The sequence below is a fragment of the Rhodobacter capsulatus SB 1003 genome (assembly GCF_000021865.1).
GTDB classification, from domain to species: domain Bacteria; phylum Pseudomonadota; class Alphaproteobacteria; order Rhodobacterales; family Rhodobacteraceae; genus Rhodobacter; species Rhodobacter capsulatus_B.
Window position 1 is genome coordinate 2021111 of record NC_014034.1, and the last position, 55763, is coordinate 2076873.

Genomic DNA, 55763 nt, shown 5'->3' on the forward strand with positions numbered 1-55763 from the left:
CACCGCCTCGCCGGTGCCGACCTCGCGGATCGCGGTTTCGGTGTCGAAGCGCGGATTGGGGCGATAGGTCTCGGCGGCGCGTTTCAGATCCTTCTGATCGCGCGCGGTAAAGGCGCGCAGCGCATGCTGCACCCGGTTGCCCAGCTGGCCCAGGATGTCCTCGGGCACATCGGCGGGGTTTTGCGTGATGAAATAGATGCCGACACCTTTCGAGCGGATCAGCCGCGCCACCTGTTCGACCTTGTCCACCAGCGCCTTGGGGGCATCGTCAAACAGCAGATGCGCCTCGTCGAAGAAAAACACGAACCGCGGCCGCTCGGGGTCGCCGACCTCGGGCAGATCCTCGAAAAGCTCCGACAAGAGCCAGAGCAGGAAAGTCGCGTAAAGCCGCGGGCTGCTCATCAGCCGGTCGGCGGCCAGAATGTTGACACGGCCGCGCCCGTCCGGCGCCAGCGTCATCATGTCGGCGAGATCAAGCGCCGGTTCGCCGAAAAACTGCGCCGCGCCCTGATTTTCGAGGATCAGCAGCTGGCGCTGGATCGCCCCCACCGACTCGGCCGAGATATTCCCGTAGCGCAGTTTCAGCTCGGCCGCGCGTTCGCCCACATGCACCAGCATCGCCCGCAGATCGGCCAGATCCAGCAGCGCCAGCCCCTCGGCATCGGCCAGATGAAAGGCGATGTTCAGCACGCCTTCCTGCGCCTCGCTCAGATCAAGCAGCCGTGCCAGCAGCAAGGGCCCCATCTCGGTCACCGTCGTGCGTATCGGATGGCCCTGTTCCCCGAACAGATCCCAGAACGTGACCGGACAGGCCCGGTAGGACAGATCATGGCCGATCGTGGCCGCACGTTTGCGAAACGCCTCGTGCAGCGGGCCGGTCTCGCTCCCCGCCGCGGCCAGGCCCGCAAGATCGCCCTTCACATCGGCCAGAAACACCGGAACCCCCGCGGCCGAGAAGCCCTCGGCCAGAACCTGCAGCGTCACCGTCTTGCCGGTGCCCGTCGCCCCCGCGATCAGCCCGTGCCGGTTGCCCGCCTTCAGCAGCAGCTCCTGCGGCTGGCGATATCCCTCGCCCCCGCCGCCGACGAAGATCCCCGCCCCGGTCAGACCTGCGCTCATCCGTTCCCCCGTTGCTGCCCGGACCCGCTGTGGCCCGGCTCCCATGCGCCGCGAGAATACTTGTTTAACCCTTTTGTGCCAGTGTGGTTTCGTTCCGCTTCGGGCCCATTGGCCGCGGAACACTTCCTCCCTGTCAGACTGGCCGCGCCTTCGGGCGCGGTTTTTTCGCTTTCGCGCGCAAGATCGGGACCAAAATCGCGCGCGGCCGATCATTTTTGCGTGTTGACCTGCGGGATATTCCGCACTAGCGTTTCCGCAATGACATAGTCGGCCAGTCCGGCAGGGGGAATACGGGGCTCCGGTCAACGGAGCCCTTCTTATTCGGCCCCCATCCTCACGCAAGTTTCACCGCCCGCATCGGCCGCCGCGCCGGGACGGGCGCTTTTGCCCCTGACAGGCTTCGGGCGGCATGCTAAGGCGGCTCCATCCCCATGGAGGACATTTCATGATCAAAAACACCGCTTCCCTTGCTCTTCTGCTGGCCGCCAGCCTTGCCGCGCCGATGGCCTTGGCCGAGGATGCCGCCGCCCCGGCACCGACCCCGGCGCCCGCGGCCGAAGCCTCCTCGCCCGCGGCTGAACCCGCCGCCGAGCCTGCCGCCGAACCCTATGTCAAGACCACGGAAGGCGACTGGAAAGTGCAGTGCATCCGCGTCGAAAGCGGTGACGAGCCCTGCGAGATGTTCCAGCTGCTGACCGACAAGGACGGCAACAAGGTCGCTTCGATCTCGGTTCTGGGGCTGCCGAAGGGCAAGGAAGCCGTGGCCGGGGCCACGATCGCGACGCCGCTCGAATCGGCGCTGACCGCCGGGGTGACGCTGCAGATCGACACGCAAAAGCCGATCACGCTGCCCTATTCCTTCTGCTCGCAGGTCGGCTGCTTCTCGAACGTGGTGCTGAAGGCGGCGGAACTTGACCTGTTCAAGAAGGGCAAGAAGATCGCCATGACCATCGTGCCGATGCGCGCCCCCGATCAGAAGGTGGAGCTGGAAATCTCGCTCAAGGGCTTCAGCGCCGCCTGGGATGCGATGCAGCCGAAGTGATCCGAAACTAAGGATCGCCGCGCAAGATGTTGAAAGACGCCGCCTTTCGGGGCGGCGTCATGCTTTGGAAAGGATCAGCACCGCGTTCAGACCGCCAAAGGCAAAGGCATTGCTCATCACCGTGTCGACCCGCGCCTGACGCGCCGTGCCGGGCACGACATCGAGCGGGCAGTCGGGATCGGCTGCGTCAAAGCCGAGCGTCGGCGCGATCACCCCGTCGTTCAACGCCATCAGACAGGCCAGAAGCTCGATCGCCCCGGTGGCGCCGATGCAATGGCCGTGCATCGCCTTGGTGGAACTGACCGGAAGCCGCGGCAGATGCGCGCCGAAGATATCCGACAGCGCCGCCGCCTCGGTCTTGTCATTGGCCGCCGTGCCGGTGCCATGGGCGTTGACATATTCCACCGCCTCGGGCGGCAACCCGGCATCCGCAAGCGCCAGACGCATTGCCCGCGCCGCCCCCTCGCGCGAGGGCATGACGATGTCGCTTGCGTCCGAGGTCATGGCGAAGCCCTTGATCTCGGCCAGAATCTCGGCGCCGCGGGCCTTGGCGCCTTCGAGCGTTTCAAGCACGAAGACGCCTGCGCCCTCGCCCTGCACCATGCCGTTGCGGCTGGCGCTGAACGGGCGGCAGCCGTCGGGCGACATCACCCGCAGCCCTTCCCAGGCCTTCAGCCCGCCGAAATTCAGCATCGATTCCGCCCCGCCCGCCAGCATGCCATCGGCGAGCCCCGCGCGGATCATCTGAAACGCCAGACCCAGCGCATGGTTCGAACTGGCGCAGGCCGTCGCCACCGCGAAACTGGGCCCCATCAGCCCGAATTCCATCGAAAGATGCGACGCCGCCGCATTGCCCATCAGCCGCGGCACGGTGAAAGGATGCACCCGGTTCTTGCCCTCGGCATAAACCGCGCGATAGGCCTCGTTCACCGTCGCATTGCCGCCGCCCGCGGTGCCGATGATCGCACCCCAGCGGGTGTGATCACAGCTTTCCTGCGGCTGCCCCGCCTGCGCCATCGCCTGCCGCGCCGCGACCAGCGCGAATTGCGTGAAGCGGTCGTAAAGCGACAGCTTGCCCTTGTCGAAATGGCTTTCGGGGGCAAAGTCCCGCACCTGCGCGCCGATCCGGATCGTCAGCCGCTCGACATCGGGAAAGTCGAGCGGCCCGATGCCGCACCGCCCCTCTGCCATCGCGGCGAAGGTGCCCTGCACATCCGGGGCCAGCGCATTGACCGTTCCGGCCCCGGTGATGACGACACGTCTTTGGGTCACGCCAGCGCCGCCTGCGGCCCCGAGATCAGCCGCTCGACCGCGCGCACGATCGCGCCGACCGAGGAAATGTCGAACTCGCCTTGCGTCGGTTCGTTGGCGTTGAAGGGAACGGAAACCCCGAAGGTTTCCTCGATCGCGAAGATCATCTCGACAAGGCCGAGACTGTCGAGCCCCAACTCGTCAAGCGTCATGTCCGGGCGCACTTCCGCCGGTTCCATCGCAGCTTCGCGGGCGATGATCGAGAGAATCTTGTCCTGCACGTCGGGCCTCATCTGGCTGTTACTCCGTGCCCTTCTTCTGCGTGAGATTTGTAACAGTTTCCCGAAGTTCGGCCATTTGCGCAAAGAGTCGCGGCAGACGGCGGATGTTCTTCCAGGCTTCGACATGGGTTTCCATCTTCACCGCCGGATAGCCGAGCAAAACCCGGCCCGCGGGGGCATTGGTGAAGATCTTGGTGGCGCCGCCCGCGATCACGTCATCGCCGATGAAGATATTGTCGTTCACCCCGCATTGGCCGCCCAGCACCACCCGGTCGCCGATGCGCGAGGAGCCCGCGATGCCGACCTGACCGCAGAGCAGGCAGTCGCGGCCGATCTGCACATTGTGGCCGATGTGGACCAGGTTGTCGAGCTTGGTGCCCGAGCCGATCATCGTCGCCCGCACCGTGCCGCGGTCGATGCAGACATTGGCGCCCAGTTCCACATCATCGCCGATGACGACGGTGCCAAGGCTGTGAATCCGGGTCCAGCTTTGTTCGGTGATCGTGTCGCGCTGGCCCAATGTCTCGCGGATTTCCTCGACCCCGGATTTTTCCGGCGTGACGAAGGAAAACCCGTCGGCGCCGATCACCGCGCCGGGCTGGGCGATGAAACGATCGCCCACCACCACGCGGGCGCCGATCTTTACGCCTTGCAGAACAAGGGCTTCTTCGCCGATCTTCACATCCTCGGCAATGCAGGCATGGGCCGCGATCCGGGCCCGGTCGCCGATGCGGACGCCCCGCCCGATGACGACAAAGGGGCCGATGGCCGCCCCCGCGCCGATCTCGGCCGTGGGGTCGATGACGGCACTCGGATGGATGCCGGGCGCGATCTCGGGGCCGGGGTCGAAGGCCTTCGACAGCCCCGCCATGGCAAGCCGCGGCCGGGCGACAAAGATCGCCGCCTTCAGCCCCAGCGCCTGCCAATCCGTGCCCTCGGGCAGGATCGCCGCCAGCGCCTGACCGGCGGCCAGCCCCGGGATGTATTTCGCGCTCATCGCCAGCGCGATCTGCCGCGGCCCCGCCGATTGCGGCTCCGAAGCGCCCTCGATGGGCAGGGAAAGATCGCCTTCCGCACGCGCAGCAAGCGCCCGTGCAATGGTTTCGACCGTCTGCGCCATGGATCTTGCCTCTCGTTGACCGGCGCCGTCCCGCGCCTCGTCCCCGATTTAATTCGTCAGCGGCGCCAATGCCACCCCCGCCTTGTCCAAAGCGGCAAAGAGCGCGGCATCCCGCCCGTAGACATCGTCACGATATTCGATCCGGCCCTGGGCATTCGGGAAGGCGGTGAAATAGACCAGATGCACCGGCACCGGATCGCGCAGCTTCACCGTCGTCTCGGCGCCGGTCTTCAGCACCGATTTGAAATAGCCCTCGGGGTCGGCTTCCTGCGCGGCCAGAAGCGCATAGGCCAGATCGAAGGGCCGACCGACCCGGATGCAGCCATGGCTGAAGGCGCGGACATCCTTTTGAAACAGGGATTTCGACGGCGTGTCATGCAGATAGATGTTGTAGGGATTGGGGAAGAGGAACTTCACCAACCCCAGCGCATTGCCGTTCGAGGGCGGCTGACGCATCGCAAAGGGGAAGTTGCGCGCGTTATAGGCGGCGAAATTCACCGACTCGCGCGCCACCGCCCGGCCCCGGCTGTCGACCAGCTGGATATGCCCCGCCGCGCCCGGATTGCGCTGCATCATCGGCAGATATTCCTTGACCGTGATCGAGCGCGGCACCGACCAGCTCGGGTTGATCACCATCATCTCCATCACGTCGGAAAATTCCGGCGTGCGGCGGTCGCCCTGGTTCATGCCGACCACGGTCACCGTCTCGAAGCTCATCTTGCCGTCATCGACGATGCGGGCGGTGAAATCGGGCAGGTTCACCCAGATGTGCCGCTTGCCCAGATCGAGGCCGTTCATCCAGCGCAGCCGCTCCAGCGCCACAAGGATCGATTTCATCCGCTCCTCGGGGGTGCGGTTGATCCGCGCCAGCGTACCCTCGCCCGCGACGCCATCGGCCTTGATCCCCTGATCCAGCTGATAGGTCTGCACCGCCCGGTGCAGATCGCCGTCATAGGTCGCGCTGACCGAACGGCGCAGATAGCCCATGCGGATCAGCCGGTCGCGCAGCGCGATGACGCCCGGGCCGCTGTCGCCCGGGCCAAGCCGCTTCGCCGCGACTTCGGGGCCCCAGCCGCCCGTGGCGATCTCGGCCTGCAGATCAAGCCGCGCCTTGACCAGCGCCGCATAGCGCGGCGATTTCGGCGCCAGATCGCGCAGGAACCGTGCCGGCGCAGGGCTGGCAAGCAGCCCGTTCAAAAGCGCCTGCGGATCGGGGCGGCGGATCTCGCGCACGATCCCGGCATCAATCTTCTTCGGCTCGAGCGCGCCCGAGGAAATGTCCCGCGCCCAAGCGAGATAGGCCAGCGACATCGCCGCATCCAGCTGACCGCGTTCGCGTTCGGTCTCGATCGCGGCGAACCGGGCGCGCAGCTCCTCGGCGCGATAGCGCGCCACCGGCAGGCCATTGGCATCGGCCTGATCCAGCGCGGCAAAGAAGGCCGCCCGCCGCGACGCGGCCTCGGCGGTGGTCCAGAGCGGCGCATGGCCACGCGCGGCATAAAAGGCGGCCAGCGCGGGCTCGGCCGCCGCCGTTTCCGCCACCGCCTGGGCAAAGCCCGAAAGCATCTGCGCCCGGGCCGGACCCGCCGCCACAAAGGGCGCCAGCGCCGCCCCGGCCATCATCATCGCAACAAGGGCAGCCCGGCCAACCCCAAGACAAGATGCAGTCATTCTGTCCCCGCCACAGAAAAGCAGCTTGCAACCTGTGGGAAAACCGGGGCCAAGTCCACCCCGCACAGGGTTTCGCCGGGGCTTTCCCCGCCTCTGCGGGCGCGACAGATGCAAACCGGCCACAGCCCCCGGCTCTGGCAAGAAATTGCCGACAGGTCCGGTTTTCCCTACCCGCGGAAAAATGACAATTTGAAACACGATTCGCTTCGTGCCATAAGATTGCCACGGAATCCGGGTAAGTCCGGATCAAGCCGCAAACTCAGACGGCACAGACCGAGGGACAGGCGAACCGATATGGGCACGATCACGACTTCTCGTCGCGGGCTTCTTGCGGCCTTTTGCTGCCACGCTTGTGGTAGCAGCCCCGAAAGCCTCCAACGCCTTCAGCTTCCTGCGCGGCGCTGGCGATATCCGTCGGATCCACATGTATTCCGGCCGCACCGGCGAAAGCCTCGACACGATCTACTGGATCGAGGGCGAATATATCCCCGAGGCGCTGAAGGAAATCACCCGCTTCATGCGCGACTGGCGCACCAATGACGTGAAGACGATCGATCCGCGCACCGTCGATATTGCCGCCGCCTCGCATCGTCTGCTCGACACCTCCGAACCCTATATGCTGCTGTCGGGCTACCGGTCGCCCGCGACCAATGCGATGCTGCGCTCGCGTTCGGGCGGGGTGGCGCGCAATTCGCTGCACATGCGCGGGATGGCGGCGGATCTGCGGCTGAAATCGCGCTCGGTCGGGCAGATCTATTCCGCCGCGCTGTCGTGCCATGCGGGCGGCGTCGGCAAATATGCGCGCTCGGATTTCGTGCACATGGATTGCGGCAACATCCGCAGCTGGCAGGGCTGAGCCCGCCTTTCCCCCTGAGGAAAACTTTCCGGAGAAAGCGTCGCCCTGCGGCGCTTTTCTGTTTTGCGCCAACCCGTTGAGCGGTTTTCACCGCAGGGGAAAACTCTGCGTAAAACTATATTCTGCGCATCTGTTTTGTGCGTGTTGTGGGAGAGTTTTGGCGCACCCGACAGGATTCGAACCTGTGACCCCTGCCTTCGGAGGGCAGTACTCTATCCAGCTGAGCTACGGGTGCCGCGTGACGGGTTGATACTCGAAAGCTTTTCCGGCTGCAACCGCTTTGACCGGATTTTCTTGCCCGAGTTTGCTCAGGCCAGAAGCTCGTGGCAAAGCTCCAGCGCCGAGACCAGCGCATCGACCTCCTCGGTGGTGTTGTAAAGCCCGAACGAGGCCCGCGCCGTCGCCGTCAGCCCCAGATGCGCCATCAGCGGCATCGCGCAATGCGTCCCCGCCCGCACCGCCACGCCGCGCTTGTCGAGAATCGTCGAGATGTCATGCGCATGCGCCGGACCATCAAGGGTCATCGAAAAGATCGCCCCCTTGTCCCTGGCGTTGCCCTGAATATGCAGCCAGTTCAGGCCCTTGAACTTCGCTTCCGCATAGGCGCGCAAGGCGGCCTCATGCGCGGCGACATTCTGCATGCCCAGCCCCATCAGATAGTCGAGCGCCACCCCAAGGCCGACCTGCTGCACGATCCCGGGGGTGCCCGCCTCGAATTTCACCGGCGCGCTGTTGTAGGTGACGGCATCGCGACTGACCGTGGCGATCATGTCGCCGCCGCCGAGGAAGGGCCGCATCTCCTCCATCCGGTCGCGCCGGATGTAGATCGCGCCCGAGCCGCTCGGCCCGTAAAGCTTGTGCCCGGTGATGGCGTAGAAATCGCAGCCCAAATCGGCGACATCGACCGGCGCATGCACCGCGCCCTGCGAGCCGTCGACCAGCACCGGCACGCCCCTTTCGCGCGCCCCCGCGCAGATCGTCTTCACGTCAACGGCGGTGCCCAGCACGTTCGACATCTGGGTGATCGCCACCAGCTTCGTGCGCGGCCCGATCGCTTCCAGCACCTTTTCCGCGGGCAGGCTGCCGTCGGGCTCGATCTCGACCCATTTCAGCACCACCCCCTGCCGTTCGCGCAGGAAATGCCAGGGCACGATATTGGCGTGATGCTCCATGATCGAGAGCACGATCTCGTCGCCCGGCTGCAGCCGCGGGGCGGCCCAGGCGTAAGACACCAGGTTGATCCCCTCGGTCGAGCCGGTGGTGAAGACGATCTCTTCCTCGGAAGGGGCGCCCAGAAACCGCGCGATGATGCCGCGCACGGCTTCGTAACGCTCGGTCGAGATATTCGAAAGGGTGTGCAAGCCCCTGTGCACGTTGGCATAATCCTGCGTGTACATCTGCGTCATCGCCTCGATCACGCAGGCGGGCTTTTGTGCCGAGGCGCCATTGTCCAGATAGACGAGCGGCCTGCCGTTCACCTGCCGCGACAGGATCGGAAAATCGGCGCGGATCCGTGCGACATCGTACATTCTGTTCCTCAGCTTTCCGTCAAAAGAGCGGGGCTGAGCCCCGTCGCAAGAAGGCCCGAGCCGATCAGCATCGCCGAGCCGAAGAAAACCACAAGCACCCCGGCCCCGGTCAGCATCAGGTTTTCGAACCCGTGCAGCGCCGCGGTGAACAAGGTGATCAGCCACAAAAGCACGCCGAAAAGCGCCAGCGTCATCAGCACGCCGATGATCGGAAACAGCAGCATCACCGCCGCCTGCACCAGCTGCGCGCCCAGCATGATCGCCTGAATCCAGACCATCAGCGCGAAGGCCTCGCCAAACCGGCCCTGCCCGCCGAACTGACGTCCGAAAAAGGCCATGGCAAAGGCGGAATACAGCAGCAGGCCGCCCTGTATCGCCGCCATCAGAAAGGGCGAGGCCGCCGGTCCCAGATCGATGCCGGTGATCAGGGAAAACAGGATCTCGCTGAGCAGTCCCAGCGCCGCGCCCGCCGCGATCACCGCGCCGAAAGCCAGCCAGCGCGCCGAGGGACGGTCCAGCAGCCGCGTCACCCGAGCCGCCGCCGTCGCCGGATCGACAAAACTCAGGCGCACCAGCTGCAGATAAAGCGCAAGGGTCATGTGCGGCCCTCGAACTGGGTCACCCGCAGACCGGCGCCCCAGATCACCGCGAAGACCGCAAAGACGACCGCCGCGACCGCATTCGCCTGCGGCCCCGGCCCGATCATGCCCTGGGTCAGCCCCTGCAGCAGCATCAGCGGCGAGACCGCGAAAAGCGCCCAAAAAAGCGCCAGCCTGCCGCCGTAACCATCGCCCCGGCCGCGGAAAAGCCGGGTGATCTGGGTGACCAGAAAGGCCAGCGCGTAAAAGAACGGCGTCGTCGCCGCCAAGGCCAGCGCCGTGCCCAGAAACAGGCCCGGCATCGGCACATCCGGCGTCTGGAAATGCTGCCGCGCCAGCGCGGGCCATTGCGCCACGAACATCAGCAGCAGCGCCGAGAACAGAAAGCTGAACAGCCGCGGTTCCGACCGCATCCGCGCCAGATGGTCCCGGATCACGACGCGCGGGCGCCGGTAGCTGCGCAGGATGTCTTCGACCGCGGCCATGTCTCTCTCCTCAGTCCCTGTGCCGCGACAGCCAGGTTTCCAGCCGCGCGACGATCTCTTCCTTCAGCCCCGCATCCTCGATCTCGTCGATGGCATCGGCAAGGAAGGACAGGACCAGCAAGCCCTTGGCCTCTTCCTCGGGAACGCCGCGCGAGCGCAGGTAGAAAAGCGCCGTCTCGTCGATCGCCCCGGTGGTCGAGCCATGCGAGCATTTCACGTCATCGGCATAGATCTCGAGCTCGGGCTTGGCAAGGAACTGACTGTCGTCATCGAGCAGAAGCGACTGGCTGATCTGATAGCCGTCGGTCTTCTGCGCGCCGGGTTTGACCAGGATCTTGCCCTGAAACGTGCCGATGGCGCCGTGTTTGAGCACTTTCTTGAACACCTGACGGCTTTCGCAGCGCAGCCCCGCATGGGTGACGAAGACGGTGTCGTCATGCAGGAAGGCCCCGGTCGCCCCGTCGCCAAGCGCGGCCCCCGCAACATGGGCCACCGCGTCATTGCCGATAATCTCGATTACCGCTTCGTTACGGGTCAGCGCGCCGTTCACAGTGACGGTAAAGCTTTTGAACAGCGCCTTTTCGGCGACCCGGGCAAAGATGTGGGTGATGGCGCGGCGCTCGCTGTCGGGGCCCTGCGCGCGGATGTGATGAAAGCGCGCCCCCGCACCGACATCGACCTCCATCACCTTGTTGAACCGCGCCCCGGCCGGGCCGGTCTCCAGAAGCGTCAGCTCCGCCCCCGGATCCAGCTGCACCAGATGATGCAGGATCGGATCGGAAGCCTCTGATTTATGCACATAAATCAGATTGATCGGCTTTGCGGCCGCGGCCGTCACCCGGATCAGGACGCCATCCGTCGCCCGCGACGTATTGAGCGCCGCGAAAGGCCGTTTCACCGGATCCTGCCCCGCGGCTTCCAGCGCGCCGTAAAGCGGTTCCGCCCAGCCCGGGATCTTGTCGGCAAGACGCGCGATTTCGACCCCGGACAGCGTCAGATCATCCGAGGCCGCCGCATCGAAAACGCCATCGACGAAGACGATCTTCACTCGATCAAGCGCATCGAAGAGCGGGGCTTCCTCCTCCTCGGCCGCTTGCGCGGCTGCCGGAGTGACCGCATTCAGCGCCGCCGGGTCGGTCCAGCGCCAGTATTCGTCGCGCCGACCGGGCAGGCCCATCGCCTCAAGACGCGCCAGCGCCGCCGCCCGCGGCCCGGCCAGACCCGGCCCGGCAGCCAGGCCCGAAACCCGCGCCGCAACGATTTCCTCTTTCGTCGCCATCACTTCGCCTCCGTCAGCCCATGCGCCGCGAGGATCTCGGCATAGCCGTTCTTCTCGACTTCCAGCGCCAGATCGGGGCCGCCGGTCTGCAGGATGCGGCCATCGGCCATGATATGCACGACATCGGGCTGAATGTGATCCAGAAGCCGCTGATAGTGTGTGATCACAAGGAAGCTGCGCCCTTCCGACCGCAGCGCATTGACCCCCTCCGACACCAGCCGCATCGCATCGACATCAAGACCCGAGTCGGTCTCGTCCAGAATGCACATCTTCGGTTCCAGCATCGCCATCTGCAGGATCTCGTTGCGCTTTTTCTCCCCGCCCGAGAAACCGACATTGACCGGCCGCTTCAGCATCTCGGCGTCGATCTTCAGCGATTTCGCCTTGTCGCGCACGAGCTTCAGGAATTCGCCGGCCGAAAGTTCGTCAATCGCCCGCGCTTGCGTGCGATTGAGCGCGGTGCGCAGGAAGGTCATGTTGCCGACGCCGGGGATCTCGACCGGATATTGGAAAGCGAGGAACAGACCGGCCGCCGCCCGCGCCTCGGGCTCCATGTCCAGCAGCTCCTGCCCCTGCAGCTTCGCCGAGCCCGCAGTGACGGTATAGCCCGGACGGCCCGCCAGCACATAGCTCATCGTCGACTTGCCGGAGCCGTTCGGCCCCATGATCGCATGCACTTTGCCCGTCTCGACCGTCAGGTTCATCCCCTTCAGAATGACCTTTTCGCCTTCTTCAAGTTTGACGTGCAGATTGTTGATTTCAAGCATTTTTTCGTCCTTGCGGTCAGCGGCGCCAGGTCAGTTCGGGCGCAGATAGGTGGAAAGGATGAGGCCAAGTTTCTCGGCCGGGATGGCGGTGGGGGTCAGATGGAATTCGGCCATGCGCCCGATCGTGCGGGTGGGCGGGCAGAAGCTTTCCATCAGGTGATAGCCGGGACGCAGCGTATAATCATCCCAAAGCACGGTTACCGGACGCGTGATCCGGAACAGCGTGGTCAGGAAACAGGCGGCACGGAAACGCCCGTCGATCAGCACAAGATCGGGGTGCAGGAAATCGGGCCGGTCCCAGACCCCGATCGGATAAGAGGGCCATTGCCGGAAGGCTTCCGTATCCTTCGGCGCCCCCCAGTCCTTGGTCGGCCCGACATCGCCGTGATGCAGCACCAGCCGCGCTTTCGGCGGGTTGGCATCGAACCAGCTGCGCATCATCGCCAGCCAGTCGGCATCGCTTTCGACCGAGAACACCACCTTGCCGGGCATCTCGGCCGCCAGCGCCGTCGACCCGCCCGAGCCATATTCCAGGATCACCCCGGCCGCGGCACAGGCCGCCCCCAAAGCCTCGGCCTCGGCCTCGGGCAGGGTCAGTTTCGGCCGTTCGATCCGGGGGCGCATCGCCGCCACCTCAGCCCACCGAGCCTTCAAGGCTGATCGCGACCAGGCTTTGCGCCTCCATCGCGAATTCCATCGGCAGCGCCTGCAACACCTCGCGGCAGAAGCCGTTCACGACCAGCGCCACCGCCTCTTCCTCGCCCACGCCGCGGGCGCGGCAATAGAACAGCTGATCGTCATCGACCTTGGAGGTCGTCGCCTCGTGCTCGACCCGGCTCGAATTGTTCTTCACTTCGATATAGGGCACCGTATGCGCGCCGCATTTGTCGCCGATCAGCAGGCTGTCGCATTGCGTGTAATTGCGCGAATTCTTCGCCCGCGGATGCATGCTGACCAGCCCGCGATAGGTGTTCTGCGCCTGCCCCGCCGAAATCCCCTTCGAGACGATGCGGCTTCGGGTGTTCTTGCCCAGATGCACCATCTTCGTGCCGGTATCGGCCTGCTGGTAGTTGTTGGCGATGGCGATCGAATAGAACTCGCCTTGGGATTCGTCGCCGCGCAGGATGCAGGACGGATATTTCCAGGTGATCGCCGAGCCGGTCTCGACCTGGGTCCACATCACTTTCGCCCGCGCGCCGCGGCAATCCGCCCGCTTGGTGACGAAGTTGTAGATGCCGCCCTTGCCCTCCTCGTCGCCGGGGAACCAGTTCTGCACGGTCGAGTATTTCACCTCGGAATCTTCCAGAACGACAATTTCCACAACGGCGGCATGGAGTTGCGCGGTGTCGCGTTTCGGCGCCGTGCAGCCCTCAAGATAGCTCACATAGGCGCCCTTGTCGCAGATGATCAGCGTGCGTTCGAACTGCCCGGTGTTTTCCGCGTTGATGCGGAAATAGGTCGACAGCTCCATCGGGCAGCGCGTTCCCGGCGGCACATAGACGAAGGACCCGTCCGAGAAGACCGCGCAGTTCAGCGTCGCAAAGAAATTGTCGGTCTGCGGCACGACCGTGCCCAGATACTGCTTCACCAGCTCGGGGTGCTCCTTGATCGCTTCGGAGATCGAACAGAAGATCACCCCGGCCTCGGCCAGTTTCTCCTTGAAGGTCGTGCCCACGGACACGGAGTCAAAAACGGCATCCACCGCCACCTGCCGGTTCGACAGATCGATGTTTTCCGCCCCCTCGACCCCCGCCAGGATCATCTGTTCCTTCAGCGGGATCCCCAGTTTCTCATAGGTGGCCAGCAGCTTCGGATCGACCTCCTCAAGCGATTTCGGCTTTTCGACCATGCTTTTCGGGCGGGCGTAATAGTAAAGATCCTGATAGTCGATCTCGGGCAGCTTCAACAGCGCCCAATCCGGCATCTCCATTTCGACCCAGCGCCGATAGGCTTCCAGCCGCCACTCGAGCATCCAGTCCGGCTCGTTGTTCTTCGCCGAAATCAGCCGCACGATGTCTTCGGAAATGCCCTTGGGCGCATATTCCATCTCGATCTCGGTCTCCCACCCGTATTTGTAGGAGCCCATGTTCTGCACCGTCTCGACCGTCTCGCGGTCCACGCCTTCGCGGATGTCCTGTTCCTGCGTCATCGTCTTTTCCCCTTCCGCGTCAGCGCCTTGCGCGGTGCTTTTCATATGCGGCCCGCCATGTGTCGGCAAAGCGCAAGATCTCGTCCCGTCCGATCCCCGGCCCCAGCGACACCCGGATCGCGGATCCCGCCTGCTCGTCGGACCAGCCCATCGCACGCAACACCTTGCTTGCGCGGACCTTGCCCGAGGAACAGGCCGAACCCGCCGATACCGCATGGCCCGCAAGGTCCATGCGCATCACCTGAGTCTCGCCTTTCCAGCCCGGAGCGATCACCGAAAGCGTGTTGGGCAGGACCTGTGGCCGCCCAGCCGTTTCCCCTTCCGGCGTCTCCCATCCCGGAAAATAGACTTCTTTCGTCGGGAATTCCAGTGCCTCTTTTAGAATATCTCTAACTTCCGCAACTTCCGCCCACACGCCCCGTGCCAAGTCGGCCGCCGCCGCCTCGGCCGCCGCGCCGAAACCGGCAATGCCGATGAGGTTTTCCGTGCCCGCGCGTCGCCCCATCTCCTGCCCGCCGCCTTTCAGCACCGACGCAATCTCCGTGCCACGGCGCAGCACCAGCGCCCCGATCCCCTTCGGTCCGCCCAGTTTATGGGCGGAAATGAAACCGCAAGTGACCTCCAACCAGTTGAAAGCCATGGGCAGCTTGCCGAAAGCCTGGGTCAGGTCGGCCGCCCAGAGGCCCGCAGGCATATCCTGAATCACCCCGGTTTCGGAATTGGCCAGCTGCAACGTCGCGCGGCCCGGATCAGCCACAGCCACCCGCCCGAAGCCATCGACCGGCAGCGTATCGGCACACCAGGCCGCCACCGCATCATGCTCGATGGCCGCACAGGCGCAGCCCCGACCGGCCAGCGCCAGCCCCGCCGCCTCGGTCGCGCCCGAGGTGAAGACGATATCCGCCCCCTCCGCCCCCAAAGCCGCCGCCACCTGCGCGCGGGCTTTTTCCATCAAGGGCTTGGGCGCGCGGCCCTCGGCATGGACCGAAGACGGATTGCCCACGACCTCCATCGCCGCAATCATCGCCGCCCTCGCCTCCGGGCGCAGCGGCGTCGTCGCGTTCCAGTCGAGATAAGCCCGCGTCATCCAATCCCCGTCCTTGCGCCCGTCCTCCGAAGACAGAGGCGTATTTCGACCAAGAAGAAGCCCGTGCGTTTCTTCTTGGCTCAAATACGCCCCTTTCCACGCCCGCCTCAGGGGCGACGGTCAGTCATCCACCACTGAAAACAGGCTTGGCACCGCAGGGCAAGGCTTCAGACCATTCTTCACCACGTCTTCCAGCGTCGTCTGATGCAAAAACACGAAGACCTGCGCCGAAAGGCTCTCCCAAAGCCGGTTCGCCAGCGATTGCGCCCGCGAGCCCGAAATCCCGCCCGAGGCCCCCGCCCCCACATGCAGCGCCGAGACCGTCTCGTCCACCGCCTCGAACACTTCGGAGATGCGGATTTCGGCCGGGGTCTTGGCCAGCTTGTAGCCGCCGCCCGGGCCGCGCACCGAAGCGACAAGCCCTGCCCGGCGCAGCCGCACGAACAGCTGCTCGAGATAGGGGAGCGAAATATCCTGCCGCTTCGAGATTTCCGCCAGCGAGGTCATCTGCCCCGGCCCGACGGTGGCCAGATCGACCAGCGCCACCATCGCATAGCGCCCCTTCGTCGAAAGTTTCATGGTTTCCCCCCGCCAAAGCCAAGCGGTGCCTCGGAAACCCCGCCGAAACTGCGGGGAAGCATTGACGACGCGCCTTGGGCCGCTTAACTCGATTGCATCCGAAATCCCGGCATCGTGCCGGGACGTTTTCGTCCTAGGGTCTCGCGGCAAAAGCGTCAAGATTGCGCACCGCCGCAGATCCTCCGAGAACGTTGCAGCAGGCGAGAGAACATGCCCGAAGTGATCTTCCCCGGCCCCGAAGGCCGTCTCGAAGGCCGTTACCATCCGCAGCCCGCCCCCGATGCGCCCATTGCGATCATCCTGCACCCCGATCCGCAATATGGCGGCACGATGAACAACCGTGTTGTCTATAATCTGCATTATGCCTTCCACAAACTCGGTTTCACCGTGCTGCGCTTCAACTTCCGCGGTGTGGGGCGCAGCCAGGGCGAATATGATCAGGGCATCGGGGAACTCTCCGACGCGGCCTCGGCGCTGGATTATCTGCAAGCGATGAACCCGAATTCGAAACATTGCTGGGTTGCGGGCTTTTCCTTTGGCGCCTGGATCGGCATGCAGCTCCTGATGCGGCGGCCGGAAATCACCGGCTTCGTCTCGGTGGCGCCGCCCGCCAACATCTACGATTTCTCCTTCCTTGCGCCCTGCCCGTCTTCGGGTCTGATCATCAACGGCAGCGCCGACCGCATCGCCCCGCCGAAGGACACGGCGACGCTGGTGGGCAAGCTGCGCGAGCAGAAGGGCATCACCATCACCCATCAGGAAGTCGAGGGCGCCGACCACTTCTTCAAGGATGACGAGGCCCATATGAAACCGATGATCGAGTCGGTTCAGACCTATGTCCGCCGTCGCCTGACCGAGGGCTCGCGATAAGATGGCGCTGACCGAGGATCTGGCCGAGGCGCTCGCCCGCGACGTGATCGCGGCGCAGCGCGAGCTGGGCGACAAGGCCGACCGGTTGTTCATGGAGGTGGGCAATTACATCGGCACCTCCTCGCCCTCGATGCAGGAGGCCTTCATGACCGCCTGCCGCGCCTATATGGCCGCCGACCGCGGCCGCGACTTCTTCGAGACGCGGCTGAAGGCGCTCAAGGGCGCATGAGCGAGACGGTCAAGGCGGGGCGCCGCGATCAGCTTTTCGCCTTCCTGCTCGAAGTCGAAAAGCTGAAATCGGTCACCCGGGCGACGCCGATCCATGACGGCTCGCGGCACGAAAACTCGGCCGAGCACAGCTGGACGCTGGCGCTTTATGCGCTGGTTCTGGCCGAGGAAGCGGCGCCCGGCGTCGATCCCCTGCGCGCGGTCAAGATGCTTTTGATCCACGACCTCGTGGAAATCGACGTGGGCGATGTGCCGATCCATTCCGCGGGCGGCACAGCCCATGGGTCGACCGCGATCCAAGGCGCCGAGGCCGCAGCCGCCAAGCGCATTTTTGGCCTTTTGCCCAAGGATTTGGGCGACGATCTTCAGGCGCTTTGGGAAGAATTCGAAGCCGCTGAAACCCCCACCGCGATCTATGCGAAATCGCTCGACCGGGTGCAGCCGGTGCTGCTGAACCAACTTTCGGGCGGCGGCTCGTGGCTCGATTATGACGTCACCTGGGACCAGCTTCAGACCCGCGTCGGCACCAAGGTCGCCCGCGGTCTGCCCGGCGTCTGGGACTGGGTGCAGGCGAAGATCCGCCCCTGGTTCAGCGCCCGCGGCCTCTGAGCCGAAATCGGTATGCAATCGCATACAAGGCTAGCCAAACCCGCGAAAACCCGCTAAAAAGCGGCAACGAGTCACCAAGGCATGAGGGCCCAATGTCGAAGATCAAGGTAGCGAATCCCATCGTCGAGATGGACGGCGACGAGATGACCCGGATCATCTGGGATTTCATCAAGAAAAAGCTGATCCTGCCCTATCTTGACGTCGACCTTCTCTATTACGATCTCGGCATCGAGGAACGCGACCGCACCAACGACCAGATCACCATCGATTCCGCGCTGAAGACGAAAGAGGTCGGCGTGGCGGTGAAATGCGCCACGATCACCCCCGACGAGGCCCGGGTGGCCGAATTCAACCTCAAGCAGATGTGGAAATCGCCCAACGGCACGATCCGCAACATCCTCGGCGGCGTGATCTTCCGCGAGCCGATCATCTGCAAGAACGTGCCGCGCCTGGTGCCGGGCTGGACCCAGCCGATCGTGATCGGCCGTCACGCCTTTGGCGATCAATACCGCGCCACCGATTTCCACTTCCCCGGCAAGGGCACGCTGACGATGAAATTCGTCGGCGAGGATGGCACGGTGATCGAAAAGACCGTCTTTGACGCCCCCGCCGCCGGGGTGGCGATGGGGATGTACAACCTCGACCAGTCGATCATCGACTTCGCCCGCTCCTCGATGAACTATGGCCTGCTCAAGGGCTGGCCGGTCTATCTATCGACCAAGAACACCATCCTCAAGGCCTATGACGGCCGCTTCAAGGATCTGTTCCAGAAGGTCTACGAGGAAGAATTCGCCGACAAGTTCAAGGCCGCGGGCATCCATTACGAACACCGTCTGATCGACGACATGGTGGCTTCGGCGCTGAAATGGTCGGGCGGCTATGTCTGGGCCTGCAAGAACTACGATGGCGACGTGCAGTCGGACACCGTGGCACAGGGCTTCGGCTCGCTGGGCCTGATGACCTCGGTTCTGATGACGCCCGATGGCAAGATCGTCGAGGCCGAGGCCGCGCATGGCACCGTCACCCGTCACTATCGCCAGCATCAGGCCGGCAAGGAGACCTCGACGAACTCGATCGCCTCGATCTTCGCCTGGACCGGCGGCCTCAAGCATCGCGCGAAGCTCGACGACAACGCGGCGCTGATGAACTTTGCCCAGACGCTGGAAAAGGTCTGCGTGCAGACCGTCGAAGACGGCTTCATGACCAAGGATCTGTCGCTTCTGGTCGGCCCCGATCAGAAATGGCTGACCACCATGGGCTATCTGGAAAAGGTCGACGAATATCTGAACAAGGCGCTGGCGGGCTGATCTGCCGGATCTTTTCAAAACTGCAAGGGCCGGGATTTCCCGGCCCTTTTTCAATGCCTTGCGATGCGCTTTGCATGTCAGAAGCCGAAATGCGTCCAATGCGGCATCGGCGGCGCGGGCCCGCGCGGCGGCAGGCCGATGTCTTTCCGCATGTGGTCGTCCATCTCGGAAAAGCGGGCGGCAAGGCCCCGGTTGCGCTGGTGGGTGACAAGCGCGGCAACAAGGCTCAGCAGCACCCGCCGCGGGCCATGCGCCGCCAGCAGCGTTTCAAGATCAAGTTTCAGCGACAGCGCGAAGTCATCGGTTCTGGTCATGTCCTTTCCGGTGCGGATCGGCACCGGCCTCTGGGTTGGGATGGAAAAAGACCGGAACGGCCAGGGGCCAGACGCAGGCGTGGGGGGATCCGGTCGAAGGTCAGACGTTGTGCAAAAGCACCCGGGGCGGATGGCTTACGCGGTATGGCGCGTGCCAAAGACGGCGGCCGCAAAGGCGCGCCATAAGTGAGCCCACCCGGTTCGGAGGGTTGGATGCATAAATCGTCATGATCCGCCCTCCCTGTCTGAATTGCCGGATGCGGGCAAAATGCACGCGCCCCCGAGTCGCGCCAAGAAAAAAGCCGCACGCCGGGCTTGACACACCCGGGCCGTGTCCGCGCGGCCACAGCCCCTTGCCCGAGACCGCGGGGCATGAGAAAAGCCCGCATGACCGAAATCATCGCCGAAAACCCCGTCGAACACACGCTGCTGGATGATGTCCAGGGCATCGCCTATGGCACGACCATGGCCGCCTTCGGCATCGTGCTGCTCACCCATCTGGGTCTTGTCACCGGCCAGACCGCGGGGCTTGCGGTCCTGATCAGCTATGCCACCGGCTGGGGCTTCGGGCCGGTCTTCTTCGCGATCAACATTCCCTTTTACTGGTTCGGCTACCGGCGCATGGGGCTGGGTTTCGTGATCAAGACCTTCCTTTCGGTCGCGGCGCTGTCGGCGCTGGCCGCCTTCCTGCCCGGCTACATCAATTTCGCCAATGTCAACCCGATCGTCGGCACGGTGATCTTCGGCTTTCTCTCCGGCTCTGCCTTGCTTGCGCTTTTCCGCCACGGTGCCAGCCTGGGCGGCGTCGGGATCATGGCGCTTTACCTGCAGGACCGCACCGGCTTTCGCGCCGGCTGGACGCAGCTGATCTTTGACGCCTGCGTCTTCGGCCTCGCCCTCACCCTGCGCGACTGGAAGACCGTCGCGATCTCGGCGCTCGGCGCGCTCGTCATCAACATCGTCATTGCAATGAACCACCGCCGCGACCGCTACATCGCCACCTGATCCGTTGACAGGACAGCCCTTCTGACGCATATTAACGTCATGAGTGCTGACCCATCCCCCCGCCGCTACACGCTCTTCGAAGATGCCCAAGGGCTCGTCCTCGCCTCGGCACAGGCGGCGCTGGGCATTCACCTGTTGCGCGCGGCGGGGCTGGTGACGGGCGGCACCGCGGGCACGGCGCTGATCCTGTCCTACGCCACCGGGCTCAATTTCTCGGCGCTGTTCTTCGGGCTCAACATCCCCTTTTTCGCGCTGGCCTTCCGGGCGCGCGGCCCCGTCTTTTGCGCGAAATCACTGGTCACCGTCAGCTTCGTCTCGATCCTGGCCGAGGCGCTCAAACCCGTCCTTGTCCTGCAAACGATCCACCCCGCCGCTGCGGCGCTTTTGTTCGGCGTCTCGGCGGGGGTCGGGCTTTTGGGCCTGTTCCGTCATTCCGGCACCTTGGGCGGCGTCTCGATCGTCGCGCTGATCGTGCAGGACCGCTACGGCTGGCGCGCGGGCCATGTGCAGCTCGCCCATGACCTGATCCTCTTTGCCATCGCCAGCCTGATCCTGCCGCTCGACCGGATCGGCTGGTCATTGCTCGGCGCCGTCGTTCTGAACTTCGTCATCGCCTTCAACCACCGCCGCGACTGGTATATCGTGTCGTGATGAAACCCTATCTTTACCTTCTCATCGCGGTGCTGTTCGAGACCTTCGGCTCCACCTGCCTGCAGGCCTCGAACCAGTTCACCCGGCTCTGGCCGACGCTGGGCGTGATCTTCGGCTTCGGCGTCGCCTTCTGGTTCTTTACCCTGGTGCTGAAATCGCTGCCGCTTGGCATCACCTATGCGCTCTGGTCGGGGATCGGCATCGTGCTGATCACCGCCTCGGGCTGGCTGATCTTTCAGCAAAAACTCGACGCGCCCGCGCTTTTCGGCATCGGGCTCATCATCGCGGGCATCGCCGTCATCAACCTGTTTTCATCCGCAGGCCATCCCTGACGCGGTTCTTGCTGGCCAAACGGCTGCTTTTCCCGTAAGGGCAGCACAAATCTCGAACAGGCGGACTTCATGGACATTCGCAATATTGCGATCATCGCACACGTTGACCACGGCAAGACGACCCTCGTCGACAAGCTGCTGGGTCAATCCGGGGCATTCCGGGAAAATCAGGCCGTCGCGGAACGCGCGATGGACTCAAACGACATCGAACGCGAACGCGGCATCACCATTCTGGCCAAATGCACCTCGGTCGAATGGAAGGGCACGCGGATCAACATCGTCGACACCCCCGGCCACGCCGATTTCGGCGGCGAGGTGGAGCGCATCCTCTCGATGGTCGATGGCGTCTGTCTTCTGGTTGACGCCGCCGAAGGCCCGATGCCGCAAACGAAATTCGTGACCTCGAAGGCCCTCGCCCTCGGCCTCAAGCCCATCGTCGTCTTGAACAAGGTCGACAAACCGGCCGCCGAGCCCGACCGCGCCCTGAACGAGGTCTTCGATCTTTTCGCCAACCTTGGCGCCACCGACGAGCAGCTTGATTTCCCGCATGTCTATGCCTCGGGCATCGGCGGCTGGGCGGATCGCGAGCTTGACGGGCCGCGGCAGGATCTCTCGGCGCTCTTTGACCTGATCCTCGAACATGTCGAGCCGCCGAAACAGGAATTCCGCGCCGACGAGCCGTTCCAGATGCTTGCCACCACGCTGTCGGCCGACCCGTTCATCGGCCGCATCCTGACGGGCCGGGTCGAGGCCGGGCGGCTCAAGGTTGGTGACACGCTCAAGGCGCTCTCGCGCACCGGCGAGCGGATCGAGCAATTCCGCTGCACCAAGATCCTCGCCTTCCGCGGCCTGACGCAACAGCCGATCGACCTGGCCGAAGCGGGTGACATCGTCACCATCGCCGGCATGACCAAGGCGACCGTGGCCGACACCCTTTGCGCTTTGGAAGTCGAAACCGCGATCCCCTCGCAACCGATTGATCCGCCGACGATTTCGGTCACCTTCGGGATCAACGACAGCCCGCTTGCGGGGCGCGACGGCACCAAGGTGCAATCGCGCGTCATCCGCGAACGGCTGATGAAGGAAGCCGAAACCAACGTCGCGATCCGCGTCGAGGACACGCCCTCGGGCGATGCTTTCGTCGTCTCGGGCCGGGGCGAACTGCAGATGGGCGTTCTGATCGAGAACATGCGCCGCGAAGGCTTCGAACTCAGCATCTCCCGCCCGCGCGTGATCTTCCGCGAGGAAAACGGCGAGCGCATGGAGCCGATCGAAGAGGTCATCGTCGATGTCGATGACGACTATTCGGGCGCGGTGATCGAGAAACTGACTGGGCCTCGCAAGGGCGATCTGGTCGAGATGCGCCCCGCCGGTCACGGCAAGACCCGGATCGTCGCCCATGTGCCCTCGCGCGGCCTCATTGGCTATCAGGGCGAATTCATGACCGACACCCGCGGCAACGGCGTCTTGAACCGCATCTTCCACGGCTGGGCGCCCTACAAGGGCCCGATCCAGGGCCGCCGCCAGGGCGTGCTGATCTCGATGGAGAACGGCGTCTCGGTCGCCTATGCGCTGTGGAACCTTGAAGAACGCGGCAAGCTTTTCATCGGCGCGCAGGAACAGATCTACGAGGGCATGATCATCGGCGAGCATTCGCGCGACAATGACCTCGAGGTGAACCCGCTCAAGGGCAAGAAGCTGACGAACGTCCGCGCCTCGGGCACGGATGAGGCCGTGCGCCTGACGCCGCCGGTGCGGATGAGCCTGGAAGAAGCCATCGCCTATATCGACGACGACGAACTGGTCGAGGTGACGCCGAAGATCGTGCGTCTGCGCAAGCGGCTTCTGGACCCGCACGAGCGCAAACGCGCCTCGCGCTCGGAATAAGACGTCAAAAGGGGGGCTCTGCCCCCCTTTTTTCATTCGTGCCGAATGAAATTCACCTCCCCCCGGGATATTTGAGGCAAGATAAAGACTTGCGAGGTGTTCTTCATCTTTCTGCAAAGACCGCGGGGGGAATTTGCACAGCAAAAAAGGGGGGCGCGAAGCCCCCCTTTTTTCCGTCAGCGAAACAGCACCAGCGCGCCGGGCGACCAGGCCACCCGCGTCTGGGTGCCGACATCCAGCACCGGGCGACCAAAGACGTTGCGCATCGAAATCCGCACCGGGGTTTCGACGCCGTCAAGCTTGACGTCGTAATAGGTCATGTCGCCGTAATAGACGACCTCGTCGATCACGCCGGGGGATTCGCGGTCCTGCGCTTTCTGGCCCTCGTAGAGGATCGTCAGCGTCTCGGGACGGAAGCCCACCGCGGGCGTGCCGCCCGTGGGCTTGGCCGAGGCCTGCTCGTCGGTCACCTCGACCGCGCCAAGTCCCGCCACCTCCAGCTGCACATGGCCGCCGCCCTCGCCCAGCACCCGGGCGGGCAGGAAGTTCATCACGCCGATGAAATCGGCCACCCGGCGCGAGGCCGGACGGCGATAAAGCGTCTCCGGGTCGGCCAGCTGCGCGATCTCGCCTTCGAACATCACGGCGATCCGGTCCGACATCACCAGCGCCTCTTCCTGGTCATGCGTCACCAGAACGAAGGTGATCCCCACCTCGCGCTGCAGCTTGATCAGCTCGATCTGCATCTGCTCGCGGATCTTCTTGTCGAGCGCCGAGAGCGGCTCATCCAGCAGCAGCACCTTCGGCTTGAGGATCAGTGCCCGCGCCAGCGCCACGCGCTGCCGCTGCCCGCCCGACAGCGCATGCGCCGCCCGCGCGCCATAGCCCTTGAGGCCCACCATCTCCAGCGCCTCTTCGACGGCCTTGGCCTTTTCGGCCTCCGACCGCGGATCGCGGCGCAGCCCGAAGCCCACGTTCTGCGCCACGCTCAGATGCGGGAAGATCGCATAGCTTTGAAACACCATGTTCGTCGGGCGCTTGTTCGGCGGCACGTCTTCCATGTGCTTGCCGTCGATCAAGACCGCGCCCGAGGAAATATCCTCGAACCCGGCGATGGTGCGCAAAAGCGTGGTCTTGCCACAGCCCGAGGGGCCCAGCAGCGAAAAGAACTCGCCCTCGCGGATCGTCGCGGTGATGCCGCGCAGCGCGTGGTAATCGCCGTAATATTTGTGCACGCGATCGAATTCGATCATCTTGCGGCGCTGTTCCAGCGGCACTTTCGCGGTGATGACGTTCTGGGTCACAGGAATCCTCCGGTGTCTTTGGCGCCGGTCTTCGCGATGCCGCGGCGGCGGAAATATTCGGCAAGCGTCAGCAGCAGCACCGAGCAGACGACAAGCACGGTGCCAAGCGCCATGATCATCGGGATCTGTTTCGGAAAGCGCAGCTGCGAATAGATATAGGTGGGCAGCGTCGTCTGCTCTCCCGCCAGAAAGAAGGCGATGATGAATTCATCCAGCGAGATGGTGAAGGCCATCAGCGCCGCGGAAATGATCCCCGGCGTCACCAAGGGCAGGATGATCAGCCGGAAGGTCGACCATTTCGTCTCGCCCAGATCATAGGCGGCCTCTTCCAGCGAACGATCCAGCGAGGAGAAGGCCGCGTTCAGAACCGCGATCGCATAGGGCGTCGCCACCAGCACATGGCCAAGGATCACGGTGAAGATCGACATCGGCACGCCAATCGCCAGCAGCACCACCAGAAGCGACACCGCCAGGATGATCTCGGGCAGCACCAGGGGCAGCATGATCAGCCCCATCGCCCCGGCCTTGCCGCGGTAATTGTAGCGCGTGGCCGAGCGCGCGGCAAAGATGCCCAGCGTCGTCGCCAGGATCGAGGTCGAAACGGCGACGATCAGCGAGTTCGTCAGCGCCGTCGCCAGCGACTGGTTCTCGAACATCTGCCCGAACCATTTCAGCGTGAACCCCTTCAGCGGAAAGGCGATCACCGTGCCGTCGTTGAAGGCGAAAACCGGCAGAAGCGCGATCGGCGCATAAAGGAAGGCAAGATAAAGAAAGGCATAGCCTCTCAGACCGGAGAACTTCATTTGCCCCCCCTCAGGAAGCGGCGGTTGAGGAACAGGAAGATCAGCGCCACCGCCGACACGACCAGCATCGCCGAAACCGCCACCGCCGCGCCCAAAGGCTTGTTGTCGATCTTCAGCATGTCTTTCTGGATCAGGTTCGCCACCATCGGCAGCTTGCCGCCGCCGATCAGCTCGGGCGTGACATAATCGCCGATCGTCGGGATGAAGACGATCATCACCGCCCCGATCACCCCCGGCATCGCCAGGGGCAGGGTCACCCGCCAGAAGGTCATCAGCCGACTTTCGCCCAGATCCTGCCCGGCTTCCAGCAGCGAGCGGTCGATCTTTTCCAGGCTGACGAAGATCGGCAGGATCGCAAAGGGCGCATAGGCATGCGCCAGCGTGATCGCGATGGCGCCCACCGAGTTCAGCATCTGCAACGGGCTGTCGATGACGCCCAGCCCCATCAGCGTCGAGTTCACCACGCCGTTGAAGTTCAGGATCACCTTCCACTGGAACACCCGGATCAGATACGAGGTCCAGAACGGGATGGTGATCAGGAACAGCCAGCGCGACTTGTGCGCCGCGGGCACGTTGAAGGAAATGAAATAGGCGATCGGAAAGGCCAGCAGCACGGTGACCAGCGTCACCAGCGCCGACACCAGCACCGAGCGCAACAGGATGGTGCGGAAGATCGGGTCCGACCAGGCGTCGATATAATTCTGCGTGGTGAACTCATGCACCACGACCAGATAGCCATCCTTGAAAAAGGAATAGGCGACGATGGTCACCAGCGGGGCCGCCAGCAACAGAACTGCATAGATCAGCGTTGGGCTGACCATGAACCAGCCGCTGGCCGCCTCCGAGCGCGCCACCGCGGGTGGAGATGCCGACATACTCTATTCTCCTCAGCGCTCTCAGCGCGTTTGGGCCAAATTTGCACAAGGTTTCGGCAGAGGAAAGGGGGACGATGCCCCGGCTTGCGGCCTGTTTCGGGAAATTTCCCGCGATTGCCCAGCAAAGCGGCAGCATTGCTGCCACTCTGCAACCGGAACGTGCAGGTTCAGACCGGCAGATCGCGGGGCGGATTCTCCAGCAGCGCCCGCAGCTTCGCGATCGCCCGCATCAGCCGGTCCTCGGGCACGCCCCCCGCCAGCGCGAAACGCACCGCATTCGGCGCATGGCCGTCGGCCAGCACATATTCATCGGCCGAGCGCACCAGCACCCCCTCGGCCTCGGCGACGCGGGCAAAGGTCGAGGCCCGCCAGCCCGTCGGCAGACGCAGCCAGATGAAGCTCAGCCCCGGCTGCCAGGCGATGTCGTGATCCTCCATCGCCTGCACCACCATCTGCAGACGGCGGCTCATCACCTCCTGCGCGGCATGGCGCAGCCGCATCGCCTCGCCGCTGGTGAAGAGCCGGGTGATGATGTCGGTCACCGGCCGCGGCAGGCCGAAGAAACTGTGCTGCGCCGTCAGCCGCCCGGCCTCGCCCATGCCCTCGGGGGCGATGACGATGCCAAAGCGCATCCCCGCCGAGATCGTCTTTGAAAGCGAGGTCACATGCCAGGTCCGTTCCGGCGCGATCGCTCGGATCGCCTCCAGCCCGGAGACCGGCGCAGTGTAGCAATCATCCTCGATGATCTGCAGATCATGCCTGCGCGCCACCTCGGCGATGGCCTGCCGACGCTTGTTCGACATCCGCGCCGTGGTCGGGTTCTGCGCATCGGGCGTCACGCAGACCACCTGCCCGCCGTAGCGACGACAGGCGGCATCCAGCGCCTCGGGGATCATCCCCTCCTCGTCCAGCTTCACCGGCACCACCTCGGCCCGGCTCAGCCGCGCGGCATGGCGGAAACCGGGATAGGCCAGTTCCTCGCACAGCACCACCGGCCGGTCGCCGCGCAGGCAGCATTGCAGCACGATCGAAATGCCGTTCTGCCCGCCATGCGTCAGCACCAGATCATCGGCGCCGATCAGCCCGTGCAGCGAACAATGCGAAAACCAGTCCAGCGCCGCCTCGCGGCAATAGCGGTCGCGGCGCAGGCCGGGATATTCCAGATAATGTTCGCCCAGCTCGGTCGCGGCATCGGCCATCGCCTGCGACAGCGCCACCGATTGTCCCACATCGGGCAATTGCGGCGAGCGCAGGTCGATCACCCCATCCGCCGCCGGATCCGAGAGCGGCTGCTGATACAGCGATTCCGTCGGCCCCAGACGGCGCGATTGTGTCGATACAAACGTGCCGTGCCCCACCGCCGCCTCCAGCAGACCTTCCTGCGTGGCAATCTGATAGGCGCGGGCCACGGTTCCGGGGGTAACCCCCAGTTTCCACGCCAGATCGCGCACGGTCGGCAGCCGCGATCCGGGCGAAAGATCGCCGCGCCGCACGCCTTCGCGCAGCGCGCGCACCAGCGCCAGATATTTCGGACCGGATTGCACCGGCAGGTCGGGTTTCCAACTTGTATCAGTCACAATGTTTCCCTCGCGCCGCTTGTGCGGGAATTGTAATCTCTTCCTACCAGCAAATATAGAATTGTATCAATACAGAAAAGGTGCCCCATGACCAGCCTGTCCCACCCCGTCTCGTCGCTGTCGCGTCGTTCCGCGACGTCGCCGCTTGCGGTCGTGCTGGGCGCGGTTGCCCGTTGGCGCGATGACCGCCGCGCCCGACTGGCGCTGGCCCGCCTCGACGATCATCTTTTGCGTGACATCGGCCTTGCGCCCAGCGGCGCGGTGCAACCGCTGCCGTCGCGCTATTCGGCCTTCTGATCCCGAGCGCCGCAGTCCCCTGTCGGCCTCTTCCTGTGGCCGGGTGCATCGCATCCGGCCTTTTTTCCCGTTTCAGGCGGCGCTCCGGCCCATCAGCACCCGCACCTCATGCGCCTTGAGCGCGCGGCGGGCCGCGGTCCAGCCTCCGCGTCGGGCGATCCTGTCCAGATCGGGGAAAATCGCAGCCAGTTCCGCACGTTGCGGTGCGTCCAGCTGGGCCAGGGTCTGGTCGCCGGGCTGAAAGCTTTCGGTCCAGGCGCCGTTGGCCCGGATGATCTCATGCGCGTCAAGCATCAGATGCAGATAGGTGACCTCGTCGCGCTTCAGCCGGGTGATGCCGGGCTGACCAAGCATGTGCAGCGCCGCCGCCAGAACCTCGGCCTCGCCGAACAGCAGTTCCGCCCGCGCCCCCGAAATCAGCATCCGGTGCTGCGGGCTGACCAGCATGTCGGTCTCGGGCAGACCCTCGCCCAGGGCCCCCGCGGCGATCCGCACCGGCTGCAGCTGCGGCACCGCCGCCAGATCCGCCGCCTTCAGCCGTCGCCGTCCGATCCAGCGGATCGGCTGATAGCCATTGTCGCGCGTCAGCACCCGGTCGCCCGGCCGCAGCTTTTCCACCGGCACCTGACCGCGCTTGGTCTCGATCAGCGTGCCGGGGGTGAGACAGGGCATATTGCGCAGCAATTCGACGTTTTCGATGTTGGAAAAGCGCCTCGTCGCGCCGCTCAGCCAGAGGATCGTGCCGGATTCGCCGGTGATCACCATCCGCGACCAGTCGATGTCCTGGCGAAACAGGCAAAGCCGGTCCACATCGCTGGTATAGGCATCCTCCGCGCCGCCCGAAAGCGAATCATCGCCCGCCCCCGCAAGCATCGTATCGGCCGCCGCCGTTGTCAGCCTGTCGTTCTGCTCCGTGCCGGTGATCGCCATCTTGTTCCTGCCTGTCCCGATCGGGCTTTGCAGAAACAATCGGTCGGCACAATGGCAGATTGGGGCCGCAAAAGCGGCAAAGCCGGTGCGCTCTCGTGGCGGGAAGATGGCCGGGGCCGCCTCAGGCCGCCGAGCCGACCTCGGCAAGGGGGCGCACTGCGACGGCTCCGGGATGGTCCGGGGCCGCCAGGCCCGGCAAGGCCCGGGTCACCGCGTCGCGGCTGTCGCTTTCCAGCGCCGCCAGACTGGCCTCGGTCGGCAGGAAGCTTTCCGACCAGGCGCCATCGGCCAGAACCAGCTCGTGATGCGCAAACAGCAGCTGCCAATAGTCAACCTGGGCGGCGGGATGCAGGGTGATGCCGTCAAGCCCGACCAGATCGCGCGCCATCGTCAGACGTTCGCCGCTTTCGCCCCCGCCCGGCAGACAGGTCAGGAAACGGTGGTTCGGCGACACCAGCATGTCACGTTCGGGCAGGCCCTGCCCCAGCGCCCCGGCGGCGATTCGCACCGGGCGCAGCAGCGGGTTGAGCCCCAGCGCCTGCCAGCCGAAGCGGCGACGCCCGACCCAGAGCAATTCCTGCATGCCGTTGTCGCGGGTGATCACCCGGGCCCCCGGCACCAGCTCCGAGACCGGAACGCCCCCCTGCCCGGTGGCGATCAGGCTGGTGGCGGTGAAACAGGGCACCGCCGCGGCGATCTGCGCCAGATCAAGCGCGAAGATCTGCCCGCCCGCGGCATCGCGGCCCTCGGCGCGGCCGCCCAGACCGTCGTAGCCGTCAAACTGAAGGCGGATCTCGACCATGGAATAGTCGCCCCCCCAAGGCCCGGAAGGGTTGCCAAAAACCGCCGCCCCCGGCGTGAAGTTGCCCGTCGCCATCATCCTGCGCGTCCTGATCCGGAGCCATCGGGGGACACCCCACGGCCCCCGCATGCCAGCATACTCCGAAACCCGCCCTTCCAATAGGTTAACGATCCAGAAATTGTCACAATTTGTCAGAACTTTCCGTTTCCCGCCACGATACCGGCGCAATCCGCCCCGATCCCGCCAGATCAGCCCGCGCGCGCAACGGAAAGACGCCCGGGGTTTCCCCCGGGCGCCTTGCCCCCACCGGCTTGTCTTGCCTCAGCGGTGCTTGAGCAGCGCCGCCTCGTGTTTCTTCAGGATCTTGCGCGCCGCACCATAGCCCTCAAGGCCGTCACGGCTGCGCAGCTCCGGGAACAGCTCCAGGATCTCGGCGCGTTGCGCATGACCCAGACCTTGCAGCGACTGATCCCCCGGCTGGAAGCTTTCGGTCCAGGCGCCGTTGCCCAGAACCACCTCGTGCCGGTCGAACATGAAGTGGATGTAGCTGGTGCCCAGCGTCTCCACCGGCTTCACGCCGCGGTTGTCGATCAGATGCTTGGCCGCCACCAGAACCTCGTGTTCCTCGAAGTAAAGCGCCGTGCGTTCGTTCGCCACCAGCATCCGGTGGTTGGGCGAAACCAGCATGTCGCGTTCCGGCAGACCGTTGCCCAGGCTTCCGGCCCGGATCAGCACCGGCTTCAGATGCGGCGTCGCCATCAGCTGCGCCCGGGTCAGATCGGTGCGGCCGATCCAGCGGATTTCCTGAATGCCGTTGTCGCGGGTCAGGATCTTGTCGCCTTCGCGCAGCTCTTCGACCAGCCGCTCGCCCTTCGGCGTCGCGATCAGCGTGCCGGGGGTGAAGCAGGGCGGGATCACCTTCTCGATGTTGCGGAAGGTCAGCGAGCCGGTGACATTGCCGTGATCGTCAAGGAAGGTGACGGTGCCGTTTTCCGGGTTCGTCGGATCGTAGTTGATCCGCAGCGGCCCCGCCGTCGTCAGATCGAGCGTGTCGAAATCGTCGCCACCCTCGTTGCCGTCGATGAAGTCGTGGTTGCCGCCGTCGCGATTGACCACGATGAAGACGTCGCGGTCATCGCCGCCCAAAAGCGTGTCGACGCCATCGCCGCCGATCAGCGTGTCATTGCCCACGCCGCCGTCCAGCAGATCCTGGCCCTGACCGCCCGAGAGGCTGTCATTGCCCGCATCGCCGTAAAGCCGGTCGTCGCCGTCGTCGCCGGTGATCGTGTCATCGCCCGCGCCGCCGCGGATCGTGTCCTGACCGGTCCCGCCCGAGGCCAGATCGTTGCCGTCCCCGCCCAGGATCGAATCGTCGCCCTCGCCGCCGATCAGCGTGTCATCGCCCGCCCCGCCGTCCAGCGTGTCCGAGGCCGAGCCGCCGTCCAGGCTGTCATTGCCCGCACCGCCCAGCAGCGTGTCATTGCCCTCGCCGCCCAGCAGCGTGTCATTGCCCGCGCCGCCATCAAGGCTGTCAGACGAATTGCCGCCGTCCAGACTGTCATCGCCCGCGCCGCCCAGCAGCGTGTCATTGCCTTCGCCGCCGGTGATCGTGTCCTCGTCGATGCCGCCGTCGATCCAGTCGTTGCCGTTGTCGCCGCTCAGCAGGTCGTCGTCGTCGCCGCCATAGATGACATCGTTGCCCTCGCCGCCGCGCACCGTGTCACGGCCGTTTTGCGGCACCGGGTCGGTGTCGTCGGTGACCTCGGTCGGGCTTGTGGTGCCCGGGCCGTTGTCGGCGTAGATCGTGTCATTGCCGTCGCCGCCCGAGATGCTGTCCGAGCCCTCGCCGCCGATCACCAGATCGTCGCCGATCCCGGCCGCGACGGTGTCGGCATCGTCGCCCGCGTCGATCACGTCGTTGCCCTGCCCCGCGTCGATGCTGTCGGCATCGTCGCCGGTGCGGATCGTGTCGTTGCCGGTCCCGGCAATCACCTTGTCACGGTCGTCATTCGGATCGCTGTCGGCGCCGTAAAGCCCCGGATAGGCGATGTCGGGGCGGCCGGTGCCCGAGGTGTCGATCAGGTCGTCGCCGTCGCCGCCATCGACCAGATCGCGGCCTTCGCCGCCGGTCAGCGTGTCATTGCCAAGTTCGCCGTAAAGCGTGTCATTGCCGGTGCCGCCGCTGACGCTGTCATTGCCGTCGCCGCCGTCGATGCTGTCATTGCCTTCGCCGCCATCGATCGTGTCAAGCCCGCTGCGCCCGTCCAGGATGTCGTTGCCCGCGCCGCCAAGGATGCTGTCGTCATCCAGCCCGCCGGTGATGCTGTCATTGCCCGCGCCACCGTCCAGCGTGTCATCGCCCCGTTCGCCGAGGATGGTGTCGTTGCCCTCCCCGCCCAGCACCGAGTCATCGCCCGAGCCCGCCTCGATCGAATCGTCGCCGGTGCCCGCGTTCACGGTGTCATTGCCGACGCCCGAGCGGATCGTGTCATTGCCCGCCCCGGCCACGACGCGGTCATCCTGCGGGCCGTCGCCCGGGATCAGCGCGTCATTGTGGTCGATCCTGTCGCCATCGGGATCGCCGGTGTAATCATAGTCGATCAGATCGGCGCCATCGGTGCCGGTCACGATGCCGTCGCGGTCGACGATGATGTTCTCGATATTGGTGAAGGTCAGCGTGCCGACGACATTGCCGTCATCGTCAAGGAACTGCACCGTGCCGTTTTCGGCATTCGTCGGGTCATAGAGGATGTTGGTGCGGCCCGCCCCGGTCAGGTCGAGCGTGTCATAGTCGTCGCCGCCCTCGTTGCCGTCGATGACATCGCCCGCGCCCGCCGCCGCGCTGGCCACGACGAAGGTGTCGCGGTCGTCGCCGCCCGACATCTGGTCGGCCCCCGCGCCGCCGGTCAGGCTGTCATTGCCGGTGCCGCCGAAGATCGTGTCCTCGTCGATGCCGCCGTCGATCGTGTCATTGCCGGCATCGCCGTAAAGCAGGTCGTCGTCATCCTCGCCATAGATGACATCGTTGCCCTCGCCGCCATGGATCGTGTCCATGCCGTTGTTTTGCACCAGATCGGTGGCGTCGGGGATGTTGATGATGTCGGGCACGGTCGGGCCAAGGCCGCCGTAGATGATGTCATTGCCCGCGCCGCCATCGACCACATCCGAGCCCTCGCCCGAGGTGATCGTGTCGTCGCCCTCGCCGCCCAGCACGGTGTCGGCATCGACGCCCGCGTCGATCCAGTCGTTGCCGCTGCCGCCCTCGATGCTGTCGGCGTCGTCGCCGGTCAGGATCGTGTCATGGCCCGCCCCGCCCAGAACGGTGTCGCGGTCGTCGTTCGGGTCGGTGTCCGCCGGGACAAGCCCCGGATAGCCCAGATCGGGCGAGGCCAGGTCATTGCGGGTATTGATGTAATCGTTGCCGTCGCCGCCCTCGGCCCGGTCGGAGCCAAGCCCGGTGGTGAGGCTGTCATCGCCCGCCCCGCCCTGGGCGGTGTCATTGCCCGCGCCGCCTTCCAGCGTGTCGTTGCCAAGCCCGCCGATCAGCAGATCGTCGCCCTTGCCGCCCACCGCCAGATCATTGTCGTCGCCGCCATCCAGCGTGTCATTGCCGTCGCCGCCGCGCAGGGTGTCGGCGCCGCCCTCGCCCGACAGGCTGTCATCGCCCGCGCCGCCATCGACGGAATCATGGCCCGTGCCCGCGGTGACGGTGTCGTCGCCAAGCCCCGCCAGAACCGTGTCATCGCCCGCGCCCGCGCGGATGCGGTCATCGTTCGGCCCGTCGCCCGGCAGGATCGCGTCATTGCCATCGACCATGTCGCCCTGCGGATCGCCGGTATAGCCGGTGTCGATCAGATCGCCGCCCGCCGTGCCGTCGACATAGCCGTCGCGCGGATCGGCGCCGACGGTGACGGTGACGATCGCGGTATCGGTGCCGCCATGGCCGTCCGAGACGGTGTAGGTGATGGTGGCATCGCCCGTGAAACCGGTCTCCGGGGTGAAGGTGATGGTGCCGTCGGCATTCACCGTGACGGTGCCGTTCGGGCTCGAGGCGCCGGTCACCGTCAGCGTGTCGCCGTCGATGTCGGTGTCATTGGCCAGAACCGGCACGGTGACCGCGGTCTGGAAATTCGTCGCCGCGCTGTCGTTCACCGCATCGGGGGCGTCGTTCAGCGGGGTGACCGTGACATTGACCGTCGCGGTGTCGGTCAGCCCGCCCGGATCGCGCACCGTATAGGTGATGGTGTCGGGGCCGTTGTAATTGGCGTTCGGCACATAGGTCAGCGTGCCATCGGCATTGACCGTCACCGTGCCATGCAACGCGGTGGCGCCGGTCACCGTCAGCGTGTCGCCATCGGGGTCGGTGTCATTGGCAAGGACGGTGATCGTCTTCGTGCCGTCCTCGGCCACGGTGGCGCTGTCGTTCACCGCATCGGGACGGTGGTTGACGTCATCGCCGACGATATTCTCGATCTCGGTGAAATTCAGCGCGCCGGTGACGTTGCCGTCGGCATCCAGGAATTCGACGGTGCCGTTATAGCCGTTGCCGTTGCTGTCGACGGTCCGGTTCACCACGCGCCAGTCGCCCTGGCCGGTGATGTCGAGCGTGTCGTAATCGTCGCCGCCCGCGCCGCCATCGACGGTGTCCCCCGCGCCGCCGTGGATCACGTCGCGGTCGTCGCCCGCCGAGATCCGGTCATGGCCCGCGCCGCCGGTGATGACGTCATTGCCGCCCTGACCGAGGATCGTGTCGTCGCCCTCGCCGCCCGAGAGCGTGTCATCGCCCGCCTCGTCGCCCTCGATCGCCGGAACGGTGGTGCAGGTCAGGTCGGTCACGGTGATCGCCTGATCGGTGGGGCCGCCGTTGTTGTAATCGATCTCGATCCGCGCCACGACGCCATCGATATGCACCAGCACCGAGCCGGTCGCCGAGGCGGGCGAGACCGAGCCGCCATTGTCAACGTCATGGCCGGTGATCGTGCCGTTCGAGACGGTCTGCCCGCCTTCCAGCGTATAGGTGACGTTCAGCAGGTTGCCGTTCGCGTCATAGGCGCGGACGGTGACGATGTCCTGATGGTAATCGGCGCTGGTGCCGACATCGATGTCATTGATGCGGAAGCTGACATCGGTCACCGCCGAGGCGTAATCGGCATTCGTCGAGGTGAAGCTCAGCGAGGTGGTCGAGGTGTTGCCCACCCCGCCGTCGCCGTAAAGCTGCAGCCCGCCCGCGCCGTTCAGCCCGTCGCCCGGCTCGACATATTGCGACGCGGTGGTCGAGGTCGCGGTGGCGCCGCAGGTCTGGTCGGTGAAGCCGAAGGTCACCTTGACGCCGCCCATGTCGTAAGACGAGCCATTGACGATATTGCCGCAATTCTGGCCGAATTTCTGCCAGTCCATCGTCAGATCGACCGGGGCGGCGCCGCTGTCCAGATCGCCGTCGCCTTCGATATAGTCGTTGCCCGCGCCGCCCTCGATGCTGTCGTCATCGGCGCCGCCGTAAAGGCTGTCATCCGACCCCTGGCCCCGGATCGTGTCATCGCCGTCCATGCCGTGGAAGACGTTGGTATAGGTGTCCGAGGCCGAGGTGCCCTGATGGTCGAAGCCGACAAGGCTGTCGTTGAACTCCGAGCCGATCACGCCATCGATGCCCGAGGCGATGGAATCGCCCGCCGCATCGCCGCCCGAGAGCGCGCCGGTGCTCAGATCGACATTCACCGCCGCGCCCGACTTCGAATAGTCGATCACGTCAAGCCCGGTGCCGCCGTTGAACGTGTCATTGCCCGCGCCGCCGACAAAGGTGTCGTCGCCCGCGCCGCCATAAAGCAAGTCATTGTCGGCGCCGCCGTCGATCAGGTCGTTGCCGTCCTCGCCATGCACGGTATCGGCCGCAGCCCCCGACCGGATCGTGTCATTGCCCGCCCCCGCGACGACGCTGTCGGCATTGCCGCCGCGATAGTCATTGGCGTCGATCCGGTCGCCTTCGGGATCGCCGGTGTAGCCCGTGTCGATCAGATCGGCGCCCGCGGTGCCCTCGACGACGCCATCGAGCGTCGGATAGGTCGCCAGCGACGCATAGGGGACCGAGGGGCAATTGTCGGTGCAGGACACGACCGTATAGCTGACCCCCGTCTGCAGCGGCGCCGAGGACACGATGCCGACCATGTCATTGTCCGACATTTCAAAGGCATAGACGGTGATGTACTGGGCAGGATCGGTGCAGCCGGCGGGGCAGACGGTATAGGCATATTCGGGGGTGATGCGGCCGGAGGAGGGCCCGTAGCTTGCGCCTTCGAGGGTCTCGCTCGAGTTCAGCGTCTGGTCGCTGTCGCCGTCGTTGAAATAGCTGTCATTGTCGCGCACGGTGATCTGGTTGACCGTCGCGGCGGTGCTGATGGTGAAGGTCGCGCCCTTGGCGGTGGACAGCCCGCTGGCGCTGTCGGCGAAAAGACCCGCTTTCGAAGAGGTGATGTTCGACAGATCCCACGCGAAAATCGTGCGGTCGCTGAAAGTATAGGTCATGGCAGCCTCTCCTTACCCCGATTGGCGAAGACAATGCCCCGCAAGCCTTGAAATTTCGGCCCTGCCCCGCGCACGGCCCGTTCACTCGTCACCGGCGGAAACCCCACCGACAGGGACGCGACATTTTCACGCGGTCGGATTGCAGCAGGATGCACGAAACAGGCCGCCAAAACGGCGGTTTTCATTTCCCTTGCTTCGCGGTCGTTTCGGGATCGCAGATCATCCCGGTCACGGCAGCACCACTTCAACCGTCCCGAGCATCCGAAGATGTCGAACGTCCTCGGCCGCCCCCACGGCCGATGCCCAACACGGGCCCTTACGTGATACCAAGAGGCCGGGCTTCGGGGAACGGGAATCTGCCGCAATCTTGCCCAGATTTTTCCCCGATCCGCCCCCGACTGTCCCATTGCCGCCGCGATTTTGCGCCCATTCCGCCGCGATTGTTTCCGCAACCTCGCCGCCAAGGCCCGGAAAGGCGCGGAAAAAAGCTAAAATTTGTCCTGTTTACCGCCCATTAACCCTGCTTCGGCGCGCGGACTTCGGGGCGGCGGCGGGGCTCTTGCGATCCTGCGTTTCCGGATTGGCGACAATCCGCGCGCAGCGTTCCGAACCGGCATCAATCTTGGCCCCCGCCGGGACAATCACGGCCGCCTCATTGTTCCGCCATTGCGATCAAAGCGAACGAAACCGCCCATTTGTTCGCCAATGCACCGCGGATGTGACGAATCACATTTTGGTAACCAAAACCGGCCCGCCCGGGCCGACTCGGAGGTGATTGGGGGGGGCGACCGGGGACCCCGACACAGGCCGCCGGGCGGCGGCATCTTTGCCTCCCGCCTGCGGGCCGCTATAGTGAAAGCGCTTCACATTGAAATGACGGCACGGGGGCACGGGGCGGCAGATGGGCAAGGATCACGACAGCGCGGGAAAGACCGCGCCCGGAGCGGCAACCGGCTTTCCCGAGCTGCCCTTCGTCGGCGAGATCACCAAATTCCTGCGCCATGACGCCCCCGACAGCCTGCGCCGGGCGATCGAGACGGCGAAACCCGACGAGATCCTTTCGGCCTCTTTTCCCTATCGCGCGGCGCTGGCGAAAAAGGCCTATGAGGCGCAGATGCAGCCGCTGCAGGTCGAGCTGGTGAAGATGAGCTGGGGTCTGAAACAGGACGGGCGGCGGCTGGTGGTGCTGTTCGAGGGCCGCGACGCCGCGGGCAAGGGCGGCACGATCGAGCGGATGCGCGAAAACCTGAACCCGCGCCAGGCCAATATCGTCGCCCTGCCCACGCCGACCGAACGCGAACAGGGCCAGTGGTATTTCCAGCGCTATGTGGAACGGCTGCCCGCGGCGGGGGAAATCGCGCTCTTCGACCGCTCGTGGTACAACCGCGGCGTGGTCGAACAGGTCTTCGGCTTTTGCACCCCCGAACAGCGCAATCATTTCTTTGCCCAGCTGCCCGGCTTCGAAAAGATGCTGGTCGACGAAGGCATCGTTCTGGTCAAGCTCTGGCTGTCGGTGGACCGCGCCGAGCAGCTCAAGCGCTTCCTTGACCGCGAGCAGGATCCGCTCAAGCAATGGAAGCTGAGCTGGATCGATGTCGAGGGGCTGCGGAAATGGGATGCCTATACGGTTGCCATTGCGGAAACGCTGCGCCGGTCGGACACGGCGGCGGCGCCCTGGACGGTGATCCGCGCCGATGACAAATACCGGGCCCGCATCGCCGCGATCCAGACCGTTCTGGGCGCGCTCGACTACCCGGGCAAGGACCGGGCGGCGATCGGCACGCCCGATCCGCTGATCTGCGGGGGCATCGAACACGTCGATGGCTAAGGCAGGATACCATCACGGCAACCTCCGCCAGGCCCTGGTCGAGGCGGCGCTGGCGCTGATCGCGGCGCGCGGCGCGCAGGGCTTCACCCTGTCGGAAGCCGCCAAGGAGGCGGGCGTCACCCCCGCCGCCGTCTATCGTCATTTTGCCGGCCGCGAGGATCTGATCGCCGAATGCGCACGCCAGGGCTATGCGATCTTCGCCGATCTGATGGAACATGCCTGGAACGGCGGCAAGCCGACGGCGCTCTCGGCCTTTGGCGCGACCGGGCGGGCCTATCTTGCCTTTGCAAAGAAATTTCCCGGCCATTACATGGCGATGTTCGAAAGCGGGCTCTCGCCCAACCGCTCGCCCGAGCTGGCGGCGGGGATGGCGCGGGCCGAGGCGGTGGTGCTGAAAGCGACACAGGCGCTCTCGGCCCATATCCCCGAGGGGCGCCGCCCGCCGCCTTCGATGGTGGCGGCGCATGTGCGCGCGCTCAGCCACGGTGTCGTCGAGCTTTACGCCCGCGCGGCCCCCGGCACGCAATCCCCCTTCTCGCCCGAGGATCTGCTGGAAAGCGGCATCGGCGTCTATCTGCGCGGCCTTGGCCTGATCGCCCCCGACAGTTAGAAGATCGAGGCGAAAGCCCAAAGGCCGAAACCCGCCATCGTCAGGCTGGAGACCCGCGCCGTCCAGAGCGCGAAGGCGGGCGGCAGGCGGTGATGGAGTGCGGCAACGAGCCCCGAGAGGAACGCCCACCAGCCGATCGAGCCCAGAAACACCCCCGCGACCAGCGCCACGATGGCCAGCCCCGATCCGGTCTGCGCCAGGCCCAGACCGGCAAAGATCGCGGCGAACAAAAGGATCGTCGGCGGGTTGGTGATCGTCAGCCCATAGGTGACAAAGGTGGTGCGCCACAGCCCGCGCGCCTCGGGGATCTTCGCCGGGCTGGGCTCGCCCCCCTGCCCGCGCGGCCAGCCGTTCCAGGCCAGAACCATCAGAAAGGCCCCGCCGATCAGGCCCAGCGGCACCGCGATGCGCTCGACCAGATCGTTGAAGACGGCAAAGCCCACCGCCGCGCCGGTGGCAAAGGTCAGATCGGCCAGCGCCGTGCCCAGCCCCCCCGCGACGCCCGCCCAAAACCCGCGCGCCAGCGTGCGCTGGATGCACAGCGCCCCCATCGGCCCGATCGGCGCGGCGATGGCCAGGCCGATGAACAGCCCCTTTCCGAACAGCACAAGCGCTTCCATTCTATCTCCTGTAGCGAAACGGCGGCTCGACCACGGTCGAGAGCGCCAGCATGGTTTCGGTCCGCGCGACCCAGCCCGCCCGTTTCAGCGCGGCCAGAAAATCCTCGACCGCGCCCAGCGAGGCGACGCGGATCTGCACCAGATAGGACCAGCCCCCGGTGACATGATGACAGGCGGTGACGGCGGTGTCTTCGGCGATGGCGGCGCGAAAGGCGGCCTCGTCGATGCCCTCGGCCAGCGCGATCCAGACGAAGGCGGCGACAGGCAGGCCGACCGCCTCGGGGGCGACATCGGCGCGCGTGCCGCGCAGTACGCCGCGCTCGATCAGCCGCCGCAGCCGGTCATTCACCGCCGAGGGCGAAAGCCCCACCCGCGCGCCCAGCTGCGCCATCGACTGGCGCGCATCTTCGCCCAAAAGCGCGCAAATCTTTCTGTCGATCTCGTCCATGATGCCGATCTGTCCGCCGTCATGCGTCTTTTGTCGGATCATGTCCGATATTTTTCCATATTCAACGGAGATTTTTCAGTCGCCGGACACTATCCGTTTGCGCCGGGCCAAACGGCCATGGTGCCGGATGACATCCGCTTTCGCCCCGTGCCCCCTGCCGCGCCAGGGCCTTGCCGCTGCGCGACGGCGCCTCGGGATGCGCATGGCGAAAAAACTTGTCCGAGGATGCAAAAACCGGTTGCAGCCCTCTGAGGCTGACGTTAAACACCCGCCTCACGACGACCCCTGATGCGGAGAGGTGGCAGAGTGGTCGATTGCGGCGGTCTCGAAAACCGTTGACCCTGCAAGGGTCCGAGGGTTCGAATCCCTCCCTCTCCGCCACGTACTGCCGGACGTAAATTTATCAATAAAATCAACGAGTTGTGAGCGGAATCAGTTAAGCTCCCACACATGCCATATTGACTACGGTCTGTTGACGTTCACCGCAAACGAATGACGGTTGCGGCAATGGCGATGAACGCGGTGAAGCTGGTGTCGGTTTTGCAGCAGCGCGTGGCGATCCCTCTGTATTCCTTGAGCTTTCCGAAGAAGTTTTCGATCAGGTGGCGCCACTTGTAGGTGTCACGGTCAAATTCAGCTGGGAAGCGTCGGTTGGACTTGGGCGGTATCACCGCCTCGGTTGCCGCCTCGGCCAAGGCCTCGCGCAGCCAATTCGCGTCAAACGCCCGGTCTGCAAGCAGCTTTCCACCCGAGAGCCGCTCGATGAGCACCGCAGTCGCGCAACAGGGGTGGCAAAGCAGGAAGCGCGCACTCTTTCCCCCAATCGGTCGTGTAACCGCGTTCGCGGGCCGAAGGGCGTTTCGCATCGTGGCGCCGCTTGCGGGCGCGGTCGGGGTGGCCGCTTCGGTGGTCACAGCCTCGATCCGCGACCGCATGCCGATGGCATTCTGCGGCCCGCGACGGGACGAAGGGCGCGGGCAATGACCTGTCGCCCGACAAAACACCCGGTACATCGGACAAAAACCGGGAACGGCCGACAACAGCCAATTTGTGTCGACAGATCATCGCGTCATGGATGCTACGGGCTTCCAAAGGGCGCGCGCACTTTGCACGCCGTGCAACGCGGTGATGACGGTGCCATCGCCACATGAGGCTTGGTTTCCCGTTGATAGAGAGCCGGGGGGCGCAGCCCCCTACCCGGCCACCAGCCGCAGCGCGCGGGCGCGTTCGGGCGGGATCGCGCCGATCTCAAGCCCGGTAAACACGTGCAGCGTGCCCAGATCCTCGTCCACCACCGCATGATCCGAGACCCAGCCGCCCATGCCCAGATAAGAGCGCAGCAGCGGCGGCATCTTCAGCATCGCCTGTTTCGGATCGCCCTTGCGCCCCAGAAGCTGGCGCGCATAGCGGATCACCTTCGGCGCTTTCACCCGCACCCGCCAGCGCTTCGGCGCCAGATGGCGCTCGGCCAGAACCGCAAAGGCATCGGCGCAGCTGTCGAAATCGGTGGTCAGGAAGGAGGAGCAGCCAAACAGCATCTCGATTCCCTCGGCATCGACGAGCCGCGTCACCGCCCCCCAGGCCAGCCGCAGGATGTCGGGATCGCGGCAGTCGGGATCGACGCAGAACCGCCCCATCTCCAGCATCCGCCCGGCATAGGCCGAAAGCGGCGTCAGGTCGTAAAATTGCGCCGAATAGCTGCGGTGCAGCTCGCGCCCGCTTTCCAGCGGCAGCAGCCGGAAGCAGCACACCAGCCGCCCGCTGCCCGCCTCCTCGACCAGCACATGGCGGCAGGCCGCGTCGAAAGCATCGGCATCCAGCGCCTCGCCCGCCGCAAGGCCCCGGCCGCGGGCCGAGACAAAGGCGCGCCAGCGCAGCGCCTGCGCCGCCTGCACATCCGCCTGCGATTGCGCGAGTCGGGCCAGATAACGGCCCCTCGAAAGCGAAAACATCGGCTCCCCCGGGATCAGTCGCGCCGATCCTACGGCAAAGACCTGACAGCGAAAAGACATTCGGCTGCGACCGAAGCGCCCCGTGCGGGGGGATCCCCGCGACGGGACCCGGCCCCGGTCAGTTGTCGAGCAGCTTGCCCGCCGAAACGCGCCCGAACGAGCCCAGAAGCTCGCGGACAAGGCCCAGCCCCTTGATGTTGCTCTTCGTCACCCGGCGCGAGAGCACGACAACCTCGCCCCGCTCCATCCCGAAGCGCTCGACATTCTCGACCATGCCCTTGTCGTCGAAGCTGATCGCCACCACCTGCCGGTCGATTTCCTGCGGCGCCCGCGCGCCGTAATGCTTCCAGCGCGAGCCGACATAGAACCAGCCCGCCCCCTGCAGCACCCCCATCGAGGAGGGACGGCCGATCACCGCCGACACTTCCTCGCGCGAGCTTTTGCCGACCTCGATCTTGGCCAGATCGGTTTCGGTCGGCACATAGCCGTGGTTTTGATAGATCGGGGTGCAGCCCGCCGCGAACAGCACCGCCGCAACGGTGACATAACGCGCCATGCGGCGAATTCCGAACGTGCTGCTCAAGCCTACCCCCTCTTGCCTCGTGACCTCGGGCCTTCTATCCCGATTACAACAGGATGCCGCCGCCCTCAAGCGCCTCTGCCGTCCTGACCCGCCTGCGATCCCGGAGACCGTGATGACCGACACCGATGCCCTGCCCTTCAGCCATGCGCTGCGCCCCGCCGAGCTGGCCGCGCGCAAGCCCACCCGCTTCGACATCGCCCCCGACGCCGCCACCTGCGCCGCCATCGCCGCCTGGGCGGGGATCGAGGCGCTGGAAACGCTGCGGCTCAAGGGCACGTTGACCCCCACCGGCCGGTCGGACTGGGCGCTGGACGCCGAATTCACCGCCCGCGCCGTGCAGGCCTGCGTGGTGACGCTGGCGCCCGTGACCACCGATCTGCGCGAAACCGTCGCCCGGCGCTATCTGGCGCAGATGGAAACCCCCGCGGGCGACGAGATCGAGATCCCCGAGGACACCGATGCCGAGCCGCTGCCCGACCGCATCGATCTGGGCGCGGTCGCGCTCGAGGTGCTGGAACTGGCGCTGCCGCTTTATCCGCATGCGCCCGATGCCGCGCCGGTCGCGGCGCAGGCCGCCCCGCCCGGGGCCGCACCGATCCGCGACGAGGACACCCGTCCCTTCGCCAATCTGAAAAGCCTTCTGGGGGGCAAACCCGGGGGGGAAGACGACCAGTCCTGAGCGCGGCGTTTCGGCCCGGTTGCGACGCGGTTGTGACGGTGCCGAAAAAAGCTGCAAAAAGGGCTTGCAACGGGGCGGAACTGCAGTATGTTCCCGGCCTCATTCGAACGCAGGGTTCGCCCCCGGTCCGCCACTGGCTGCCGTGACGAAACCCCAGGCAAAACAGGGCCTTGCGCCCCCAGAACCGAGGTTAGACACATGGCCGTCCCGCAGAACCGAGTCACGCGCTCCCGTCGTAACATGCGCCGCGCGCATGACGCCCTTGTGGCCGCCAACCCGGCTTCGTGCCCGAACTGTGGCGAACTGAAGCGCCCGCACCATGTCTGCGGCGCCTGCGGCCACTACGACGACCGCGAAGTGGTTGCGCAAGCGGCCGAAGTCGATCTGGACGACGACGCGGCGTAAGCCCGTCCCTCCGCCATGGTCAAACTGTTCAAACAGGAGACGACCACGGTGGGAGTAGAAGCTGACGTTACGTCAAGTCGCGGCTGTCCTGCAGCCGCTCAAGCGCCGGATGTTTCCGGCGCTTTGATTTCCGGCGTCCCGGTTTCCGCCCCGCTCGTGCTGTCGATCGATGCAATGGGGGGCGACCGGGGCCCCGCGGCCGTCCTGGACGGGATCGCCCTTGCGCGCCGGAAGTATCCCGATCTGCATTTTCTGGTGCACGGCCCCGAAGCCGAGCTGGCGCCGCTGGTGAAGGCGCGCAGGCTGAAGTCCTGTGTGACGATCCGTCACGCGACCGGCGTTGTCACGATGCATGACAAGCCCGCGGCGGTGATGCGCGGCGGCAAGGACACGTCGATGTGGTCGACGATCGATGCGGTGCGCGACGGCGCGGCGCAGGTCGCGGTGTCCTGCGGCAATACCGGCGCGCTGATGGCGGTCTCGATGCTGCGGCTGCGCAAGATGCCAGGGGTGAACCGGCCTGCCATCGCTGCCTTCTGGCCCTGCAAGAATCCCTCCGGATTCAATATCATGCTGGACATGGGCGCGGATGTGAAAGCCGAGGCCCGCGATCTTCTGACCTATGCGCTGATGGGCTCTTCCTATGCCCGCAACGCGCTTGGTCTGGACCGGCCGCGGGTCGGGCTGCTCAATGTCGGCACCGAAGAACACAAGGGCCATGCCGAGCTGAAGATCGCCGCCGAGATGATCGGCGCGATGGAAACCGCGGGCGGCTATGAGTTCGTCGGCTTCGTCGAGGGCAACGACCTGCCCGGCTCGCGGGTCGATGTGATCGTCACCGACGGCTTCACCGGCAATGTCGCGCTGAAGACCGGCGAGGGCACGGCGAAATTCGCGGGCGAGCTGATGCGCGAGGCCTTCACCTCGAGCCTGCTTTCGAAGCTCGGGGCGCTGCTGGCCTCGGGGGCGCTGAAGCGGCTGAAGGCGAAGATCGACCCGCGCCGGGTCAATGGCGGGGTTTTCCTCGGCCTGAACGGAACCGTGATCAAGTCGCATGGCGGCGCCGATGCGACGGGGGTGGCGGCGGCCATCGACCTTGCGGCGCGGCTGGCCGGTCTGGGCTTTGCCGAACGTCTTGCGGCCCGGGTTGCCCTTGCGTCAGCAAACGGTCAGGATGCAGCCTCGGCGGAGGCAGGAATCGAGAACGCAAAATGACGATCAGAGCGGTGGTCCGTGGCGTGGGGCATTACCTGCCCGCCCGCGTGGTGGAGAATGCCGAGTTCGAGGGCAAGCTCGACACGACGGATGAATGGATCCGGTCCCGCACCGGGATCGAACGGCGCCATTTCGCGGCCGAGGGGGAAACCACCTCGCAGCTGGCGATCAAGGCGGCCGCGGCGGCGCTGGCCGATGCGGGGCTGAGCGCGGCGGATATCGATGCGATCGTGGTCGCGACCTCGACGCCGGATTTCACCTTCCCGTCGGTTGCGACGATGGTGCAGGCGGGGCTTGGCAACACCAATGCCTTTGCCTTTGACGTGCAGGCGGTCTGCGCCGGCTTCGTCTTTGCGCTGGCGAATGCGAACGGGATGATCCTGTCGGGCCAGGCGAAACGGGTGCTGGTGATCGGCGCCGAGACGTTTTCGCGGATCATGGACTGGGCCGATCGCGGCACCTGCGTTCTGTTCGGCGACGGCGCCGGGGCGCTGATCCTCGAGGCGGCCGAGGGCGCGGGCACGGCCGCCGACCGCGGCATTCTGGCAAGCGACCTGCATTCGGACGGCCGCTACCGGGAATTGCTTTACGTCGATGGCGGGGTGTCGACCAACGGCCAGTCCGGCCATCTGCGGATGCAGGGCAATGCCGTCTTCAAACATGCGGTGCAAAAACTGGCCGAGACCGCGCATGCGGCGCTCGCCAAGGCCGGTCTGACGCCCGAGGACGTGAGCTGGATCGTGCCGCATCAGGCGAACCTGCGCATCATCACCGCCACGGCGGAACGGATGGGGGTGCCGATGGAGCGGGTGGTGGTGACGGTGGCCGATCACGGCAACACCTCTGCCGCATCGATTCCCCTGGCGCTCTCGACGGCGCGGGCGCGCGGGCAGATCAAGGCGGGGGATCTGATCGTGACCGAGGCGATCGGCGGCGGTCTGGCCTGGGGATCGGTGGTCCTGCGCTGGTAAAGAGGTGATTACGGTGGAAAAAGCCGTCTCAACCTTGCCGCGCAAGCCATTGATATTGACTCGGGAAATACTTGCCCCCATCGTGATCCATATCACTCCCGGGGGATTGAGATGTCAGAGAAAACCCTGACCCGCATGGATCTGAGCGAAGCCGTGTTCCGCGAAGTCGGGCTCAGCCGAAATGAATCCGCGCAGCTGGTCGAAACCGTGTTGCAACATATGTCCGACGCGCTGGTGCGCGGCGAGACGGTCAAGATCTCGTCCTTTGGCACGTTTTCCGTGCGCGACAAGACCTCGCGCATGGGGCGCAACCCGAAGACGGGCGAGGAAGTGCCGATTTCGCCGCGGCGGGTGCTGTCGTTCCGGCCCTCGCATCTGATGAAGGACCGGGTTGCCGAAGGCAATGCAAAATAGGGCCGGTTGAACCGGTTCACCGAATTGAGCCCGAGCAGGGGATGATCGCGCCGCGATGACGAAGTCAGCCGAGGCCTTCCGTACGATTACCGAGGTGGCAGAGCTCCTCGAAACCCCGACGCATGTGCTGCGATTCTGGGAAAGCAAGTTTCCGCAGATCAAGCCGGTGAAGCGGGCGGGCGGGCGGCGCTATTACCGCCCGGCCGATGTCGCGCTGCTGGTGGGGATCAAGCATCTGCTGCAGGTCGAGGCGCTGCCGATCAAGGAGGCGCAGGCGCGGCTGAAATCGCAGGGCGCGAAGAAGGTCTCGGCGCTGGGGGCCGAGATGCTGAGCGCGAATCTGCCGCGCGAACCCGTGCCCGAAGCTGCGCCCGAACCGGTCGCCGAAGCGGTGCCGGAAGAGCCGGTTTCCGGGCTTCTGTCGGAAGCGTTCGAGGAAAACGTCGCGGACGAACTGGCTTTCGTCCCCGAGGAACCAGAGCCGGTCGCCGAGGAGATGCCGGAAGAGCCGGTTTCCGAGCTTCTGCCGGAAGCGTTCGAAGAAAACGTCGCAGACGAACCGACCTTCCTCCCTGAAGAATCGGAGCCGGTCGCGGAGGCGGTGCCGGAAGAGCCGGTTTCCGGGCTTCTGCCGGAAGCGTTCGAAGAAAACGTCGCGGAAGAACCGGCTTTCGTCCCCGAGGAACCGGAGCCGGTCGCCGAGGCGATGCCGGAAGAGCCGGTTTCCGAGCTTCTGCCGGAAGCAGTCGAAGAAAACGTCGCGGAAGAACCGACCTTCCTCCCCGAGGAACCGGAACCGGTCGCGGAGGCGATGCCGGAAGAGCCGGTTTCCAAGCTTCTGTCGGAAGTGTTCGAAGAAAACGTCGCGGAAGAACTGGCTTTCCTCCCCGAGGAACCGGAACCGGTCGCGGAGGCGATGCCAGAAGAGCCGGTTTCCGGGCTTCTGTCGGAAGTGTTCGAAGAAAACGTCGCGGAAGAACCGACCTTCCTCCCCGAGGAACCGGAACCGGTCGCGGAGGCGATGCCGGAAGAGCCGGTTTCCGAGCTTCTGCCGGAAGCGTTCGAAGAAAACGCCGCGGACGAACCGACCTTCCTCCCCGAGGAACCGGAACCGGTCGCCGAAGCGGTGCCGGAAGCGCCCGAAGACCTCGGCGCGGAGGATCCGGCAGCGCCTCTGGCGACGCCCGAGGCAGAGGCCGAACGGGGGCTGAGCCCGGAGGAGCTGGATCGGATCGACGAAGAACGTCGGATCGAACGGGCCCGGATCGAGGCCGAGGCGCGGGCGCTGGAAGCGGCGCAGGCGGCGGTCGAGCAGGCCCGCCGCGAGGCGGAAGCGGTGCGGGCCGAGCTGCAGCGGCTGCGTCGCGAGGCCGAGCACGCCCGGGCGGAAGCGGCCCGGGCCAAGGCCGAGGCGGAGCTTGCCGCCCAGGTCGCAGCCGCGGCGCGGGACGCCGCCGAGGCGGAACCGCCCGAGCCCTGGCCTCCCGCCGATCCCGTCACTGCGCCGGAACCGGCTGCGGTGCCGCTGCCCGAGAGCCCGGTTGCCGCCGCCTTTGACCCGGCCCCCGCGGATGCGCCCGACCCCGCGGCGACGACCGCGGATGCGCCGCCCTTCGAGGATATCGCCTATCGCTTCATCGCGCCCCGGCCGCTGGCGCGCCCCGCGGTGGTGGTGGCGCCCGAACCGGAGCCGGAGCCGGAGCCCGCGCCCGCCCCTGCCCCCGAACCGGAGCCGGAGCTGCCGGTTCAGGGCTCGCTTTTCGATTACTTCGCGCAGCCCCCCGAGGCCGCGCCGAAACCGGCGCCGGTCGCCGAGCCGGCCCCCCTGCCCGAGCCTGTTGTGCCCGAGCCTGTCCCCGAATCCGTGGCAGAACCCGAGCCGGAACCGGAACCGGAACCTCTCGCGGAAGCCGCGCCGATGACCGGGATCGCGGCAGCGCCCGCTTTCGCCGCGCCCGAGCCGATTCTGGTCTTCGCCGCCCCGCCCGATCCCGAGCCGGAACCAGAGCCCGAACCGGAGCCCGAGCCCGACCCGGCGTCGGAATTCGATCCGCTCGACCGGGTGGTGTCGCTGATCCTGAGCGGCACCGCGCCGCTGCAGGTGGAACTGGCCGCGGCCGGGCAGATCGATCCGACGGCGAATCCTCTGGGCGCCCTGCGCGAGGATCTGACGCGCTTTGCCCCCGACGCGCTCTCGCCGATCGAGCGGATGCGGCTTCTGGCGGCGCATGACCGTCTGGTGCGGCTGGCCGGGCGTCTGGCGCAGCCGCCCCGGCCGGTTCCGGCGCGGCGCTGAGGATGCCCGTCGTCCCCGCCTGCAAGTCCGTGCAAAAAATTGCGTTTTGCCGCTTGCACCCGGGGGCGCAATGGCTCTATATGCGCCTCGTCGGGCCGTGGCGCAGCCTGGTTAGCGCGTCCGTCTGGGGGGCGGAAGGTCGTGAGTTCGAATCTCACCGGCCCGACCATCAAAAGAACGCTCACTCCGGCTGGAGTGGGCGTTCTTTTTTGACCAATTCCAGTTCCGCGAGGCCGCGATGATGCATGGTGTTCTTCCCGACAGCGCCCTGCGCGCGATGATCGCCCGCGGCGAGATCGCCGCCGCCCGTCCGGTGACCCCCGAACAGATCCAGCCTGCCAGCCTTGATCTGCGGCTGGGCGAGGTCGCCTATCGCATCCGCGCCTCGTTTCTGGCGGGGCGGGGCCAGCGGGTCGAGACGAAGCTTTCCGACTTCGAGATGCACCGGATGCGCCTGTCCGAGGGCGCGGTGCTGGAAAAGGGCTGTGTCTATCTGGTGCCGCTGATGGAGCGCCTGGCCCTGCCCGCCGGTCTGACCGCGGTCAGCAATGCGAAAAGCTCGACCGGGCGGCTCGATCTGCTGACCCGGGTGATCACCGACGACGGCACGGAATTCGACCGCATTCCCGAGGGCTACACCGGCCCGCTTTACGCCGAGATCTGCCCGCGGTCGTTTTCGGTGCTGGTGCGGCCGGGGATGCGGCTGAACCAGATCCGCTTTCGCGCCGGGCAGGCGGCGCTTTCCGACCCCGAGCTGAAGGCGCTGCATGCGGCTGAACCGCTCGTCAGCGGCATCGGGCACGGCGGGGCGGTGATCGACCATGGGCTGGGCTTCTCCGTCGATCTGCGCCCGGCGGAAGGAGATCTGGTCGGCTACCGGGCGAAGCCGCATGCCGGGGTGGTCGATCTGGACCGGATCGCGCATTACCCGGCCAGTGATTTCTGGGAAGAGGTGCGCACGCGCGAGGGGCGGATCATTCTCGACCCTGGCGCCTTCTACATTCTGGTCAGCCGCGAGGCGGTGGTGATCCCGCCCGATTTCGCCGCCGAGATGGCGCCCTATCTGGCGATGGTGGGGGAATTCCGCGTGCATTACGCGGGCTTCTTCGATCCCGGTTTCGGCCATGGCGCGGCAGGGGGCGAAGGCTCCAGGGGCGTGCTGGAAGTGCGCTGCCACGAGGCGCCCTTTGTTCTGGAACATGGGCAGGTGGTGGGGCGGCTGGTCTATGAGCGCATGGCCGGGCGGCCGGAGCGGCTTTACGGCGCCGGGATCGCCTCGAACTATCAGGGCCAGGGGCTGAAGCTCGCCAAGCATTTCCGCGCGGGGTGAGGGGCGCGCGGATGGATTTCGCCGCGGCTTTGCCTGCGGCGACCCGCCGGGGGCGCTGCCCCCCGGACCCCCCGGGATATTTTCGGCAAGATGAAGGGGAAGCGGTGTTTGCCGGTACACAGAAAAAGGGCCGGGGTTTCCCCCGGCCCTTGTGATTTCTGCGCCGCGATCTCAGCCGATGCGGTAGTTCGGGCTTTCGCGGGTGATCTGCACGTCATGGACGTGGCTTTCCTTCAGCCCGGCGCCGGTGATGCGGACGAACTGGCAGCCGCCCTGCATCGAGGCCACGGTGGCATGGCCGGTGTAGCCCATCGCCGCGCGCAGCCCGCCCACCATCTGGTGAATGACCGTCGCCACCGGGCCCTTGTAGGGCACCTGCCCCTCGATCCCCTCGGGCACAAGCTTGTCGGAGGCGGCGTCCTTCTGGAAATAGCGGTCGGCCGAGCCGCGCGCCATCGCACCGAGCGAGCCCATGCCGCGATAGGATTTGTAGGACCGGCCCTGATAGAGGATCACCTCGCCGGGGCTTTCATCCGTGCCCGCGATCGCCGAGCCCACCATGGCGCAGGAGGCGCCCGCCGCGATGGCTTTGGCGAAATCGCCCGAGAATTTGATGCCGCCGTCCGCAATGATCGGCACGTCGCCCGCGCCCGAACAGGCATCCATGATCGCCGAGAGCTGCGGCACGCCGACCCCCGCGACGATCCGCGTGGTGCAGATCGAGCCCGGACCGATGCCGACCTTGACCGCATCCGCGCCCGCCCCGATCAGCGCCTTCGTCGCCTCGGCCGTGGCGACGTTGCCCGCGCAGACCTGCACCCCGGGCGCGAAGAGCTTGATCCGCTCGACCGCTTTCGCCACGCCTTCGGAATGGCCATGCGCGGTGTCGATCACGATCAGATCGCAGCCCGCCTCGATCAGCGCGACCGAGCGTTCATAGCCCGCATCGCCCACCGTCGAGGCGGCGGCAACGCGCAGACGGCCCTTTTCGTCCTTGCAGGCCTGCGGGTGCAGCACCGAATGTTCGCTGTCCTTCAGCGTCAGAAGCCCGGTCAGCTTGCCGTCGGCATTCACCACCAGAAGTTTCTCGATCCGGCGGGCTTTCATCAGGCTCATCGCCTCGTCGCGGTCGGCCGGTTCGCGCAGCATCGCCAGATTCTCGCGCGTCATCATCGCATGGACCGGCGTCGCGTCATCGGTGGCAAAGCGCATGTCGCGGTTCGTCACGATGCCGACGACCTTGCCCGCAACATCGACGACCGGAAAGCCCGAGACATTGTAGCGTTCGCGCAGCGCCTTTGCATCGGCGAGCGTCTGCTCGGGCGTGAGCGTGATCGGGTTGTAGACGATGCCGGATTCGAAGCGCTTCACCCGGCGCACTTCGGAAGCCTGTTTTTCCACCGTCAGGTTGCGGTGGATCACCCCCATGCCGCCCGCCTGCGCCATGGCGATCGCCATGTTCGCCTCGGTCACCGTGTCCATCGCCGACGAAAGCAGCGGGATGTTCAGACGGATCGAGCGCGTGACGCGGGTGGAAACATCGGCCTCCGAGGGCAGCACGCTTGAGGCTGCGGGAACCAGAAGGACATCATCGAAGGTGAGGGCCTCGCGAATCTGCATGGGGGACTCCATCGGCAGGGAACGGTTGGCACGTCCCTGTTTCATGGCTTGGCCCCCGACGCAAGCCCTCAGGCGCGGGCGGCGCCGGTTTTCGCCGCCAGATCGCCCTTTGCCCACATCTTGTAAAGGCGGATGGCGATGGCCGGAAGGATCGCCGTCGCCGCCACCAGAGCCGCCGCGCCCGGCAGAAGCCACAGATCACCCAGCGACAGCCAGAGCGTCGCCGTCGCCGCCAGCGGGAAGGTCAGCGCCCCCCAGAGCGGAGAGAACCCCGCCGCCAGCAGCCAGCGCCCGCGCAGCACGAGGAGAAGCAAAAGCAGCGCCGCGCCGAGGGCAAAGACGAAGGCCAGCGCCAGCGCGCCAAGCAGCGCCGCGGTGGTGCCCAAAAGCGCCGCCGGGGCCAGATGGATCGCCAGCAGCGGGCGCAGCGGCGCGGGCACGGTCTCGCGGGAAAGCTGCTGCAGCGACAAGCTCCAGATCACCAGCGCGCAGATCAGCGCAAGCCAGAACAGCGCCGCCGCCACCGTCGCAAGGCCAAGCTGCGCCGCCACCAGCGCCGCCACGATCCAGCCCGAAAACAGCAGATGCCAGGTCGGATTGACCCGGCGCTGCTCGGCCGGGCCGGTGGCGAAGACGTAAAGCATCGCCGCGCAAAGCCCCAGATGCAGCGCCCCCGCCCCGGCCAGAACCGTCACCGCCGCGCCGGGCAGATAGGGGCCAAGGATCGCCGCGATCAGATACAGCATCAGCACCCCGGCCGAAAGCCCGGCCCGGCCGGGCAGGATGCGCAGATCCTCCAGCACCACCGCGGGGCGGCGCAGCGCCTTGACCAGATAGGTCAGGAAGACGAAGGCGCACAAAAGCGTGACCGCCCCGCTCAGCGCCTCGGCAAGGCCCGGCGGCAGATCGAAGACCTGCGCCGCCTTGCGCCAGCCAAGCGCCAGCGCCGCAAGGCCAAGCGTGGGCGGAAAGATCGCGGGAGGGGTTCGGCGCCAAAGGCCGGGGGGCGCGGATTGCGGAAAAACAGGGGCCATCGTGTCGGTCTGCCTTGGCTGGGGCATGTCGGAACGCGTGACATGCGGGATCGGGCGGAAATCTTGCAGAAGCGCTTCGGCAAAGAAAGGGCAAATCCGCCGCAGGGCTGCGTGTGGGGGGGCGGGGCCAGGTCAGCCCCGCCCCGGCAGCACCCAGACGGTGGCGCCAAGCGCCTGCACCGCCGCGCCGGTGCCCAGCTTGAAGCGCATCAGCCCCGCCCCGGCCTCGGAATTGATGTCGCCCAGATCGAAGTGGCGCACCCCCTGCGCCCGCAGCCGCAAGGCCGCCTGCCAGAGCAGAAGATTATGCGCCCCCGCCGCCCGGCCCTCGGGCCCCGACCAGCCCAGATGATAGCTCGCCCCCGCCCCAGCCCGCAGCACCATCACCCCGGGCTGACGCGGCACCGCGGCGGGTGCCCGCCGAAAAGCACCAGCACCGATCCGGGGTCGCGTTGCGCCCCAGGCGGCGGCAAAGGCGGGCGGCAGGGCGCGGTAGCCGCGGTCCCGGCGCTGCTGCGCCTCGGCGGCGATCAGCCAGTCGGCCGCGGGCTCGACCCTGACCCGCAGCCCCGCGCGTTCCGCCGTCACCAGACGGTTGCGCCATTTCCCCTGCAGCCCGGCGCGCAGGGCGGCCTCCTCGGGGCTCAGATCCCAGATCGCCTGATGGCGCGCGGTGATCAGCGGCACCAGCCCCGGACCCGCCACCGGCGTCTCGGGCGTGACGATCAGCAGCCCCGGCAGCGCCCGCGCCAGGGCGCGCAGCGCCCGCCGCCGGATCTCTTCGGGCAGATCGGGGACAAAGACCGGACCGCGGCTGCACAGCCACAGCCCGCCCCGCCCCAGCACCTGCGCCAGACCAATCCGCCGCCCCCCGGCGCCGATCTGCAGCCGCCGCAGCCCGCGCCCGGCCGCCGCCGCGATCTCGCCGTAACAGGCCCGCGCCTGCAAGGCCGCCGCGGGCGAAAGCGCCGCCACCGCCGCGTCGAAAGCCCCCGGCTCGGCGGGCGCGAATGTCGTGATCTCGATCCTGTCCATGGCGCCATTAAAGCCCTGTTTACCTAATTCAGGGTTAATGATCGCCGGAGGCCCCGATGACCCGCAAGCACAGATCCCCGACCCCGCCCCGCAACACGCCCGAGATCCCGGCGCCGCGGCCGACGCTCTGGGCGGCCCTTGGCGTCGCGGCGGCGCTGTCGCTTTTGTGGCTGCTCGGCCTGGGTCTGTGGCGGCTGATCGGCGCATGGATCTGACACGGACGCACAACCCCGGCGTGCACCCCGGCCCGCCTGCGGATGCGGCAACGCAGCGCAAATGCGCCGCCCACCCTCGCAACTGCGGCAACTAAACCGTTGTGTTTACGTGATTCGTGGCAGTTCGGCCACATGACCCAACGGCAAGCTCACGCGGACGTGACGTAAGGCCGCAGCCCGAATTGATTCACCTTAACAGCGTGATAGGGTCGATATCGGGAGAAGAGTCCAACACGCTCTAGGGATGAGAATCACATGAAAAAAATACTGATGACGGCCAGCGCCCTTGCCCTTGGCGCGACAGCCGCCACTGCGGGGGGTATTGAACGGTCCAGCCAGTCGGTGGGGATCCTGTTCGAGAAAGGAAACTACGTCGAGTTGAACTTTGGCGGCTTCAGCCCGGATGTGTCGGGTGTCGGCCTGAACGCGACGATGAGGCGCCGAGATGCCGGCTCTGGAGACATGGCGGGCGGTTACGGCACATACAGCTTTGGATACAAGTTTACGCTGACCGACAAAATCGACGCTGCCGTGGTGCTTGAAAACGCGATCGGCGCAGATGTGAATTATCCGACGGGAACGGACTACTTCCTGCAAGGGGCTACGGCGACCATCGACAACACCTCGCTCACCGGGATGCTGCGTTATAAATTGCCGCAAAATTTCTCGATGATCGGCGGGATTCGGGCGCTGCGGACCAGCGGCGTGGTCAGCCTGCCCTCGGTCGGCGCTTATCACATGAGTTCCTCGACCGAAACGGACTTCGGTTATCTTGTCGGCGTGGCTTGGGAAAAACCCGAAATCGCGGCACGCGTGGCGCTGACTTACAATTCCAAGATCACCCACGACTTCGATGCCCGTGAAACGAGCCTTTACACGGGCGGCAGAACGCTGGACACTGTCTTTTCTACCACGATCCCGGAATCGGTGAACCTGGAATTCCAGACCGGCATCGCCAAGGACACGCTGGTCTTCGGCTCGGTGCGCTGGGTTCACTGGACACAGCTGCAAATTGCGCCGAGGCATTATACGTCCCCTCGCGCTGATGGCGGCATGCAACAGGATCCGCTGGTGGCCTACAAGGACAATACGGTCACCTATGCGCTGGGCGTCGGACGCAAGTTCAATGACAAGTGGTCCGGCGCAGTCGTGCTCGGCTACGAGAAATCGTCCGGAGAGACGACGGGCAACCTTGGCCCGACCGACGGTTTCCGCTCGATCGCGCTGGCGGGCACCTATCAGGCGACCGAGAATGTCAAGGTCACGCTGGGCGTGCGCTATGTCGATATCGGCGATGCGACGACCAATTCGCCCGTCAGCGGCGACTTCTCGGGCAACTCGGGCTGGGGCGCGGGGGTGCGCGTCGGCATCAGCTTCTGATCTTTCCGGCATTTCCGAAATTCACGAAGGGCCGCTTTGCGGGCCTTTCAATTGTCCTTGGCACAAGTTCCGGGTGGCCCCGCCGCCCTGCCCCGGCTAGCTTGCCGCCACCATGACCACGACCCGCATCCCCCCGCTTGCCTGGGCGCTTCTGGCGGCCCTTGCCCTGATCTGGGGCACCTCCTTCCTGTCGAACCGCGCCGCGCTGACCGGCACGGGCTTTCTGACCACCGTCACCTTTCGCGTCACCGGCGGCGCCGTTCTTTTGTGGCTCTGGGTGGCGCTGCGCCGCCTGCCCCTGCCCGAGGACCCGCGCTTTCTGATCCGCTTCCTGATCATGGGGGCGCTGAACAATGCCATTCCCTTCTCGCTGATCGTCTGGGGCCAGCAGCATATCGACAGCGGTCTGGCCGCGATCCTCAATGCCTCGACCGCGCTTTTCGGCGTCCTGGTTGCCGCCGCGGTCTTTCCCGACGAGCCGCTGACCCGCCGCCGCCTGTCGGGCGTTGCGCTTGGCTTTGCCGGTGTCGTGCTCGCCATCGGCCCTTCGGCGCTGACGGGCTTCACCCTCACCTCGGCGGCGCAATGGGCGATCATCGGCGCCTCGCTCACCTATGGCTTCGCGGGCGCCTATGCGAAAAAGGCGATCACCGGCCTTGCCCCCGAGGTCGCCGCGGCGGGCATGCTGACGGGCGGGGTGATCTGGCTGGCCCCCGCGATGCTGATCTTTGAGGGCGTGCCGAGCTTCGATTACCGCGCCGAGGTCTGGGCCGGGCTGATCTGGCTGGCGCTGGGCTGTTCGGCGCTGGCCTATCTGATCTATTACCGCATCCTGGCGCTTGCGGGGGCGGGCAATCTCTCGCTTGTCACGCTGCTCATTCCGCCCGTCGCCATCGTCGCAGGCGCGCTCGTCTATCACGAACGCCTTGGGCCGCATGCGCTTTCGGGCTTTGCCGTGCTGGCTGCGGGACTTTGGCTCACCAATTCGCGGCCAAAACCGCGTG

At 65.8% G+C, this 55763-nt stretch carries 53 protein-coding genes and 3 tRNA genes (2 of these 56 running past the window's edge); 25 read left to right on the top strand and 31 right to left on the bottom strand.

Annotated elements, in window-relative coordinates:
* Positions 1-1119, bottom strand: the 5' portion of a protein-coding gene (locus RCAP_RS09270) for a helicase HerA-like domain-containing protein (RefSeq protein WP_013067591.1). Its footprint begins 429 nt before the window's first position; only the first 1119 of its 1548 coding nucleotides appear in the window; its start codon is at positions 1117-1119; its stop codon lies beyond the left edge, outside the window.
* Positions 1120-1564: 445 nt separating this feature from the next.
* Here RCAP_RS09270 and RCAP_RS09275 point away from each other — a divergent pair, with 445 nt between their 5' ends.
* Positions 1565-2161 (top strand): invasion associated locus B family protein, encoded by a 597-nt coding sequence (locus tag RCAP_RS09275; RefSeq protein WP_013067593.1) that lies wholly within the window; start codon positions 1565-1567, stop codon positions 2159-2161.
* Between the two features lie 57 nt (positions 2162-2218).
* Here the strand turns inward: RCAP_RS09275 and RCAP_RS09280 are convergent, their stop codons facing one another.
* The 4 genes from RCAP_RS09280 to RCAP_RS09295 are packed head-to-tail and all read right to left on the bottom strand — an operon-like array spanning position 2219 to position 6484.
* Positions 2219-3433, bottom strand: a complete 1215-nt coding sequence (locus RCAP_RS09280; RefSeq protein ID WP_013067594.1) for a beta-ketoacyl-[acyl-carrier-protein] synthase family protein — start codon at positions 3431-3433, stop codon at positions 2219-2221.
* On the bottom strand, positions 3430-3705 hold the full coding sequence (locus RCAP_RS09285) for an acyl carrier protein (RefSeq protein WP_013067595.1): 276 nt from the start codon (positions 3703-3705) through the stop codon (positions 3430-3432). Before RCAP_RS09285 ends, RCAP_RS09280 begins: the two co-directional genes overlap by 4 nt.
* Positions 3706-3712: 7 nt before the next feature.
* Positions 3713-4813 (bottom strand): UDP-3-O-(3-hydroxymyristoyl)glucosamine N-acyltransferase, encoded by a 1101-nt coding sequence (lpxD, locus tag RCAP_RS09290; RefSeq protein WP_013067596.1) that lies wholly within the window; start codon positions 4811-4813, stop codon positions 3713-3715.
* Between the two features lie 48 nt (positions 4814-4861).
* Positions 4862-6484: a L,D-transpeptidase family protein gene (locus tag RCAP_RS09295; RefSeq protein WP_013067597.1), complete on the bottom strand. Its 1623-nt coding sequence runs from the start codon at positions 6482-6484 to the stop codon at positions 4862-4864.
* Between the two features lie 352 nt (positions 6485-6836).
* Here RCAP_RS09295 and RCAP_RS09300 point away from each other — a divergent pair, with 352 nt between their 5' ends.
* Positions 6837-7340, top strand: coding sequence for a YcbK family protein (locus RCAP_RS09300; RefSeq protein WP_013067598.1), 504 nt, complete (start codon positions 6837-6839; stop codon positions 7338-7340).
* A gap of 158 nt (positions 7341-7498) precedes the next feature.
* Here RCAP_RS09300 and RCAP_RS09305 read toward each other — a convergent pair.
* The 10 genes from RCAP_RS09305 to RCAP_RS09350 form a co-directional block, all read right to left on the bottom strand.
* Positions 7499-7575: transfer RNA gene (locus RCAP_RS09305), tRNA-Arg, on the bottom strand.
* Positions 7576-7648: 73 nt separating this feature from the next.
* Entirely contained in the window at positions 7649-8869 is a 1221-nt protein-coding gene (locus tag RCAP_RS09310; protein ID WP_013067599.1) for a cysteine desulfurase, read from the bottom strand.
* A gap of 8 nt (positions 8870-8877) precedes the next feature.
* Positions 8878-9468, bottom strand: coding sequence for a YIP1 family protein (locus tag RCAP_RS09315; RefSeq protein WP_013067600.1), 591 nt, complete (start codon positions 9466-9468; stop codon positions 8878-8880).
* The gene (locus RCAP_RS09320; RefSeq protein ID WP_013067601.1) at positions 9465-9953 is read right to left on the bottom strand and encodes a hypothetical protein; all 489 of its coding nucleotides are present in this window, start codon (positions 9951-9953) and stop codon (positions 9465-9467) included. The genes RCAP_RS09315 and RCAP_RS09320 overlap by 4 nt, the downstream gene beginning before the upstream one ends.
* Positions 9954-9963: 10 nt before the next feature.
* Entirely contained in the window at positions 9964-11232 is a 1269-nt protein-coding gene (locus RCAP_RS09325) for a SufB/SufD family protein (RefSeq protein ID WP_013067602.1), read from the bottom strand.
* Positions 11232-11999: a Fe-S cluster assembly ATPase SufC gene (gene sufC / locus RCAP_RS09330; protein WP_013067603.1), complete on the bottom strand. Its 768-nt coding sequence runs from the start codon at positions 11997-11999 to the stop codon at positions 11232-11234. The genes RCAP_RS09325 and sufC overlap by 1 nt, the downstream gene beginning before the upstream one ends.
* A 30-nt stretch (positions 12000-12029) precedes the next feature.
* The gene (locus tag RCAP_RS09335) at positions 12030-12623 is read right to left on the bottom strand and encodes a hypothetical protein (protein ID WP_013067604.1); all 594 of its coding nucleotides are present in this window, start codon (positions 12621-12623) and stop codon (positions 12030-12032) included.
* A gap of 10 nt (positions 12624-12633) precedes the next feature.
* Entirely contained in the window at positions 12634-14148 is a 1515-nt protein-coding gene (gene sufB / locus RCAP_RS09340; RefSeq protein ID WP_013067605.1) for a Fe-S cluster assembly protein SufB, read from the bottom strand.
* 19 nt (positions 14149-14167) lie between these two features.
* On the bottom strand, positions 14168-15235 hold the full coding sequence (locus tag RCAP_RS09345; protein ID WP_013067606.1) for a cysteine desulfurase family protein: 1068 nt from the start codon (positions 15233-15235) through the stop codon (positions 14168-14170).
* 120 nt (positions 15236-15355) lie between these two features.
* On the bottom strand, positions 15356-15814 hold the full coding sequence (locus RCAP_RS09350) for a Fe-S cluster assembly transcriptional regulator IscR (protein ID WP_013067607.1): 459 nt from the start codon (positions 15812-15814) through the stop codon (positions 15356-15358).
* A 210-nt stretch (positions 15815-16024) separates the two neighbouring features.
* On the opposite strand from RCAP_RS09350, the gene RCAP_RS09355 reads away from it, so the two are divergent.
* The 4 genes from RCAP_RS09355 to RCAP_RS09370 all read left to right on the top strand — a co-directional run bounded on the left by RCAP_RS09355 (position 16025) and on the right by RCAP_RS09370 (position 18828).
* The gene (locus tag RCAP_RS09355; protein WP_013067608.1) at positions 16025-16684 is read left to right on the top strand and encodes an alpha/beta hydrolase; all 660 of its coding nucleotides are present in this window, start codon (positions 16025-16027) and stop codon (positions 16682-16684) included.
* A 1-nt stretch (position 16685) separates the two neighbouring features.
* Positions 16686-16913: a hypothetical protein gene (locus tag RCAP_RS09360; RefSeq protein ID WP_013067609.1), complete on the top strand. Its 228-nt coding sequence runs from the start codon at positions 16686-16688 to the stop codon at positions 16911-16913.
* Positions 16910-17521 (top strand): HD domain-containing protein, encoded by a 612-nt coding sequence (locus RCAP_RS09365; protein ID WP_013067610.1) that lies wholly within the window; start codon positions 16910-16912, stop codon positions 17519-17521. Before RCAP_RS09360 ends, RCAP_RS09365 begins: the two co-directional genes overlap by 4 nt.
* Before the next feature lie 92 nt (positions 17522-17613).
* Complete coding sequence (locus RCAP_RS09370; RefSeq protein ID WP_013067611.1) at positions 17614-18828, top strand: NADP-dependent isocitrate dehydrogenase; 1215 nt, start codon at positions 17614-17616, stop codon at positions 18826-18828.
* A 77-nt stretch (positions 18829-18905) separates the two neighbouring features.
* Here the strand turns inward: RCAP_RS09370 and RCAP_RS09375 are convergent, their stop codons facing one another.
* The gene (locus RCAP_RS09375; RefSeq protein ID WP_013067612.1) at positions 18906-19142 is read right to left on the bottom strand and encodes a hypothetical protein; all 237 of its coding nucleotides are present in this window, start codon (positions 19140-19142) and stop codon (positions 18906-18908) included.
* A 387-nt stretch (positions 19143-19529) separates the two neighbouring features.
* Between RCAP_RS09375 and RCAP_RS09380 the strand changes: the two genes are divergently transcribed.
* The 4 genes from RCAP_RS09380 to typA all read left to right on the top strand — a co-directional run bounded on the left by RCAP_RS09380 (position 19530) and on the right by typA (position 23017).
* The gene (locus RCAP_RS09380; RefSeq protein WP_013067613.1) at positions 19530-20147 is read left to right on the top strand and encodes a YitT family protein; all 618 of its coding nucleotides are present in this window, start codon (positions 19530-19532) and stop codon (positions 20145-20147) included.
* A 39-nt stretch (positions 20148-20186) separates the two neighbouring features.
* A complete protein-coding gene (locus RCAP_RS09385) occupies positions 20187-20798 on the top strand; it encodes a YitT family protein (protein WP_013067614.1) in 612 nt (203 codons plus the stop codon).
* Positions 20798-21130, top strand: coding sequence for a DMT family transporter (locus tag RCAP_RS09390; RefSeq protein ID WP_013067615.1), 333 nt, complete (start codon positions 20798-20800; stop codon positions 21128-21130). Before RCAP_RS09385 ends, RCAP_RS09390 begins: the two co-directional genes overlap by 1 nt.
* A gap of 69 nt (positions 21131-21199) precedes the next feature.
* Positions 21200-23017, top strand: coding sequence for a translational GTPase TypA (gene typA / locus RCAP_RS09395; protein WP_013067616.1), 1818 nt, complete (start codon positions 21200-21202; stop codon positions 23015-23017).
* Positions 23018-23193: 176 nt separating this feature from the next.
* On the opposite strand, the gene RCAP_RS09400 is transcribed toward typA, so the two are convergent.
* From RCAP_RS09400 to RCAP_RS09415, 4 genes are all read right to left on the bottom strand, one after another.
* On the bottom strand, positions 23194-24270 hold the full coding sequence (locus RCAP_RS09400; protein ID WP_013067617.1) for an ABC transporter ATP-binding protein: 1077 nt from the start codon (positions 24268-24270) through the stop codon (positions 23194-23196).
* Positions 24271-24317: 47 nt separating this feature from the next.
* Positions 24318-25124, bottom strand: coding sequence for an ABC transporter permease (locus RCAP_RS09405; protein ID WP_013067618.1), 807 nt, complete (start codon positions 25122-25124; stop codon positions 24318-24320).
* Positions 25121-25999: an ABC transporter permease gene (locus RCAP_RS09410; protein ID WP_013067619.1), complete on the bottom strand. Its 879-nt coding sequence runs from the start codon at positions 25997-25999 to the stop codon at positions 25121-25123. The genes RCAP_RS09405 and RCAP_RS09410 overlap by 4 nt, the downstream gene beginning before the upstream one ends.
* A gap of 167 nt (positions 26000-26166) precedes the next feature.
* Positions 26167-27576 (bottom strand): aminotransferase-like domain-containing protein, encoded by a 1410-nt coding sequence (locus RCAP_RS09415; RefSeq protein WP_013067620.1) that lies wholly within the window; start codon positions 27574-27576, stop codon positions 26167-26169.
* Between the two features lie 87 nt (positions 27577-27663).
* Here RCAP_RS09415 and RCAP_RS09420 point away from each other — a divergent pair, with 87 nt between their 5' ends.
* Positions 27664-27873 carry a DUF1127 domain-containing protein gene (locus RCAP_RS09420; protein ID WP_013067621.1) on the top strand — a complete coding sequence of 70 codons (210 nt, stop codon included), beginning with the start codon at positions 27664-27666 and terminating at the stop codon, positions 27871-27873.
* A gap of 72 nt (positions 27874-27945) precedes the next feature.
* On the opposite strand, the gene RCAP_RS09425 is transcribed toward RCAP_RS09420, so the two are convergent.
* From RCAP_RS09425 to RCAP_RS20050, 3 genes are all read right to left on the bottom strand, one after another.
* The gene (locus RCAP_RS09425) at positions 27946-28803 is read right to left on the bottom strand and encodes a Hint domain-containing protein (protein ID WP_013067622.1); all 858 of its coding nucleotides are present in this window, start codon (positions 28801-28803) and stop codon (positions 27946-27948) included.
* Positions 28804-28924: 121 nt separating this feature from the next.
* A complete protein-coding gene (locus tag RCAP_RS18470) occupies positions 28925-29683 on the bottom strand; it encodes a Hint domain-containing protein (protein ID WP_013067623.1) in 759 nt (252 codons plus the stop codon).
* Positions 29684-29926: 243 nt separating this feature from the next.
* Positions 29927-36124, bottom strand: coding sequence for a Hint domain-containing protein (locus tag RCAP_RS20050; protein WP_013067624.1), 6198 nt, complete (start codon positions 36122-36124; stop codon positions 29927-29929).
* A 901-nt stretch (positions 36125-37025) separates the two neighbouring features.
* On the opposite strand from RCAP_RS20050, the gene ppk2 reads away from it, so the two are divergent.
* On the top strand, positions 37026-37952 hold the full coding sequence (gene ppk2, locus RCAP_RS09440; RefSeq protein WP_013067625.1) for a polyphosphate kinase 2: 927 nt from the start codon (positions 37026-37028) through the stop codon (positions 37950-37952).
* The gene (locus tag RCAP_RS09445; protein ID WP_013067626.1) at positions 37945-38562 is read left to right on the top strand and encodes a TetR/AcrR family transcriptional regulator; all 618 of its coding nucleotides are present in this window, start codon (positions 37945-37947) and stop codon (positions 38560-38562) included. The genes ppk2 and RCAP_RS09445 overlap by 8 nt, the downstream gene beginning before the upstream one ends.
* Here the strand turns inward: RCAP_RS09445 and RCAP_RS09450 are convergent.
* Together RCAP_RS09450 and RCAP_RS09455 are read right to left on the bottom strand one after the other, a co-directional pair.
* On the bottom strand, positions 38559-39182 hold the full coding sequence (locus tag RCAP_RS09450; protein ID WP_013067627.1) for a LysE family translocator: 624 nt from the start codon (positions 39180-39182) through the stop codon (positions 38559-38561). The two genes, RCAP_RS09445 and RCAP_RS09450, sit on opposite strands and share 4 nt — an antisense overlap.
* Position 39183: 1 nt before the next feature.
* Positions 39184-39672: an Lrp/AsnC family transcriptional regulator gene (locus RCAP_RS09455; protein WP_013067628.1), complete on the bottom strand. Its 489-nt coding sequence runs from the start codon at positions 39670-39672 to the stop codon at positions 39184-39186.
* A 250-nt stretch (positions 39673-39922) separates the two neighbouring features.
* On the opposite strand from RCAP_RS09455, the gene RCAP_RS09460 reads away from it, so the two are divergent.
* A tRNA-Ser gene (locus RCAP_RS09460) sits at positions 39923-40011 on the top strand.
* A gap of 98 nt (positions 40012-40109) precedes the next feature.
* Here RCAP_RS09460 and RCAP_RS18915 read toward each other — a convergent pair.
* The 3 genes from RCAP_RS18915 to RCAP_RS09475 form a co-directional block, all read right to left on the bottom strand.
* A complete protein-coding gene (locus tag RCAP_RS18915) occupies positions 40110-40544 on the bottom strand; it encodes a transposase (RefSeq protein ID WP_148214848.1) in 435 nt (144 codons plus the stop codon).
* 279 nt (positions 40545-40823) lie between these two features.
* A complete protein-coding gene (locus tag RCAP_RS09470; RefSeq protein WP_013067630.1) occupies positions 40824-41582 on the bottom strand; it encodes a GNAT family N-acetyltransferase in 759 nt (252 codons plus the stop codon).
* A gap of 118 nt (positions 41583-41700) precedes the next feature.
* Positions 41701-42165 (bottom strand): outer membrane protein assembly factor BamE, encoded by a 465-nt coding sequence (locus RCAP_RS09475; protein ID WP_013067631.1) that lies wholly within the window; start codon positions 42163-42165, stop codon positions 41701-41703.
* A 112-nt stretch (positions 42166-42277) separates the two neighbouring features.
* Between RCAP_RS09475 and RCAP_RS09480 the strand changes: the two genes are divergently transcribed.
* From RCAP_RS09480 to RCAP_RS09515, 8 genes are all read left to right on the top strand, one after another.
* Entirely contained in the window at positions 42278-42844 is a 567-nt protein-coding gene (locus RCAP_RS09480; RefSeq protein ID WP_013067632.1) for a YceD family protein, read from the top strand.
* Between the two features lie 198 nt (positions 42845-43042).
* Positions 43043-43249, top strand: coding sequence for a 50S ribosomal protein L32 (gene rpmF, locus RCAP_RS09485; RefSeq protein WP_013067633.1), 207 nt, complete (start codon positions 43043-43045; stop codon positions 43247-43249).
* 123 nt (positions 43250-43372) lie between these two features.
* The gene (plsX, locus tag RCAP_RS09490) at positions 43373-44464 is read left to right on the top strand and encodes a phosphate acyltransferase PlsX (protein WP_013067634.1); all 1092 of its coding nucleotides are present in this window, start codon (positions 43373-43375) and stop codon (positions 44462-44464) included.
* Positions 44461-45435: a beta-ketoacyl-ACP synthase III gene (locus RCAP_RS09495; protein WP_013067635.1), complete on the top strand. Its 975-nt coding sequence runs from the start codon at positions 44461-44463 to the stop codon at positions 45433-45435. The genes plsX and RCAP_RS09495 overlap by 4 nt, the downstream gene beginning before the upstream one ends.
* Before the next feature lie 111 nt (positions 45436-45546).
* Positions 45547-45849: an integration host factor subunit alpha gene (ihfA, locus tag RCAP_RS09500; RefSeq protein WP_013067636.1), complete on the top strand. Its 303-nt coding sequence runs from the start codon at positions 45547-45549 to the stop codon at positions 45847-45849.
* 55 nt (positions 45850-45904) lie between these two features.
* Positions 45905-48145 (top strand): MerR family transcriptional regulator, encoded by a 2241-nt coding sequence (locus tag RCAP_RS19915; RefSeq protein WP_013067637.1) that lies wholly within the window; start codon positions 45905-45907, stop codon positions 48143-48145.
* A 91-nt stretch (positions 48146-48236) separates the two neighbouring features.
* Positions 48237-48314, top strand: a tRNA-Pro gene (locus RCAP_RS09510).
* 72 nt (positions 48315-48386) lie between these two features.
* Positions 48387-49475, top strand: a complete 1089-nt coding sequence (locus tag RCAP_RS09515; protein ID WP_031330518.1) for a 2'-deoxycytidine 5'-triphosphate deaminase — start codon at positions 48387-48389, stop codon at positions 49473-49475.
* A gap of 171 nt (positions 49476-49646) precedes the next feature.
* Here the strand turns inward: RCAP_RS09515 and guaB are convergent, their stop codons facing one another.
* From guaB to RCAP_RS09530, 3 genes are all read right to left on the bottom strand, one after another.
* A complete protein-coding gene (gene guaB / locus RCAP_RS09520) occupies positions 49647-51095 on the bottom strand; it encodes an IMP dehydrogenase (RefSeq protein ID WP_013067639.1) in 1449 nt (482 codons plus the stop codon).
* 68 nt (positions 51096-51163) lie between these two features.
* A complete protein-coding gene (locus RCAP_RS09525; protein WP_013067640.1) occupies positions 51164-52129 on the bottom strand; it encodes a TDT family transporter in 966 nt (321 codons plus the stop codon).
* Positions 52130-52261: 132 nt separating this feature from the next.
* The gene (locus tag RCAP_RS09530) at positions 52262-53164 is read right to left on the bottom strand and encodes a hypothetical protein (protein ID WP_013067641.1); all 903 of its coding nucleotides are present in this window, start codon (positions 53162-53164) and stop codon (positions 52262-52264) included.
* Between the two features lie 56 nt (positions 53165-53220).
* Between RCAP_RS09530 and RCAP_RS19590 the strand changes: the two genes are divergently transcribed.
* From RCAP_RS19590 to RCAP_RS09540, 3 genes are all read left to right on the top strand, one after another.
* Positions 53221-53379, top strand: coding sequence for a hypothetical protein (locus tag RCAP_RS19590; RefSeq protein WP_013067642.1), 159 nt, complete (start codon positions 53221-53223; stop codon positions 53377-53379).
* Between the two features lie 255 nt (positions 53380-53634).
* Positions 53635-54759 carry a porin family protein gene (locus tag RCAP_RS09535; RefSeq protein ID WP_013067643.1) on the top strand — a complete coding sequence of 375 codons (1125 nt, stop codon included), beginning with the start codon at positions 53635-53637 and terminating at the stop codon, positions 54757-54759.
* Positions 54760-54871: 112 nt separating this feature from the next.
* Positions 54872-55763: the 5' portion of a DMT family transporter gene (locus tag RCAP_RS09540; RefSeq protein ID WP_013067644.1), read on the top strand. The gene runs 23 nt beyond the window's last position; 892 of the gene's 915 nt are visible here — the first part of the coding sequence; it begins with the start codon at positions 54872-54874; the stop codon falls past the right edge of the window.

What these genes read in the sequence shown, in the direction of transcription:
- guaB (WP_013067639.1), bottom strand. Translation starts at nt 51,095, where the DNA reads ATGCAGATTCGCGAGGCCCTCACCTTCGATGATGTCCTTCTGGTTCCC.
- RCAP_RS09355 (WP_013067608.1), top strand. Translation starts at nt 16,025, where the DNA reads ATGCCCGAAGTGATCTTCCCCGGCCCCGAAGGCCGTCTCGAAGGCCGT.
- RCAP_RS09285 (WP_013067595.1), bottom strand. Translation starts at nt 3,705, where the DNA reads ATGAGGCCCGACGTGCAGGACAAGATTCTCTCGATCATCGCCCGCGAA.
- RCAP_RS09455 (WP_013067628.1), bottom strand. Translation starts at nt 39,672, where the DNA reads ATGATCCGACAAAAGACGCATGACGGCGGACAGATCGGCATCATGGAC.
- rpmF (WP_013067633.1), top strand. Translation starts at nt 43,043, where the DNA reads ATGGCCGTCCCGCAGAACCGAGTCACGCGCTCCCGTCGTAACATGCGC.
- RCAP_RS09325 (WP_013067602.1), bottom strand. Translation starts at nt 11,232, where the DNA reads ATGGCGACGAAAGAGGAAATCGTTGCGGCGCGGGTTTCGGGCCTGGCT.
- RCAP_RS09295 (WP_013067597.1), bottom strand. Translation starts at nt 6,484, where the DNA reads ATGACTGCATCTTGTCTTGGGGTTGGCCGGGCTGCCCTTGTTGCGATG.
- RCAP_RS09495 (WP_013067635.1), top strand. Translation starts at nt 44,461, where the DNA reads ATGACGATCAGAGCGGTGGTCCGTGGCGTGGGGCATTACCTGCCCGCC.
- RCAP_RS09410 (WP_013067619.1), bottom strand. Translation starts at nt 25,999, where the DNA reads ATGTCGGCATCTCCACCCGCGGTGGCGCGCTCGGAGGCGGCCAGCGGC.
- RCAP_RS19915 (WP_013067637.1), top strand. Translation starts at nt 45,905, where the DNA reads ATGACGAAGTCAGCCGAGGCCTTCCGTACGATTACCGAGGTGGCAGAG.
- RCAP_RS09310 (WP_013067599.1), bottom strand. Translation starts at nt 8,869, where the DNA reads ATGTACGATGTCGCACGGATCCGCGCCGATTTTCCGATCCTGTCGCGG.
- lpxD (WP_013067596.1), bottom strand. Translation starts at nt 4,813, where the DNA reads ATGGCGCAGACGGTCGAAACCATTGCACGGGCGCTTGCTGCGCGTGCG.
- RCAP_RS09420 (WP_013067621.1), top strand. Translation starts at nt 27,664, where the DNA reads ATGACCAGCCTGTCCCACCCCGTCTCGTCGCTGTCGCGTCGTTCCGCG.
- RCAP_RS09470 (WP_013067630.1), bottom strand. Translation starts at nt 41,582, where the DNA reads ATGTTTTCGCTTTCGAGGGGCCGTTATCTGGCCCGACTCGCGCAATCG.
- RCAP_RS09320 (WP_013067601.1), bottom strand. Translation starts at nt 9,953, where the DNA reads ATGGCCGCGGTCGAAGACATCCTGCGCAGCTACCGGCGCCCGCGCGTC.
- RCAP_RS09345 (WP_013067606.1), bottom strand. Translation starts at nt 15,235, where the DNA reads ATGACGCGGGCTTATCTCGACTGGAACGCGACGACGCCGCTGCGCCCG.
- RCAP_RS18470 (WP_013067623.1), bottom strand. Translation starts at nt 29,683, where the DNA reads ATGATGGCGACGGGCAACTTCACGCCGGGGGCGGCGGTTTTTGGCAAC.
- RCAP_RS09450 (WP_013067627.1), bottom strand. Translation starts at nt 39,182, where the DNA reads ATGGAAGCGCTTGTGCTGTTCGGAAAGGGGCTGTTCATCGGCCTGGCC.
- RCAP_RS09535 (WP_013067643.1), top strand. Translation starts at nt 53,635, where the DNA reads ATGAAAAAAATACTGATGACGGCCAGCGCCCTTGCCCTTGGCGCGACA.
- RCAP_RS09375 (WP_013067612.1), bottom strand. Translation starts at nt 19,142, where the DNA reads ATGACCAGAACCGATGACTTCGCGCTGTCGCTGAAACTTGATCTTGAA.
- RCAP_RS09365 (WP_013067610.1), top strand. Translation starts at nt 16,910, where the DNA reads ATGAGCGAGACGGTCAAGGCGGGGCGCCGCGATCAGCTTTTCGCCTTC.
- RCAP_RS09405 (WP_013067618.1), bottom strand. Translation starts at nt 25,124, where the DNA reads ATGAAGTTCTCCGGTCTGAGAGGCTATGCCTTTCTTTATCTTGCCTTC.
- RCAP_RS09525 (WP_013067640.1), bottom strand. Translation starts at nt 52,129, where the DNA reads ATGGCCCCTGTTTTTCCGCAATCCGCGCCCCCCGGCCTTTGGCGCCGA.
- RCAP_RS09445 (WP_013067626.1), top strand. Translation starts at nt 37,945, where the DNA reads ATGGCTAAGGCAGGATACCATCACGGCAACCTCCGCCAGGCCCTGGTC.
- typA (WP_013067616.1), top strand. Translation starts at nt 21,200, where the DNA reads ATGGACATTCGCAATATTGCGATCATCGCACACGTTGACCACGGCAAG.
- RCAP_RS20050 (WP_013067624.1), bottom strand. Translation starts at nt 36,124, where the DNA reads ATGACCTATACTTTCAGCGACCGCACGATTTTCGCGTGGGATCTGTCG.
- RCAP_RS09335 (WP_013067604.1), bottom strand. Translation starts at nt 12,623, where the DNA reads ATGCGCCCCCGGATCGAACGGCCGAAACTGACCCTGCCCGAGGCCGAG.
- RCAP_RS09425 (WP_013067622.1), bottom strand. Translation starts at nt 28,803, where the DNA reads ATGGCGATCACCGGCACGGAGCAGAACGACAGGCTGACAACGGCGGCG.
- RCAP_RS09370 (WP_013067611.1), top strand. Translation starts at nt 17,614, where the DNA reads ATGTCGAAGATCAAGGTAGCGAATCCCATCGTCGAGATGGACGGCGAC.
- RCAP_RS09480 (WP_013067632.1), top strand. Translation starts at nt 42,278, where the DNA reads ATGACCGACACCGATGCCCTGCCCTTCAGCCATGCGCTGCGCCCCGCC.
- RCAP_RS09275 (WP_013067593.1), top strand. Translation starts at nt 1,565, where the DNA reads ATGATCAAAAACACCGCTTCCCTTGCTCTTCTGCTGGCCGCCAGCCTT.
- RCAP_RS19590 (WP_013067642.1), top strand. Translation starts at nt 53,221, where the DNA reads ATGACCCGCAAGCACAGATCCCCGACCCCGCCCCGCAACACGCCCGAG.
- RCAP_RS09530 (WP_013067641.1), bottom strand. Translation starts at nt 53,164, where the DNA reads ATGGACAGGATCGAGATCACGACATTCGCGCCCGCCGAGCCGGGGGCT.
- RCAP_RS09350 (WP_013067607.1), bottom strand. Translation starts at nt 15,814, where the DNA reads ATGAAACTTTCGACGAAGGGGCGCTATGCGATGGTGGCGCTGGTCGAT.
- sufB (WP_013067605.1), bottom strand. Translation starts at nt 14,148, where the DNA reads ATGACGCAGGAACAGGACATCCGCGAAGGCGTGGACCGCGAGACGGTC.
- sufC (WP_013067603.1), bottom strand. Translation starts at nt 11,999, where the DNA reads ATGCTTGAAATCAACAATCTGCACGTCAAACTTGAAGAAGGCGAAAAG.
- RCAP_RS09315 (WP_013067600.1), bottom strand. Translation starts at nt 9,468, where the DNA reads ATGACCCTTGCGCTTTATCTGCAGCTGGTGCGCCTGAGTTTTGTCGAT.
- RCAP_RS09515 (WP_031330518.1), top strand. Translation starts at nt 48,387, where the DNA reads ATGCATGGTGTTCTTCCCGACAGCGCCCTGCGCGCGATGATCGCCCGC.
- ihfA (WP_013067636.1), top strand. Translation starts at nt 45,547, where the DNA reads ATGTCAGAGAAAACCCTGACCCGCATGGATCTGAGCGAAGCCGTGTTC.
- RCAP_RS09360 (WP_013067609.1), top strand. Translation starts at nt 16,686, where the DNA reads ATGGCGCTGACCGAGGATCTGGCCGAGGCGCTCGCCCGCGACGTGATC.
- RCAP_RS09380 (WP_013067613.1), top strand. Translation starts at nt 19,530, where the DNA reads ATGACCGAAATCATCGCCGAAAACCCCGTCGAACACACGCTGCTGGAT.
- ppk2 (WP_013067625.1), top strand. Translation starts at nt 37,026, where the DNA reads ATGGGCAAGGATCACGACAGCGCGGGAAAGACCGCGCCCGGAGCGGCA.
- RCAP_RS09385 (WP_013067614.1), top strand. Translation starts at nt 20,187, where the DNA reads ATGAGTGCTGACCCATCCCCCCGCCGCTACACGCTCTTCGAAGATGCC.
- RCAP_RS09390 (WP_013067615.1), top strand. Translation starts at nt 20,798, where the DNA reads ATGAAACCCTATCTTTACCTTCTCATCGCGGTGCTGTTCGAGACCTTC.
- RCAP_RS09400 (WP_013067617.1), bottom strand. Translation starts at nt 24,270, where the DNA reads ATGATCGAATTCGATCGCGTGCACAAATATTACGGCGATTACCACGCG.